We start from the raw sequence: 57,671 nt of genomic DNA, 5'->3' as shown, positions 1-57,671 counted from the left end.
TGGCGGTATAAAGTCGAAGGCCGATTGCATCGTCGGTTTTGGAATCAGTTGCTGACCGCTGCCATGCAGCCGCCCTATGCGGTAAGCGATGAGTTCGTCGCGATCGGGACGGATAAAATCGACTATGAAGTGGGACAGGCTGTCACGATCCGAGCGAGGATCAAGCAAGATCGAGAGATGGCTTCGGGGCAAACCGATTCCGAATTGGGAACCACGGTCGATGCGGTTGTGCTGCGAGATGATCAGGTGGTGGCAACGATTCCAATGCAATTGGACAACGCCCAGCGGCAGACTTACGTAGCCCAAAGCGAACCACTACCAGTGGGGAAGTATGACGTGCGGGTCCGTGCGAGTGGTTACGACGCAACCGCACTGAAAGCATCTTCGCCAATTTGGGTGACCGCTCCGCGATCAACTGAACTGGATCGGCTTTCGGTTGATGAAGCTGTCCTGAAACAGATTGCTCAAGCCGGCGGCGGTGTCTACGTTCACGAATCATCGGCCGACGACATCATTGGTCTGATCGAGCCGCTATCGCAGGGGCGTGTTGTCGAAACGGATATTGCTTTGATGCAGTCATGGTGGGTGTTTTTTATCATTCTCGGACTGCTGAGTTTGGAATGGTTCTTTCGTAAGAAGGTAGGGCTGCCATGAGCGATGCATCTGATTTCGGTTCGTCCGCCTCGTTCATTGGCCGACCTGCATCGGTGGGCTTAGGGCAGGCAACTGCGAATGACGCGTCGCTGCGTCCATCTACTGAAAGTGCACTCAAGCGGTTTGCCAACCGCCGCGCATGGCTACTGACGTTGCGAGGCGTGTCGATTGGTTTCGTGGTCTTAATCGTCGGTATGATAGTGTTGATGATTGCCGATCAATTCTTACGTTTGGAAACGGCGTGGCGAGTTGTGGGTAGCTTGCTGGCATACGGTTTTGCGATTGGGTCGGCTTGGTACGCCGGCATTCGTGATTCCCGAATTCGGGATTGGTCCGTGATTGCTAGAAGCATGGAAACAACGACGCCAGCGTTGCATGAGCAAATGATCGCGGCGGTGGAGTTGCAAAATGCGGAATCTGAGAACGGTTCGGTCGAATTTCGCAATGCGCTCCAAGATCGGGTTGCGGACCAAGTTCGCCGGCTTCCGATCCCAAGGTTGTTGCCTTGGTCGTTAATTCAGCGACCGTTGTTGGGAGCTTTCGCGGTTGCAGGGCTCGTGTTGTTAAGTAGTGTGATTCCTGATTTGCAAATGCCACGTCGGTTGGCCAGAGCGATCGTACCATTTGTTCCCATCGAACGTGCGTCATTGACGAAGATTGAGATTTTGCGACCCAATCCAGCATCGCGGTCGGTCGCCGAAGGAGACTTGGTTGCTATCGCAGTGGCGATCCAGCAACTTGGAAAAGGAGACGTAACGGTACAGTGGCAAAGCGAAAATCACCCGGTCGAGTCACTGGTGATGTCTCCGCGGCAGGTGCTCGATACCTCATCACGTGATCTCGTCGGGGAAACGTTTGCGGTGAACTTGCCGGTCAAGCAGACTCCGGTTCGTTACCGGATCCTTGCCGGTGATGCAGAGACGCTGTGGCACGAGTTGATACCACGTCCACGCCCAAAAATGGTGGCGTTTTCCAAACGATATCGATTTCCTGAATATGCCAAACTTCCGGACTTGACGATTACTGAAACCGATGGCGACCTATCGTCGTTGATGGGTTCCGTCGCCGAAGTCAGTGTGACCTTTGATCAGCCGGTGCGGGATGTGGAATTGTTGTTTGGTGGACGCGGCAGTGTAAGCCGGGTTCCTGTTGCCGGTGCGCCAGATTCGTTAACGGAATATCGCTATCGGGTTCCGATTAAGACTTCGGGTTCTTACCGAATCGACAGCGTCGGTGTGCAAAGTGAATTGAACAATCCGTTTGCTCCTCGATTTAGTATCGACCCGGTGCGTGATCAGGCACCGACGGCGAGTTGGACGGAAGGAACTCTGGAACGCCAGATCGTGTCGCCGGCAGCAGTGCTAAATATTAGCGGTGTGGTGGAAGACGATTTGCCAATGGACCACTACGAGCAACAGATCGTGTTGAACGATGGCCCGGTTATATCGAGAAGTGTTGCCTTAGCGGCCTCAGTTACATCGATTGAACCGACAGCCGACAGGAAGGACTTTCCTGGCTTTGGGCATGAGATGCCTATATCAATTCGCTGGGACATGATGCAGTTTTTAGGATCCGATGATGCGACTGAGCTTCCGCCTGGATCACAATTGAAAACACGGTTGGTGGCTCTCGATCGGGCTGGCAATCGAGGAGCGTCACCATGGATTCAAGTATTCATCGCTGGGGACGATTTTGACGCGTCCCGGCACGACTCACTACATAGATATCATTCGTTGGTTCAGCGAAGCCAAGCTTGGCTGGATGACTTGATGGACTTGTTAGGCGAGATTGATCAACAAACGGAATCGGAACAATCCGAGGATGCCGCTTCCCATGAATTGCAGCCGGAGTGGTTGGTTGAAGTTGCGGAATTGCGATCCCGATGGAGCGAAATTAGCGGGGTGTCGTTGACGGATGCTGACGAGCAATTGGAAAGAGGGGACGCGAATTCAAATGATCTAAACGCCATCACGGTCGCCGAATTGCTATCGCAAACCAGTGATTCCGTGGAAGCAGAGCGGTGGGCACTGTTAGACCGTTTTGTCTCCCAGACTTTGGGGGAACTGGGGCGTAGTTTGGATCAGTGGTCGTTTTCTCGTGACGCAACACGAAATCGCGAAGCAACGGGTGGCGAGTCGGTGGATCGCATTAGTTCAGTGCGAGAGGAAATTGCCAGCGTTGTTTCACGATCTGAAAAGGGAGCGAAACAAGCGATGGAAATGACCGGTTGGATGCTGTCACTGGAGACGGGTAGGGGCGTCTTGCAAGATCTGCTGGCGATCCAGTCGGATGTCGTCTTGTTAGCTAACCCTAATGCAACGGTCCCTATTGAACGCATGCCAGGACAAGCGGATTTGCTCGTCGAACGACTTCAGCAAGTGGATGACCTGTTTTCCAAAGTTGAAAAAGATCTGCCGCCTCGTTCGAAGAACTACCAGGATACGCTGCATCGGCACCTGGGTGAGATCGCTTCACGAATTCAGGAGGCCAAAGAAAAGCTGATTCTGGATCATGATCCCGACGTGGTGAGCCATTTTCGGGATGCACTGAATAACGTGACATCGTCGTTTCAGACGGGGCTGATACGTTCTGTCTTGCAAAACGAAGCGTCTAGGCGATTGGCTGATAATGTAAGAGAACTTAATCGTGGTGAGTCCCAGACCTACTGGATGCTTCGGTCTGTCGAAAAAGCGTATCGGGATCAGATCGCAAGTGCGGACAAGTTCCGGACCGCAAAGGGAAGTCAAGATTCAAGCGAGATCGAAGCGGCCTTGCGTCGCGATCAAATTTCACGATTCCGCTATAAATCAAAACGCGATGTGACGGCCAAGTTGTACCAGCGAATGGAGGCGATTGAGCGGTCGCGTCGCGATTCGATGGTCCAGGCAGCTTCGGATTGGAAGCTTATTCGGAATTCGCTAGAGACATTCACTGGCGACGATTTTGAGCCGGAGCCTAAGCAATCGGTTGGCGGAACATTGGTCGTCTTGTTTGAGGCTGCCGCGGTACTGGAATCGGGACAGCAAGTTATCCGACTGAGCCGCCAGCTCCAGGATATCGCTGACCGCGAACGCTATGGCGATAGCGTCCCGGATGCGTTGGTTCTGCAAGCGGCCCGGTTGGACCATTACCACGTTGCTAGTGAAGCACCGCTTCAGCGACTGCGTGAGTCTGGCGTAGAAGCAGGGGTAATCTCCTACCTGCAGGAGACTCGGTGGGACAAGGATTATCAGCAATCTCGACAGTGGTTGACGACACGCCAGAACGAACCGTCGAACTATTTGGCCGTGACCGATCCGGTGCAAAGAATGGCTACTCGATATCAAGGCCATTTGCCGGTGATCGAGCAGGCAATGGAGGACGCCCGAAAGCGACTTCGCCAGCTATTGCCAACGACAGGCGAACTCGCTCGCAAAGCGGCCGAGGAAGCGCGCAAGCAAGCCGCCGAAGATAGCGAGAAGCAGAGAACCGATAACCAGAATAGTGGAGAGGCGAGAGAGCAGTTGATCGATGAAGAGCGGAAGCGGTTGGAGGACAAGGTTGACGACCTTGTTGAAAATCTAGCAGACCGAGCGAATACGACCGATTACCGTGATGACGCTCAACGAGAGTTGGCACGCGACGCTGATGCCGCGTTAGCGAAGATCGCTGAGCTGATGGAGTCAATCGCCAGTGCGAGTCCAGCCAATGATCGCCCGGCGAACGCGGAGTCGACCGGTTCGGCAACTGACCCTGTGTCTGAAAAGGCAAAAAACCTTGCTGAGCTGGCGGAAACCCTTCAGATGACTGCTGAGCATTTTGACGCCGCCGATTCCGGGGCCTCCGTCGAATCGACTCGAAAAGACTTGCGTGGTGATGCACCATCCAACGCCGACGATGTTGCTCGCAGTGCCGAGTCGGCCAGTCGTGCCGCCAACGAATCACCAGAAGAGTTGTTAAAGAAGCTGGAACGCCAATTGGCTCGTGACGAGGCTATGCAGAATGACTTGGCTGAGATTTCGAAACAAACCGTGGCGGCGGTGGAGCAAACGGTGCGGTCCGTTGCCCAGCAAGAGCAACGCCTTCAAAAGGAACTGGAAAAGGCTGATCCGGTTTTTTGGGAACGCAAGCGGCAGATGCGAGACCAGTTCAAATCGATGGTCGATCAAGCACGGGCCATCAATGACCAGTGGTTGGGCATGGCGGAAAACGCCAGTGTTTGGAAACAAGATCCAGAAGCATTGCAGACGATAAGTGAGTCGCGTGCGAAAGTGCGAAAGGCTATCGAAGAGGCGGATCGGGCGCAGAGAGATGATTCTCTGTTGAGTGATTTGGAAGCCGCAGTCAGTGAACTGGGGAAATCGCTTGATGAAGCTGCTGAACGAGTCCAAGCGGTGGAAGACCAGGCCGTTGAGCAGTCAAGTGATGAGATCTATCAAACCGAAAAGGAACGTCAGCAGCGTGCTCGTCAATTGGAATCCGCCCAACGTCGAACGCAGAATCAATGGTTGAAGTCTCTTTCGGAACAGTCGAAAACCTGGAAGAATCGGCGCGATGATGCAAAGCGTCGTGTTCAACAAAACGAAAGGGAATTAAGCAACGCCGAACAACAGCTTCGAAAGGCCAATGAGCTGTTTCAGAAGAATCCGGATGCGGAATGGGCACAACGAGGGGTTTCCGAAAGTCGCCAACGCGTTGAAGGGGCCGCCGCAACAATCAAGCAGACCAAGCAAACAATGCAGGCGGCTCAAGATGCAGAGCAGGAAGCGAGCGAACGTTTGGCGATCGACCGCAAAAATTCAGTGAAAGATCTGGAATCAAAGAACCCGATCGCGGAACTACTCGCGCGAGTGACCGACAAATCGGCTGAAGAGTTTTCGAGGGTCGTTGATGAGTTGAAGCAACTCGAAGACCAATCCGACTTGGCTAAGTCGTTATCTCCACAGCCGCAACGGTCTAAAGCGATATCGGAAAACCAAGCCCAAGTGAGTAGGGCAATTCGTCAAGCGAGCGAAGACTTACGTCGGGCGGCGAGGCATGAACAGCGTCTTGGTAATTCGCAAGGTGCAGCGGAACTTGCGGAGTCGGCCGAAGGTCTCGCAAATGTTCAGGCGGATTCAATGAAGCAGGCTGCCGAGTCCTTGAAAACAATATCGGATTCGGCGGATGTTGGTGATCCAGACGCTGCGTCTGAAACACCAGCGACTGCGCAGCAGGCTGGTAAGCAATTGGGGACCGCTGCCGCTGAGTTACTTCGAAATGCGAATCAGTTGGCCGGGATCCAAGATTCGCCGCCGCAGCTCTCCGACAGTCCGGCGAGTGTGAGCGAGCAAGGCTCCACAGGGACCGCCGCAGAGGCCAGTCGTTCGGAGAAGTTGGCCAGAACGCTGGACGAGTTGGACCGTAGCATTCAAGCTCGAAATCAATTGCAGGCCGCGGCGCAGGAGGCTTTCAAGCAACAGCAGCCCAGTTCGCCGCAGGAAACAGGTGACATGGCAAGTCAATCGAAATCAGAGGCATCGAGCAATTCCAGTGACGATTCGTCCGCCCAATCGTCGAATGAGTCATCGGAAGGGACGCCTAACGGTCAGCCTTCACCACAAGGCAAACCGACCGCCGGGAGTGCTTCGTCCACATTGGCGGCGGCGGCTCAACAAGCGATCCGAGAACTAGCTGCCAAACGACAGCGTCAATTGCAGCAAATTGCGGACGCGGGAAAGAAGGGCGATGCAGCTCCATCGCCCAAGCAATCTGCCGACAATTCGTCGGAGTCATCCAACGATTCGTCCAGCGATGATCCCTTTGGGCAACTCGGAGAACCCGGCAACGATTCAGGCGAGGGCCAGAAGATGCCGGGCGGGGGCATGCTTGATGCAGATGCACAGGCCCGGATCGACGGGCAGTGGGGGCAGCTTAGGGAACGCCGTAACGATGATGGCATCCAAGATCGAAAAGCGGTCGTGCCGTTGTCTTATCGCCAAGCTGTGGAAGCCTATTTTCAGGCAATCTCGGCGGAGGCGGTGAAGTCGGCACCCACCAGGAAATCAGGAGATCAACGATGATTCAACGCGATAACAATTTCTCGCTGAATCGCCGAGCGATTCTGGCTGGGCTGCTTGCGGGATCGGCTGCGGCGGTATCACCGCATGGTAGTCAAGCCGATGAACTGGATGGGATCTACGTTCCCGACGCTGTGGATCGTGCGATTGATCGCGGGATCAATTCACTGCTGAGTCACCAACGCGATGACGGCGCGATCACGGACCGTGGGCATGCGACAGCGATGACGGCGCTTTCGATCATGGCATTGGCCTCGATCGGTGTGGTACCGGATTTATCAACGGTAAGAGGTCGTGCTTTGAACCGCGCGATCGAGTTTGTGTTGATGCCTCGTAACCAAGCGAATGGCTACTTTGGTGAGCGAGACGGCTCGCGTATGTATGGGCACGGGATCATCACGTTGATGTTGACCGAGATGCTTGGCATGGGATCGTCGGTGGAGCAGAATGCAAAGATCCACGAATCCTTGGTAGCCGCGCTGAAGATAATCCTGAAGTCTCAAAGCGTTCGAAAACCGCCGAAGTTGCAAGGCGGTTGGCGATACACGCCCGCGGCTCGCGATTCGGATTTGTCCGTTTCGGTGTGGCAGGTCATGGCATTGCGTTCGGCTAAGAATGACGGCTTGGATGTGCCAGCCGAAGCAATCGAAAGCGCGGTGGAGTATCTGCGGAATTCTTACACGTCACCGATGGACAGCGATGGCAACCCGCGTGATCGCGTCGGCGGTTTTGCTTACACTCCTGGAACACGCCATCCGTCGTTTACGATGACAGCGGCCGGTCTGTTAGCATTGCAAACATGCGGGCAATATGATTCGCCCTTGGTGAAAGGGGCCGCGGAGTGGTTGCTGGAGCATCCGCCTCGCAGTCAGGATCGTTTTTTCTTCTATGGAATGTACTACTACGCTCAAGGGATGCACCAAGTCGGTGGTGAAGCAGCAAAGACGGCGATGCGGCTTACCAGTGAAGAGTTATTGAATTTTCAAACCAACTCGGGACACTGGAACGGGCACCATGGGGAAGAACGCAATATCGGGCAGGTTTACTGCACGACGCTGGCGATTTTGAGCCTTAGTGTTCGCTATCACTATTTGCCGATCTATCAGCGGTGAATGCCAACGGTCGTCGCGATCTTCTTACGACGACCAGCTGGTTTGCTCAACGTGGAAATCGTTTTAGCCGTAAATGCTGCGGTTTGCGGGCCCACATCGATCTTCACGGCCGGCATTTTGGTTGGCAAGTTGGCATTTTGGAAGCTCCGCCTATACTACGGCAGTCTTCTTCTCGATTTTCCTTCCACAACTGCGCTTTTCCATGACGCTGGCTGATCTCTATCAATCCGACGGATGCACGATTTCGTTCGAATTGTTCCCTCCCAAGACCGATGAAGGCATCGATTTATTGTGTCAAAATGTGGAGCGATTGCTGCAGTTCCAGCCTCAGTATTTCACCTGCACGTACGGTGCGGGTGGGTCGAGTCAGCGAGCGACCTTGGAAGTGCTGAAGCGGGTTAAGGAGATCACTCAGTTGCCCGTCGCTTCCCACCTGACCTGCGTGGGTTCTACCGTTGATCAGCTTTGCGAGTATTTGCAAAAAGCGACCGACATGGGGGTCGAGTACATCGTGGCGCTGCGTGGTGATCCGCCCAAGGGAACCGACCAGTTCGAACAAACCAGCGGCGGGTTGCAGTATGCCAACGAGTTGGTGGAATTAATTGGGAAGCGGTTCGGTGATCTAGGTGTCGCCGTTGCCGGGTATCCCGAGGTTCACCAAGAAGCGCCGGATGCGAAAACCGATTTGGACAATCTGAAACGTAAGGTGGATGCCGGCGCGGACATCGTGATCACCCAGTTGTTTTACGACAACGCCGACTTCTACCGGTTCCGCGATGATTGCGTGAAAGCGGGAATCGAGATTCCGATCATCCCCGGCGTGTTGCCCGTGACCAATTTCAAACAGGCTCAACGGATTGCGGGTATGTGCAAAGCTGGTATTCCATCGAATCTGGAATCCGCGATGATCGCCGCTGAATCAGCCGAGGATCAGTTTCGAGTCGGTGTCGATCATGCTCGCCAGCAGACGATCGATTTGATCGCCAACGGCGTGCCTGGCATCCACTACTACGTGTTGAATAAATCTGAAGCGGCTGCTGAGCTTCTCGACGGTTTGTCGATCGGCGGAGCCGCTTCGTAATTGAGATTGGTTCAACCGCTGAATTGCTGATTGAAGGCTGTTACGATCGGTTAGTTGTTGTCGCCTAGTGAGAAGCCGAAGCCGCTGAACGGGACGATGCCGTAGATGCCTTCGGTGAAGACTTGTTGAACGAAACGATCGAACAGAGCAATCGGCGCCGGTGGGACGATAATCACATCGCCATCCTGCAGCCAGATTTCATCGGTGGGACGCGATGCTTTGCCGAGCAAGGCACCTCGTAGGTCGAGAACGGTCGAAACCAGTTCCCAGTTTGGGCCACGTCGGAAGATTACGATTTGTCGTAGGTTCGCACCCGGCACGTAGCTTCCAGCGAGACTTAGTCCGCCTAACACCGTGGTTGGGTTGGTGATCTCGAACTGACCTGGCTGAGCCACTTCACCTAGCACATAGACGAAGTGGGGAGCTTGTTCTTCCAGCACCACTTCGACTTCCAAGCCAGCGCCGAGCGAGTCATAGCGAAGATTGATTTCTCGTTTCAGTTCGCCGAGGGTGAGGCCTTGAGTGGGGATTGCGCCGAGCCGTGGTAACCGGATGGAACCTTCGGGCGTGATGGTTTGAATCGATTGTTGCGGGTTGAATCCTTCAGAGCCGCTGATGGCTTCTCGAATTTGCCGAGCAACGCTGCCGGTTTGGACCGGAGTCACGTCGATCGCTGGATCGGGGTAATACTCTTCATAGCGATCGTTGAGAAGTTCACGTAGTTGTTCGATCGTTTGACCGGCGGCGTGAACCTGGCCGATGAATCGTAGCGTGATGGTGCCGTCGGGTTGAATTTCGAGGCCTCGGTCAAGCGATCCCCGGGTTAAGTTTTCATCCGCGTCGGATTCGATGAGCAGTTCATCGCCAACGACTAGTCGATAGGCGCCCACCGTTCGGACCGTTTTGATCATGAACGTCAATTGAACTTGATCGCCAGCTCGTAATCGGTAGTCGGCGACGGGCGTGGAGCGAGCTGGCCCAGCGTAGCCGCCGGGACCATACAGATTGAAAGGGGATTGTTGGGGACAACGCCAGCATTGGCAGTTCGGCTTTTCGCGGGTGCCAACTCCGATGCTGACTCCAACGCGATCGCAGACACCTACGCCGTGACGGTCCACGCATCCGCCACATGTTGAACACGTGACGTGCGAAACGGGCAGGTTGTGGCGGAAGCTTGCCGGGGTTGACCAACGATAGCGTTCCGCGTCGACAAGCGATTCCCAGCTATTGGCTTCTTGCGCAGGCGATGTTTGCAGTACCGAATAGGTGCCATGATGTGTGTCCACATCGGTACGATCGTCTTCGCCAGTGGATTCGTTCTTAATATCTGCCCATGATGACGATTCGGGTTTGGTTTGCGCTGGTTTGGAAGCTGGCTTAGGTGTGGATTGCTTTTCGGAGGTTGCTTGGTTGCTTTTGGGCGCAGGGGTGGCGCGATACTTTGGAATCGCATTTCGGTCGGACTGGGTGATGTCTCGCTTGGGCGCCGGCGGAGTCGTTTTGGCTCGCTCAGGTTGGCCGAGCGGCTGGGGGCGAGCCGTTTTGGTACGGTCACGCAAGGGTGGAGGCAGCATGGGAGTCGCCGGTTTTGCCTTTGGGGGCGTCGCCCTGGGTAGCGGTGGCGCTAGCAGGTCATCCAGGTCGCGGTCCGTTGTCGAAGGCTGCTTCGTTTGTTTGGGACGATCGCTGGGTGAAGGCGATTCTTCGCTGTCCAGCGAGTCTCCTGGCGTCAAGTCAAACGAGTCGAGTTTGGCTCGAAGACGATCAAGTTCGGAATCCGATTGATCATTGTTATCGACGTCGGCAGTCGCCGGCGAGGGAAGTCGCTTTGGGGGCAGGGGAGCTGGGATTAGGTCGCGAGAGCGTGATTCGAACCGCGCGAGCTTCCAGCTTTGCCTGCTCTTTTTTCAACAGGTGTTCTTCGAGCGTCTTGCGATATTCTTTTAGCGGATCGTCCAACAGCAAATCGGACTCATCGTCCATCTCGCCAGGGATCAGCGAATCCTTTTGAGCAAACGGATTAGGCGTTGCCTTGCCAAGCGGTGAAGGCGCCGGTAGCTCTTGTGGTTCTGGTAATAGATCGCCCGGTCCGATCAATTCTTGCGCATTGCCGGGCAACGCCAAAAAGACTGTGCCAAGGCAACAGATTGCTCCGGCCATGGATCGGATTGCTTTGGAGCTGATTGGGAGTTTCGTCATCATTTTCAACGAAGTTGATTTCATAAGATTGACTACCAAAGCAAACGTCCATTGGACCGGTTCGCAGCCGGAGGAGCGGGCAACGTGGGGTCGACGATTCGATCCGCTTGTGGGCCTTGCGAATTGTTCGAACGAGTTGGCGCGGCCGAATAGACCGGACGGCTACCCACGCGATATTGTGGTGCTGAAGATGGAGGTGAGGTGGCTTGCGGTGATAGCAAGGTTTGGTAGGTGTTGGCTCTTGGACTGGCTGAGGCGAAACCTGGCGAATGCACCGTTTGGCTGGTGCGAGCGAAGTCCTGGGGTGACATGACGTGAATGGGCAATTCGCTTGGCAGCGGTGTCGCGGCAAGTTGCTTTTCGCACTGATCGACCAGGATGAAATCGCCCGAAAGAGCCGCTGCCTCAAGCAGTGATTCAACTCGCTGGCGAGTGGGTTCGGCGTTCACGCTTTGCAGTAGCAGCTCTTTGGCGGCTTGTGGGATGGATCGCTTTAGGAGCGAGCGTCCAAGTTTGGCTGCGGCATCCGCGTTTTCGGGAGCGATCTCGACTGCGGCGCGTCGATAGGTGAGCGCGAGCGACGATGCATGCAACTTGGAGTGTTCCGTTGGTGGTTCCACCGCACCTTCAGCGACCAACGTTTCGACATCGGCCAATATCATGGCGGCTTCCGCAGCCAGAGGACCACCTTGGGTTGCTTCGACGAGTCGGGTTTTGGCGAACTGCAGGTATGCCTCGACTGCACGGGAAGCCGTCAGTCGCGATGTGGAAACTTGCTTGAGGGTCGGAGTTTGATGGACCTCGATCAATCGCCCGATTGCGTCCGTGTCGACCGGTCCATATCGTCCAGCAAAGTCAGTGGATTCGCGGATGGCGACGAAGCACTCGTTGAGTTGCCGCGTGTGTGTATTGCCGCCCGCTTGAGTGTCGCGAAGGGTAGCGATGGTACGCAACGTTTGCGAAGCGGCCGCTTGTGCCGATGCGATGGCACCTCGTTTAACGGATGCATTGGCTAATCGCAATTGCTCAACGGCGATTGCCGCAAGTTGCGACTTCCGCGAACCAATATCGATTTGATCCGACGGTGGCAACGGTTGGTTACTGGTCCACTGCTCGCTTAGCTCTCTTGCAACTTTGTTTTCAGCACGCTGACGAGCCAGCCGTTGTTGACGAATTTCCGCAGGCGTCGGTGCGGACTCGGGTGCCGGCGTGATCGGTGCCGGGGGCGCCGGTTGAATGACGACTTGGGATATTCTCGGGGCCACTGGAGCGGGGGGACTCCACCGGTCTCGGTTTTCCGATGTGGCTGGCAGTGAAAGCGGGCGTGGTTGCCAAGTTGTGCTGGGGTTCCACGAGCGAGGGGATTGTCCCGTTGCTACATCTTGCCCATCGGAAACGTATTCTAAGGCGGGTAGCTGATCAGCTTGGGCGGCGGGGTTCCAGGTAATGGTGGCCAACGGTGCAGACGCGAACATCGTGACTGCGCATATTTGCGCAGCAAGTCGGCGTCTACGTGTATTGGTCCCCTGGAAAAACATACCGCGATCCATCGCTGAAGTGATTTCGTCCTTGAAATACACTTGTGGCATCGACGCAATGCGGCTCATGGCTGAACGTTCACCTAGCCACAACCAGCGAAATCTGGGGACGCGATACGGCCAAGCCCGATGAACCGAGTAAACCCGATGAGCTGAGCAATCGGACTATCCGTTGGCATGTGTACAATCGTTGTATCCTACGCCCGCTTACGACACACAATCGCTGAATAGGAAATCGATTTGAGTCATTCGCCCCCCAAAAAAGAGATTTGTAAGTGGAAACGAAACGTTTTGGAGGATTCGCTGCCGTTTTTGGCGTTACAGATTACCGACGCCAAATATGTTTGCCGAAAATGCGGTAGGGCGGCCGCGGAAAAACAGCTACTGTGCAAACCGACCAAGTTGGGGCCACTGTTAGCCGATGCTGATTGAAATGAGCGGACGGACAACTGAGTTTTCCCATCGGTGACGCTTCGAGTTTCGCCTTGTTGGATCAATACATCTGTGTCGTTCAGCTTGCTCAGGCGGCCGATCGTGTCCTTGCATCGGTGTGTAATTAGGACCTGGGGTTAGGCAGAAAGCGTGAACTTGCGGATTCAATTAGCGGTGATCTGCAAAACATCGACTTCGAAAACACTCGACTTAGAAAACATTGGGAACGGATGCAGATTTCATTGTCGCGATTGGTGGCTTACCATGTTGGTCGTTGCTTGGGCCTATTCGCGATCCTCGTCGTGGGTGTCGGATGTCGACCTTCAGAGCCTGGGGCTGCAGGTTCCAGTTCGGTTACAGGACCGCGTTTGGCATCGGCGACCGAGATTGCCGACCGAGGCGATCCTCAAATTCGGCTCCGAGAAGTTTTTCGGCGTTATCAAGTTTGTTCCTACTACAGCGATGACGCAAAGGTTATTTTGCAAACGCCGAGTGATTGGCTTGGGGGTGACGGGGCAGGATCCAACGCGTCCCTTCGAACTGGGATGTCTCCGCAGTTGGGAATCGCGGGCGAGGATTCGCAGTCGGCCAGCACTTTGACCGCTCCGCTGCGTGTCCAGCTTGATGCTCGGCTTTTGCAGGTCGATGCATACGCGACACGTGTTCGGGTGAATGTTTCGTCATCACGGGCCGGTGTGGACGAAGTGGAGCTTCGTGCTTGGTTCGATGAACCGGAGACCTCGAACTTCGACTCGCAAGTTCTGTATTCGAGTTGGACTGCACCCAGTCAAAGCCGACTTCGGTTGGAACGCTTGTTCGTCGACGAAGTGCTTCGGTCAAGGCTATTGGCCGGATCCGCCGGGGCACCGCCGCAACTGGAATGGTTGCTTGCGGATGATCCAATGAGCAAGCTGTTTGCAACCGACCAGAATTCAAAGGCGAGCTTCGCATGGTTGGATGACGGTCGAATCGATCGAGATGTTTTACAGCGAATTCAGGTAACCGCCGATCAAGAGCGTTTTGTGTTTTGGATTGAAGCTGCCACCAGTCTGATCCGGCGAGTCGAGCTTCCGCTGCCAATGGAGTTGAGGCAACTTGGCGGTGAGTGGAGACTGACCGTGGAGCTCAACGACGCTACCTTTCAACCGAAATCAACCGGTGATGTTCCGTTTGCGAAACAGCCTTCATTCCGTTCGATTCTCGTCGACGCCTTTGTGCCCATCCCGCCTCCGCCGCCGTCGCCACTGATCGGAAAGAAGATCGACGAGTCATCGATTGGTAGGGGGACGCGAGACTGCCGGCTGATCGCAGTGGTTCCAGAAGTACGTGATCAAAGTGCGGGGATCGTGCAATTTTGGAGTCAGGTGTTACCAACGTTCGGCGATCTGTGTTCGTTTGACTTGATCACAAGCGATTCATCGCTAGCGAAGCAGTTTGGAAGTTTTCCTTCTCCCCCGGTCAATGTCCACAAGCTTTCGGATGTCGAATCGTTAGTGCGGAAGCTGCGTTTGTCCGCCAACGCGTTCGTCGTCGTGAACCGTGAAGGCGAGGTTGTTTTGTTCGAACCGACAACGGATTGGGCGTCGTTGAATCGAGCATTGGCGGTCGTTCAAGAGGTGGATTCGGGAACCAATGTGGCTGCCAAGGTTAGACGGAACTATGAGTTGTTGTTGGACGCCTACCGCAAAGACTTAAAGCGGCATGCCTTGCCGAATCCATAATTAGACTTCAAGGAATGTCGCGATGGCATTCAAGATGCGTTCGCTTGCTTTGCCGTCGCCATAGGGATTGGTGGCTTGGGCCATCGCGTTGTAGGCGTCGGGTTGGGTGAGTAGTTCACTGACGCTATCGACAATTTTGCTTTGCACCGGACCGACCAGTTTGACGGTGCCAGCGGTGACGCCTTCGGGGCGTTCGGTCGTGTCTCGCATGACGAGCACTGGCTTGCCGAGACTAGGGGCTTCTTCTTGCACACCACCCGAGTCTGTTAGCACGAGAGTGCATTGACGCATCAACGCGACGAACGGTCGGTAGGATTGCGGCGGCAACAAGAACACGTTGTCGAAGCATCCCAGTGTTTCTTGAACTGGAGCCTGGACGTTGGGATTCAAGTGAACCGGGTAGATGAATCGAACGTTGGGGAATCGTTGGGCAAGTTCGGCAATCGCGGCACAGATCGCGGTGAACCCGCCGCCAAAATTCTCACGTCGGTGACCTGTGATCAGGACGTTTCGGGTAGAACGCCAATCGCTAGGCAACTGATCGCTCAGAGCGAGTTCGATTTCCGCAATGATGCTTGGCGATTCTTGCCGCTGGACTTCCATCTGCAGCGCGTCGATGACGGTATTGCCGGTGACCCGAATGCGGTTGGCAGGCCGATTCTCGTTTAGCAGGTTCTGTTCGCTGGTCGAAGTCGGTGGAAAATGCAACGTCGCGAGCGAACTGGCTAAAACCCGGTTGGCTTCCTCTGGGAATGGGCTGGCGAGGTCGCCGGTTCGCAATCCCGCTTCGACATGTCCGATAGGGATTTGCCGATAGAAACAGGCCAGGGAAGCCATCAAAACGGTAGTGGTGTCGCCTTGGACGAGGGCAAAATCAGGTTGCTCGATTTCCAGGACCGCGTCGATTTTGGTCATCAATTGGGCCGATAACGATGCCAGGGTTTGGCCGGGCGTCATTACCGCTAGATTGTGATGCACCGGCAGTTCGAAAATGCGAACAACTTGGTCCAGCATCTCCCGGTGTTGGCCAGTCGCAATGCAGAGCAACTCGAAACGATCGTCCAGGGCGAGGGCCGCCACAATAGGCGCCATTTTGATCGCTTCAGGACGAGTACCGAAAAAGACGGCTATTTTAGGTCGTTTCATCGGTCAGGTTGCCTTGCGGATCATCGTCGAATCTTACTGCTTTCCGTAAACTGGGTTGGTTCTTGGTCGCCGTCTGACTAGAACATGGGGTTTTCCATCGTGTTTGCGATCCAGTGTGATTGCATCGGATCCGGTCAACAACCTTCAATTGCGTCCTTCTTAGCAAAGCATTCATGTCTACCTACCTGGTCACCGGCTGTGCCGGTTTTATCGCTAACGAAGTTGCCAACCAATTACTCGACGCGGGGCATCAGGTTGTCGGAATTGATAACCTGAATGATTACTACGACGTTCGGCTGAAAGAACATCGTCTTGAGCGGTTAGTCGGGCACTCCAGCGGTCGATTCGAGGTGGTGCGAGGCGATATCGAAAACATGGAGACCCTGCAGGGCCTCTTTGACTCGCATTCGTTCGATGGGGTTCTGAATTTGGCGGCGCGTGCGGGCGTGCGATACAGTATGGAAAATCCGCACGTCTACATGACGACGAACGCAATGGGCAGTCTCAATCTGCTCGATCAGATGCAAAAGCACGGCGTTAAGAAATACGTCTTGGCATCCACCTCGTCGTTGTATGCCGGCCAGCCAATGCCGTTTGTCGAAACGTTACCGGTCAACACTCCGATCTCGCCATATGCGGCGAGTAAGAAGTCCGCTGAAGCGATGGCCTTTGCTTACCATCACTTGTATGACGTGGATGTTTCGGTTTGCCGTTATTTCACGGTGTATGGTCCTGCGGGGCGTCCCGATATGTGTATTTTCCGTTTCATCAAGTGGATTCATGAGGGAACGCCCATTGAGTTGTTTGGTGACGGCGAGCAGTCACGTGACTTCACCTACGTGTCCGACATTGCCTCCGGCACGATTGCGGCATTAAAACCGGTAGGTTATGAGGTTATGAATCTTGGCGGTGGTGGGACGCCAGTGTCGTTAAATGAGATCATCGCTGGGTTGGAGCGTCGGTTGAACAAGAAAGCGAAGATCAACTACAAGGAGTTCCACAAGGCGGATATCAAAACCACCTCGGCCGATATCAGCAAAGCCAAGGAGTTGATTGATTGGGTACCAAAAGTCGAACTTGACGAAGGCCTGGATGCTTCGGTTGATTGGTATTTGAAAAATCTACCCTGGTCCGGTCAGCTTGAATTGCCATAATCGTCTTCCGCACGGTTATTGCAACTCGTTGGCAGCGGTATCTTAAGGCCTGAGGATTCTTAGGTCGTGTCATTTAGGAAGATCGAAGACTATGTGGAATGCAATCGGAAGATCCAACTCAAGGCAGATTTGCCGTAATAGCCTCTCGGGAAAGATCGCTGGCTTTGCCTTCGTGCTGTGTCTTGCGATGGGAAGCTTCGGGGGTGCGTTGCCGGTTGTTGCGCAAGAGACTGCAGCGGTTTCTCAAGTGTCGTTCGAAAGAACACCTGTCGAACTGATTCCACCGGGGACCAAGTTCACCGAAGAACCGCCAGCAAACTGGTCGCACCTGATTTCCTTCGTGCGTGGGAAGTTAACTCGCGGCGATGTCGACGCTGTGACCGAAACGGTTCGATACTATGGCGAAGTGTTCAATTTGGTCATGCTTGCCAACGTTGAAAAGAACGCTGACCAAAAGTACGACTTGGACAAAGTTGCCGTTGGTTTCTCGATGAACATCGACGGGAAGAATGTGATCGTGAATTCAGCGACCCAAGGTGAATTGGGCGGCAATTTATCACTGATCGGACGGGGTGTTCTGGAAGGAAATATTGCGGCCTTGTCGAAAGTAGAGCAGGTCGCGCGGACACCAAATTCGATGGTGATTGATGCCCCCGCGACGATGCTGCGAAACGGCGAGCATCGCGAGATGGTAGTTCGTTACTATATTTGGGTGTTTCCGGAGAACGGCAATTTAGGGACGCTCGTCTGGTTGTTGGATCCGGTGCAACGAGGGCAAGCGCTTACCGTTGCTGACACGACCGCCCAGCTTCTTCCTCCCAATATGCGTGAAGATCGCATCATGAACGTCAAGAAAAGTGAGTTCAATTTCATGGGGATACCGTCGAAGAAGGCGTTTGCACTAGTGCAGATTCCTCAGGGAACGGCATTTGAGATGACCCCGGAAATGCAGGATGTTGCAGCAGTGAAAAACTACACTGCTGAATCACTTACTGGTTTGACCACTGCGATTGCACAGACGTTGCAGACTGGCAAGAAGGAATAGAGCTAGAGCAGTTCGCTTGCCGGGCCTCGGAGGATTTTCCCGATCTGAAGAGTCGCTCGTTCGCCAGCGCTAATCACTCCAGCGAAGTGAACGAAGCCATGGATGACGCCGTCGTAGTTTCGGTGTGTTGTCTGGATACCTGTGGCGTGAAGGCGTTGTGCAAACTGGATGCCTTCATCTCGTAGAACGTCGTACTGAGCGGTGATGATGTGCGTTGGTGGGAATGAGCTCACGTTGCACGTCATCAAGTCCAATGGTGTTTCGTAAGCGGCGGAGTTTGGGATTTCGGGCATTTTTAGGCCGGTGTAATTTTCCCAGAACCACTGCATCGTGGAACGCCTTAGACCGAAACCCTCGGCAAATTGTCGATAGGAAGGTGTGTCAAACGAAGGTGAGACGACGGGGTACAACAAGGTGAGCTGGTGAATGCTTCCGGGTTGCTTAGTCGTTGCGAGCGACGCCACGCTGGCGGCAATATGCCCGCCCGCACTATCGCCAATTAAGGCGATGCGATTGCGGTCGATACCAAGTTCACGGGCTTGGTTGATCACCGCACATGTGGCGGCATAGCAATCGTGGATTGGGACTGGATGAGTGTGCTCGGGGGAGCGGCGATAGTCGACTGAGATCACCACCGCTTGTGAGGCGTCGGCCAGTCGCCGGGCCATCGCATCGTGCGAATCCAGGTCACCGAGAACCCACCCGCCACCATGAAAGAACATCCACGCTGGCAATGGTTTTTCGGGGTGGGGACCTATGACAACGGGATGATAGATTCGAACGTTGACAGTCGTGCTCGGGCCATCGTGTGGGACCGGTCCGGTCAGCGATCGATCTTCGACGCGACGCATTGAGGGGGCTTCACCAAACGCTTCTTTCAGATTGGTGAAGATCGATCGCGCTGCACTCACCCCCAGTTCTTCCCAGGGGGGACGTTTGGTTTCTGCGACCGCGTCTAGAAATTGGCGGCACTGGCTATCTAGCGTCATTCGGCTAATTATCGGGGACTTTGACGATCAGCGAGGGAGCCCGTTCGGAATCCTTGTCACGGCTGACGAACAACACCGCTAGGTCATCGGCATTGCTTCCGGCGACGACCAGCGTGACTGATCGTCCTTTTGATTTTCGCACAAAGTCGCTCAGCTTATCACTGGTCAGGAAGATCTTTTCTCCTGCAACAACGAGATCTTCGCTAGTAAGATTCACCAACAGAGGAAGCGTCTTTTCAAGCCCGGGGCCGGAGAACGAATTTCCCCAGGTGATCGCGGCAGCACCCTCTTCACGCCACCGTTCCGCCGCGTCAGCGTCGCTTCCGTATAGCCGAATTTCAGTGCTAGGAGGGATAGGTGTTTTCAATAGGGTCAGCGAAAGGGCGACTTGCAACGCCTCTTTTCGGTCGACCGGAAGGGCGCTCAAGTCGAAACGCATGTAGACGTGCTGGGTCTCTTCGCCTTTCTTGGAATGGATTGCTAAGGCTGGTTTGAGACCAAGCGGGGTAGTCGGGGAGTTACTTCGTACGGTTGAATCGGCTCCGTTTCCTTCTGCGGTGCTCAGAACCAAGTTTTTGGTGGGGACGGTCGAAACTGGGGCGGGTTCGGTAGGCGGGTCGGTTGAGCTTTCAGAGGACATGTCTTGAACTTCAGCCGGTGGTTCGGGACTCATCTCCGGTTCAGTTCGAGGTTCGATTGAATCTGCATCTGGGGTCCGCGAGCTTTCCAAGTTAGGTTCGGTGTCGCGAGTGTTATTCGAGTTTGCTGGGGGCGTCTTCGCTGGTGTGTTGGCTGATCGATTGTTGTTTTTGTTGGGTGTGTTCTTGTTACCCGCGTTGGAATTGTTCTTGTTTCGGTTGGGGCGAGATTTGCTGTTAGGGTTAGATTCGTTCTTCGGGCGATTCTGTTGAGGTGGATTGGATTTGGGAGGCTGGTTAGACGCAGTGTTCGTGTTTGCGGGATTCGAGTTTGTGTTCGGTGCCGACACGACGATGGGCGTCGAAGAGGAACCCGGCAAGATCAACCAAGCTAGGATTCCCACGAGAGCCAAGGTGGCGGCGATTCCAGCGCCAACCCAAACCAGCGGGTTGACTGCCGCGGTATCGGTAGCCGTCTTTGCTGCAGGTTTCGTTGGTGAATTTGGTCGGACGCGCTGGAAGGTTGCCGGGGCTGCGACAGGTGGCCCGGGTAGGTTCGTCGCCCCAGGTAGGTTCGTTGGCGAGGATGGAATCGATAGCGGATCGAGGGTGTCGAAGGCCGGCAGTTGCTCAACGGTTTCGACAACAGGTTCAACGTCGGTTGATTGTTTGCTAACGACTTCCTGCAAACTGGCTTGAAGCTTGTTGAGTGACAGAGCGACTTCGGTCTTGGCTTCACACTCGACGGCAACCTTTTTGAGTTGCTGTTCCAACGCAACGGCAGATGCGGGACGCTCACCGGGCTCCTTTTCCAATAGTTGGTGGATCAGATCGGCAAGCGGCTGCGGGATGTCGGGGTTCAGTTCCCGCAGTGGCTTAGGGGAATGCGCAAGCAAGCCCACCAGTTGCTCGGCGATCGCCGCACACTGAATCGGTAGGCGTCCGGTACACATTTCGTACAGAACCACGCCCAGACTATAGAGGTCACTGCGGGCATCGAGGGGGTCACTGCGTGCCTGCTCGGGAGTGAGATATCCAGGAGTTCCACATACTGAACCGACACCTGTGAACTCATCGAGCGGTGATTGTGCGAGGGCGAGTCCGAAGTCCAGAATCTTGACTCGCCCGCTGCCTTCTTCAATCCAGATGTTGGCTGGCTTGATGTCGCGGTGAACGATTCCTTTTGCATGGGCGGCGGCGAGCCCTCGAGAAATTTGGGCGGCGTAATCGATGACGGTTCGAAAGTCGCGACCTTCTTTGCGTTTGTTAACTGCTTCGAGCGTTTCACCGCGAAGCATCTCCATGGCCATGAACGGAGTGCCGTCCTGGGTGCCGACTTCGAAGATCACGACGACGTTGTCGTGATGCACGGCGGCCATCGCTCGTGCCTCTTGGATGAATCGTTCGCGACTGTTGGACGTCGACGCGACCTTTTGGTTCATGACCTTCAGGGCTACTGCTCGTTCCAACACCGTGTCTTCGGCGCGGAATACATACCCCATGCCACCCTTGCCGAGCTCGCCAAGGATTCGATAGTTCCCTAGCGTTCCCAGGTCACCGGGATGCGACGGCGGTTGGAGGAAGCCGTATTCTTGAGAGTTGGTGGGCGTGTTGGTGGTCATTACGAAACAAGCGGAAGGCTGGCCATGGTTCGCGACTCATGACGATGCTGGTACCTCAATCCGTTACTAGAATACTGTAACCAGCCAGCAAAATGTTCTTTCGTTTTCCGTGTCTTGGGTTCTTTCCGCATTTGCCAGGATGGTTGTCCCAGTTAACGGTTCCGCTGTTGTTTCGATTCGTTGTTGCGAGGTGTCGACTGTTTCTAGAGCAAATTGACGGGATCAATGTCGACGAGGAACTCAATTTCTTCTTTCGGGTCGGTCTTGAAGTCCGCCAGGGCACGCCGAATGGTCTCGCCCACCACGGCGGCTTCGGTGGCCTGCAGCAGCAGATGAAAGCGATATTTGCCTCTTATTCGTCCAATCGGCGGTGGAGCCGGTCCGAGGATTCGAACTTCGGACCCGAGTAGGTCTCGAGCCGATTCAAGGCGAGACAGGATGGCGTCGGCGACCGCTTCGGTTTTATCTTCGAGGGGACCGCGGATGATGATACGAGCCACACTACCCAGTGGCGGATAGTTGAACTTTCGCCGGTTGACCATCTCTTCCTCGACGAACTTGTGGTAGTCGTGGCGCGAGGCGGCTTGGATAGCAGGGTGTTCGGGAGTGAACGTCTGAACGATCACGCGTCCGCCACGGTCACCTCGCCCAGTCCGTCCGGCAACCTGAGTGACGAGTTGGAAGGTGCGTTCGGCAGCCCGAAAGTCGGGGAAGTGCAAGGCGGAGTCGGCATTGATCACGCCAACAAGCAACACGTTTGGGAAGTCCAATCCCTTGGCGATCATTTGCGTTCCGAGCAGCAGGTCAATTTCACCTGCACGGAATTCCGATAACACGCGTTGATGGCTTCCGGGACGTTTCATCGTATCGCTGTCCATGCGAGCGATCTTGGCGTTGGGGAATTTCGCCTTCGCTTCCATCTCTAGCTTCTGGGTTCCTAATCCGCCGTATCGAATACCATCGAACCGACAGGCCGGGCACCATGGTGGTGTACCGATCGTGTAGTCGCAGTAATGGCACATCGCTTTGCCGCCATCGCGGTGATGGGTTAGCGGCATGTCACAGTCCGGACATGCAACGACATGGCCACATGAAGGACACTGGATCGTCGTGGCAAATCCACGTCGGTTAAGCAGCAGGATTGCCTGCCCCTTTTCGCGAATCGTTTCCTCCACCGCGGCATACAGTGGGCGGCTAATCGCGCCACCGCCGCCGCGTTCATCGCGAATCCGCAAATCCACCAATTGCACGTCCGGCATCGGACGATTCGCGACGCGGTTAGGCATCGAGATCAGTTCAGCGTGACCGTTTTGACTGGCGTGCCATGCTTCCATGGAAGGCGTCGCCGATCCCAGAAGTAACGGGATGCCGAGCGCCATCGCGCGTGCATGGGCGACTTTGCGCGCGTGGTAGCGAGGCTGGGTGTCTTGTTTGAACGACGTGTCGTGTTCTTCATCCAGAACGATCAATCCTAGATTAGGTAACGGTGCAAAAACGGCACTTCGGGGGCCGATCACGACTTGCACCTCACCTCGGCGAATGCGTTGCCAGTGGTAGTGCCGCTCCGAAGGCGACATTTGCGAATGCAAAACGGCAACCGAGTCAAAGCGGCTCTCGAAACGCCCGCGAGTTTGAGGCGTCAGGCTAATTTCCGGAACCATGACGATCGCCGAGCCCGCCTGGGAAACGACATGCTCGATTGCTTTGATATAGACCTCGGTTTTGCCGCTTCCGGTTACGCCATGCAGTAACAACGTGCGTCCACGTCCGCTATCGACGGCGGTGTTGATTCTTTCGAGCGCATTTTCTTGTTGCGCGGTCAGTTCCAGTTTCGTTTTGCGTTCGCCATCGTTGTGTTGGGCTAAAATGCGGATGTTCGAATGCATTTCGCGACGAACTTCAGGAATCAAAAACTCCTTCTTACGAAGCCGCCGAATGGGATCTTCGGTGCAGCCCACCGTAACGGCTAACTCGGTAGCGGTCATCGGTTTTCCATTGCTGATCAATAACCGCATCACCGCTTGCTGTTTGGCGGATAGTTTCTCGATCTGTTGGTCGGTGATTCCTTTGGCCGGTGTGAAATAGGTGGTCTGACGCGTGCCCGCGCCCGCACGAACACTCGACGGAATGAGCGTGTCGAAGACCTGTCCGGCGGGGACTTGATAGTAGTGCCCCATCCACATCACCAGACGCACGAGAGCGGCATCGCAAAGCGGCGATTCATCGAGCAATTCGGCGACGTCGCGTAACTTGCGGTGGGCGGCAGAACCTTCTTTAACCCCCACGCACCAGCCGATCGTGGGCTTTTTGCGGTGACCCAATGGTACGCCGACTCGCATGCCAGGTTTCAGGTCTTCACGCATCGAATCAGGGATGCGGTAGTCGTACGGGCCATGAGGCGATTTCGCGAATGCGATCGATGCGAGCAAGACATCGTCTTCGACCGCGAGTTCCCAAGGCGGTGGGTTCGTCTCGAACAACTCGGTTTGTGCCGGATCCGTGGGAACCTCTTTTCGCGACGTGAATTTCCCCGGTGGGAGCGATTCATCGAATGGGGAGGAGTCAGGTGGCACGGTGATTCTGGTGGAATGTATGGATTCAGTAGGCTTGCATTCAGCAGGAATGCAATTAGCTGGCGGAGATTTAGTGGAAACCGATTCAGCCGGTAATGATGCTGAGACTGGAAGAGCGGTTGTTCGGGAGGCTGAACCGGGGGTTGGCAAAAATAAGGCTGGCGGGACTTGAGCGACGCCATGGTGATCTTCAGGCACAATCGGTTGTGAATCAAGGATCAACTGGGAATCAAACAGTGGCATCGTGAACTCGATATTGTCAGCGGGATTGAAATAGCTGCCCAGAGACGAGGGGGTGTTCGGATTATCAGGTTCCTGGTGACACCTTTGGTCAGGTGATAAGCGGTGTTTTGCTATCGGCGTTGCGACGTATTTTTGAGAATGCGGAAGCGTCGTGGCAGTTGGATGCTCGATTCAATCGGCTCGATCTTGGCGGTCGACTTCCAATTGAAGCGATCGAAGGCAAATTTCGATCCAAAAGTGCGATCGGATCGGAATGTGTGGCAGCGACCCAGTGTCGCAAGCGACGACTTGGCGATAAACTCATGAGATGAGTTATTCAAAAGGTCCTCGCAATGCACGTCCCCGCCGCGGTTCACGACCGCCTCGCTTCGAAGAAGCAGGTGATACGATTGCGTTATTGGAATCCGTAGGTCCCGTCGAGACACCTCCGGAAATGGAGTCGTTTGACGAGTTGGATTTGTCGCCGATCATGCGACGAGCCTTGGTCGAAGCAGGCTTTACTAAGCCCTCACCCATCCAGGCAGCGTTGGTTCCTCACGCTTTGTCGGGCACGGATGTGATCGGTCAGGCTCGTACCGGTACCGGGAAAACAGCCGCGTTTTCGATTCCTATTCTGGAACAGCTTGATTCGCTAGAAGATTGCCGCGACCCTCAAGCAATCATCGTCGTGCCGACTCGTGAACTCGCTGATCAAGTGGCGGGTGAAATCCAACGTCTTGCTCACGGCTTGCCCACCGAAATTGCCGTCCTGTCAGGTGGCAAGAATATGAACCGCCAACTGCGGCAACTCGAAAACGGCGTACAGGTCGTGGTTGGAACCCCGGGACGCGTACACGATCACCTGCAACGTGGGACGTTGCGAACCGATAAGGTGTGGTGTGTCGTCTTGGACGAAGCCGACCGTATGCTGGACATCGGTTTTCGGCCTCAAATCGAACGGATTTTGCGAAAATGCCCGCGAAATCGTCAAACTTTGCTGCTTTCGGCAACCTTGCCAGCGGTAGTCCGTCGTTTGGCGGAAAGCTACATGCAAGAGCCCGTTGTGATCGATTGCTGTCGCAACGAGATGGCTGTTGAGACGATCGAACAACGCTATTTTACAATCGCTCAAGATCGCAAGGTGGAGCTGATCGACCGACTTTTGGAACGGGAAGATCCCGAACAAGCGATCGTTTTCTGTCGCACGAAACGGGGAACGGACCGGCTTTATCGACATTTGGCTCGTACCTATCACGGCAAGTGCGGTGCCATCCACGGTGACATGCAGCAGCGGGAGCGAGACAGCGTGTTGCAGAAACTGCGTGACCGGAAGCTGAAAATCCTGGTCGCAACCGATGTCGTGGGCCGCGGAATCGACATCACAACGATCTCGCACATTGTCAACTTCGATGTTCCTCAAGACTGCGATGATTATGTTCACCGCGTTGGTCGGACAGGACGAATGGGGCGAGACGGTATTGCGTTCACGTTCGTCGTCCCCGGTGAAGGTGATGTTTTGACCAGTATTGAGCAGCGGATTAACAAATTGTTGGTTCGAGACACGCTCGAAGGCTTTGAGCCTGTGGTTGAAGCCGCCCCGGAACCTGAGGTCGAGGTCGAGCAGGCTCCTGCACGCAAGAGTCTGAATCCGATGAACCGGAAACGAAAAAGCCGCCGGTAGACCGGTTCGCTGCGAGGTATTGGACTCACGTCACCTTCTTTTCTGGGGCGTGTCTTGGCCAGAAAGTCATTTTTCTGTGCCCGTTGACCTCTGGGCTTCACACTTAGCCCTTCTTTTGTGTGCCCCCCCTATTTTCGTCTCGATAGTGAGATGTGTTGGCGGATTGTCGCCGATTGCGGTCGATTTCGAGCCCGCGACTGCAGTTGGTTTTCGTTACCTAAGTCCCGTATTTGACGTGTTTTGACGGGATTGAAGGCTGTCCAGGGCGGCTTCCCTGGACGGCAGAACGAGGACCGTGATCGAACCAGATGGTTCTCACGACGCCATGGATTGATGGGGCGAGATCTTTCCTTAGAACCGTCACAACCCCTTATGGCGGTACGGCGATCGTCGGCCCTTGATTTGTCCTAAGTAGAAATTTAGGCGAATTCCAATAAGTCGAACTAAACTGCCCAGGTGAATTTGTCGGGCGTTGGAACGGAACTTTCTGCCCCGGTACCTCGTCTGCTATTCGTCACACCACTTTTTCTTTCAAGGCTTCGGTCAACCATGACCCAACGAAGAAATTCAATCCGTCGCAGTCGTAGTTTGAAAAATGCCGTTTCTAGGCAGCTCAACCATCAGACTTTGGAAAAACGAGAACTACTGGCCGCTGAAATTATCAGCGGTCCGCGACTGGTTAGCGTCGAGGCGGGAGCGGAGTCGCAAATCAGGCTGGAAGGCACCAGCGAGCAGAATCAGCTCACGACCGCCCCTCGCGAGTTGACCTTCCGTTTTGATGGCGATACCGCGATCGATTCATCCACTTTGGGTGGGATTCGGGTCATTGGGTCCGGCGGAGATGGCACGTTTGATGACGGCAATGAGTTGCTGATTCAGCCAGGAGTCTTGGATTTTGCAGACGACGAAGTGGGTGATCGCGTTGTGGTGGCGCGTTTCGCCGAAGCACTTCCAGACGATCGCTATCGGATTCAGATTGCTGGCTACGACGATTTCAATAATCAAGATGTGTTCGCCAATGCGCAGGGCGACGAGACGAACATTACCGCGTTGCGAAACCTCGCCGGCGAAGCGATTTTGCCCGCGGATCAGGTTGGATCTGCGACGCCGACTCTGAATATTGATTTTGAAGTCGAAGTAGGGCCGAAGGTCGTTGCAGTTGTGCCGCAGCCTGTTTCCGGTGTGGCAAACAATCGCGAGCAGGCGACTGACGAAATTCACGTCTATTTTAACGATGATCCGTTCTCGAATCCCGAAGCAGGAACGATCACCAACGCGGCGGTTCCAGAAGCTGGGCAATCGACTTCAAGTCTGTCGGTCGTCAATCCGCGTTTCTACTCTCTGTTCTTGACTCAAGACACAGTGGAGAACACGGACGATGTTCTCTTCACTCCTGAAACGATCATTTACGATCCCGTGGCGAACATGGCGATCCTGCGTTTTTCAGATGACCTGTCAGTTTTGACTGGCCGTGCTGATGGTGTGGGAACGTTCCGTTTGCGAGTTGGTAGCGGTGACGGGCTTGCTGGTGCGACAGATGTATTGAATGTGGCCGCCGAAGGCTCGACCGTTCTCGACGAAAGTGGTGCACCTGTCGCAGTCGGTTCGAACAATACGTTCGATGGTGGAACGATTACCGTTAGTGATGCCAGTGGAATGCAGGCACTCAATCCGACAGTAAGCTTCGATCCCGCTGACGGTGTCCAGAGTGTGGTGCTTCGTGGTGGATCGATCGAGAATACGGGGGCATACGTGCCGCCGTGGCCCGGTGCGTACGATGCTCCGGGTTCACGTGATCAGAGTCGCGATGCGAGTGTGGTTGGTCGTATCGATACTTCAGCGGGAATCAATGTATTCCCGTATAACTTTGCTAATCGGTATGGTGAGGATCCCAACGGCAACCCGCTTGATAACGCGATTTCAGAAGCACAGAAAGAGCGTGCTCGGGAAATTTTTGATCTCTATGAGTTGCATCTAGGCGTTACGTTTGTTGAAACCGAAGACTCGGGTCTTCAGATCGTTACCGGTGACCTTCGTGCGATTCAGGAAACCGTCGACACCGGCGCTGGTGAAGGTACCCCGTACAGTTTGTACCGTGTCAATGACCGCGATCCATCGCGTGGCATCTTGATCTTGGAAGCGGATGAAGGTTGGTACGACGGTTATGGTTTGTCGCCCGATGATAGCCCGAGCTGGTTCGTTGAAGGACTCCGCGGTATCGGAAACCTGTTGGGTATCGGCGATCTGTTCGAGCTGCCCGACGGAGTGGCGGCGGGTGGTAGTAGCCCTGACGAGCCGAATAGCGAAACTGACTCGAACGACGGCAGCCTGAGCGATGGTGGCACGAATGGTCTGGCGGGCTTCCCTTCGTTGCCGACCGAGCCTGACTTCTTAAGCCAAAGCGATATCACAATCGGCCAGGCTTTGCATCGTCCTGAAAGTAGCGATGTCGATTTCTATTCATTCACTATCGATTCGCCCACCGGCGTAGCGGCCGATGAGATTGTGGGTCGGGTTACGTTGGAAACCTTTGCACAGCGACTCGATGATGTCAGCTTGCTGGACACGCTGGTCCAGTTGTATCGCAAGAGCCCTGGCGACAACGGTGCGGTCAATTTTGAATTGGTAGCTCGTAACGACGATTCGTTCGGCGATGACTCGTATGTCCGAGTAGATCTGACCGCAGGTGATTACGTCGTCGGTGTCTCTAGCACCGGTAATGATTCCTATGATGGCGAGCAAGATGGCACTGGTGCTGGTGGTCTAACCGAGGGCGACTACGAGCTGCGTATCACGTTTGATACCACGTCGGGTGAAGCTAACGCCGACGCGCTTTCGGATCGACGCGGCACGCGTTTGGACGGCGATGCGGACGGTACCGCTGGCGGCGATTTCAACTTCTGGTTCCAGACCGCACCTGATACTAATCCTGGGGACACATCCGTCCCACGGACAATTTTCGTCGTGAAGGACACTGACGGGAACGACTCGAATTCGGGCTCGCTTGATTCGCCATACCGAACGATCCAAAAGGCGATCGCTGAATCAAAGGCCGGTGACATTATTCGTTTGTTGCCATCAGTCGGTAATGACGGTGACATCCAGACCGTCGGCGATAACCCTGCATATGAATTGGGTCGTGGCGGTCCGCTGAACGATGTCTTGATCGACGGCGAGACGTTCGAAGTTAAGAAGAACGTGACGGTCATGATCGACGCTGGGTCGATCTTCAAGATGCGAGATTCCAAGATTGTCGTGGGCAGTAGTGCTGTCGACTCGGACCGCTCTCTAGCCGCTATTCAGGTCCTCGGAACACCAGAATCGTCCGTTATCTTCACCAGTTACAACGACGAGTCGTTTGGGATCGATTCGAACTCAAATAACACAACACCGATCAGCGGCGACTGGGCCGGGATCGAGTTGCGAAACGACATCGATAACGCAGAAGGACGCGGCAACTGGGAAGATCAAGGTATTTTCTTGGACTTCGTATCGCACGCGGATATGCGATATGGCGGTGGTCGTACGGGACTTCGCGATGAAGTTGTGTCGCCGATCAAGATGTTCGAGAGTCGACCGACGTTGATCCATAACCAGATCTCACTGAGTGCGTTTGCTGCCTTCAGTGCTGATCCGAATAGCTTCCGCGAGGACAGCTTTCATGCACCGCGTTACCAGCCTGTAGAAGCTTTTACCAGTGACTACGATCGTGCCGGGCCGGAGATCTACGGCAACGTCGTGACGAACAATTCGATCAACGGATTGTTTGTACGCGTGCTTACTCCCGCAGTGGATGAACTGGAAACGTTGACGGTCAGTGGTCGCTTCGACGATACCGACGTCGTTCACGTTATCAGTGAAGTTTTGACGATCTCCGGTGCACCGGGTGGTCCAATCTTGTTAGAAGATCGACCAGATGTTGGCAGTGTGACTTTGACTGCCTCGACCGCGAACGAAACTACCCTTGCGGGTAACCCTGGGCTGACTGCAGGAACGTACCAATACAAACTGACCTTTGTTACCGATGAAGGTCATGAATCGTTGGTAAGTATGCCAACGAGTTCACGTATTCTGACTGGCTCAAGCAATGCGGTTGTTTTGAACAACTTGCCTTTGGCTGGCGAAGGCTTTTCGGGGCGAAATCTTTATCGCCGAGTCGTGGTCGGGGGAGTCGAATCTTATGAATTGGTGGCTCAGTTGGACCGGCGTACCCGCCAGTTCGTTGATTACGGGCAAGACCTGAAGCGTGAAGCGAACGTAGAGGTAAAGCCTGTTGCCAGTGGTATCGTTGCCGCGCGTTACACTGCGGCGGACCTTGGCCCAGGCGAAGTTTTGCCAGTCGGAACGTTGCAGCGTGACCGGGGCTACGACTACCGAATCACGTTTGCGGATGTCTACGGTGGCGAGACGGAAGCAAGTAGCGCGACTAACACCGTGGTTGCACTTCAAGATGGAGTGATTCGTTTAACGAACCTGCCTGTAGCCCCCGATGAGTTCATCGGTACCAATGTCTATCGTGTTGATCCAGCAACAGGGAAGTATTATCTGATTGCGGAGTTGCGTTTAGGCGAAACGACTCTGATCGATACTGGGTTCTCGCCAAATGCAACTACCGATGGGTCAGTGTTGGGACGTGAGTTGGGAGCCAACGCCAATGGCGGAACCAAGCTGTTGCCACGGTTTGACGCCCGATTGACGATCGATCCCGACACCATTGTCAAGTTCGATGCCTCTCGTATCGAAGTCGGAATCGGTGCGGACTTCTATGCTGAGGGAACCGATAGTAAGCCAATCATCTTCACGTCTCGAAACGACGATGAATACGGCATTGGAGGTACTTTTGACACCAACAACAACGGTGCAAGTGAGGGTGACAAAGGCGATTGGGGTGGGATCATGTTCCGCCAAGGGGCCACAGGGTCTATCGCGTACACCGACTTCCGCTATGGCGGTGGTGCGGCCGGTTCGGACTCCTTTAATGCTCTCGAAATCTTGCAGGCTGATGTTCGAGTCGTGAACTCAACGTTCATCAACAATGCCAGCGGTATCGAAAGTAACTCTGGCCCAACTGATATCCGAGGCGGGCAAGGGTTTAACGATTCCTCGACGATCTTCGTACGTGGATCGCAACCGGTCTTGATTGGTAACACCATCGTTGATGGCGACGGTGCGGCGATCAGTATCAACCCTGATGCTTTGGCATTCCAAGGCACGATTGATTCGGGACGCTCAACGGGTGGAATCGATCGTTTCGACGTTCGGCCCGATAACCAAGGTCCTTTGTTGCTGGACAACAAGCTGTCGGGCAACGCGATCAACGGTATGCGAGTTCGAAGCGAAATCGTCACAACGGATAGCGTTTGGGATGACACGGATATTGTGCACGTGGTGGAAGGTCCGATCTATTCGCTGACTCATCACTATCATGGCGCGTTGCGACTTCGCAGTGATGCCGATCAATCATTGGTTGTGAAGTTCTCTGATCAAGGAACCCTGGTCGGCGGGGGACGCGAGCTTGATATCGACGATCGAATCGGTGGCACTATCCAGGTTCTTGGATCGCCTGGATTCCCAGTCGTGTTGACTAGCTTGAATGACAACACTATCGGGGCTGGATTCACGCCCGACGGTCAATCCAGTTCAGACACCCTTGGTAACACAGATATTGCACCCGCAGCGGGCGACTGGATCGGTCTTCAAATCCAGCCTTATGCGAATGACCGAAACGTTGCCTACGTGTTCGAGAGTGAACGAGGAGAAGCCGGTGCGATCACAACGAACCAAGCTCCTGGTAACGCGCAGATCGTTGGTGATCTTGCCGCCGACGAGTATGCAGGCGACGAAAATAAGCGTTTAGGGATCACGGTTCGGGGCACTTTGGCAACCGATAACGACGTGGACACCTACCGTTTCACTGCCCCTGGTAAGACAATTGTTTACTTCGATATTGATGAAACAACCTTTGGGCTCGATACGGTCCTGGAGCTCGTCAATGTCAACGGAGAAGTCATCGCACGCAGCAACGATTCGTTGGCTGAAGCGGTTGATCCGACAAAGCTCTACGTCAACGGTGCATTGCCACAGGGTGTGAACGCCAGCGAAGTCCGTGCTCTTCCAACTGGACTTTCCAGTGGCAATGTCGAATCGGCCAACCCGCTGGATGCTGGTTTCCGTGTCGTATTGCCTGGCGATGCCGGTGTCGATACGAACTACTTCATCCGCGTTCGATCTAACAATGCGGAGACGATGGGCCAATACGAATTGGGCATTCGACTTCGGGGAACCGATGAGGTAGCCGGTTCGACTATTCGAGGCGCCGACATTCGTTACGCGACGACCGCGATTCAAGTAAGTGGTTCGCCGCTTCATAGCCCATTGTCGGGCGATTTCGGTGAAGAAGTTGTCTACATCGACCCAACGCCTGGCGATCGCAACAGCGGCGACGAAACCACTCGTGAAGCCGTCAACGATCGTCTGCAAGCAAGCCTTGGCGACGCTCAGGATCTGGGCAACTTGTTGACCACCGATCGAGCTTCGCTAGTAGTTAGCGGTGAAATTGGAAACTTGACGACTACCGATTTGGATCTGCGTATTGAGGACGTGGATATCTATCAGGTGCAGTTGGTTGCACAGCAATTGTCGCCAGATACCTTCGATAGCGAGAATCGTTTCGTAACTGCAACGTTCGATATCGACTATGCAGACGAATTGGCACGTGTGAACACAGTGTTGTCGGTTTACGACTCGCAAGGGCGTGTGATTCTGGTCAGTCGAGATAGCAATGTCACCGATGACCAAGGGCGTCCTTTGCAGGGTGTCGATTTGGAAAACCTAACGGCCGGTTCCGCAGGTGTGCAGGATGCCTACATCGGCCCCGTTCAATTGCCTGAAGGTACGTACTACGTTGTCGTTAGCAGCCAAGCTGCGGTGCCAGCAGTGCTTGACCAGTTCTTCACGCAGAACGCAACCAATCCTGACGTGCGTTTGATGCCGATCAATTCGATCCGCAACATCAGTCATGACTCCCTCGAAGAGTCGATCTTCTTCTCTTCGCGGCAGCTGGATTACACTGCCGAACGACCTGTGATCGAACCTTTGTTCGACGCTTCTTCACCGGTTGAATACACACTTGATGACATTCGACTGTTTATCAATTACGAAGGTGGTATTGCTGGTAACACGTCTAGTACGCTTGCGAGCTTCAACCCGTTTACCGGGACCATGGAACGCTTGATCGGATCCTTTGGTCCTGCGTCTGGCGACTTGGCCATTCGTGATGACGGTGAGTTGTTCACTTACAGTACGGGCAACAACCCATTTAACAGTGCTACGATTGGGAACTTCATTAACGTCGATCCCGCCGATGGCAGCGGCGGAAACACCGGTGACGATTCAATCACGTTCCGTGAAACGAATCCGAACGGCGTTAATAACCGAGTGGATACAGATGCTCAACTGATCATCAATGCGATGACTTTCCGTCGAAACGACTCCGCTTCGTCAATTAATACGAGCGTCGTATCGAATAACGAGACTTTCTGGGTGATCGGTAATCGTGATTCAGCCGGGACTGGCGGCGAGGTGCCGTTGTCACTGCGTACCAATATTATCTATCTCGCCGCTGCGGATAATGGCGAGATCCTTTCGCGGGGAAGTCGCCTAGCCACAGCGGACCGAAACTTCGGTGCGGCAACTTATTCGACCGTGTTCGGTCCGGCTTCCGACGAAGTCGAATTCGGGATTGTAGACACTGGTTTCATCGATATCACCGGTGGTGATGGTGGTGATATCACTGGGGTTGCGGCAATCAACAACTTTATCAGCCCGAATGGCGATCTCGTGGGGGTAACGGATCTAGGCGGTATTCACGTCTTCAATCCAAACTCAGGCGTCGCCGCACCGGTCGGTAGCACGGCGGAAGGCTACAACGACATCATCCCAACGGAGTTCTACGGATATCTCGAAGCCGATCCCGCTCACATCGGTGGTAGCACGCGGCTGATTGTTGATCCTAATGATAGCACTCAGTTCATCACCGTTCCTGTGTTTTCAGGTTTGTCCTATGGACCTCAGGTCGTCGAAGACGGCGTCTATGCTGAGACCCTATTTGCGACAACGCCTGATGGTTGGATGTATGCGTTCACGCTAACGACCAACGAAGCCGGTGAACTGACGACTGAACCTGCAAATGTATTCTACAACGGTCGTTCAGCGGTCCAGTTGAGCTTCGTCGATGGGTTCAGTGTAGGCCAGACTCCTAGTGGTCTTGCATTCAGTAACTTGGAATACAACCCCTGGCACTCGACGGTCGATCGTCGGGCCGATGATGGCCATGGTTTAGTGACGACCTATGACCAAAGTCGACTTAACACGAGTGGTGGGAACAGTCTTTACTTCGGTTTTGAAGTCACTGGCGATGCTGCGGATAACACCATCGCACGAGCCGACGGTGATGCGTTGGGGCAGATCGCTCCTGGCGGCAGCCATGGTTCGACCATTTCGGACTCAATCGATCTGCGAGAATACAGTGCTGATGATAAGCCAACGCTGTACTTCACCTATCACATCGAAGTGGAAGGGGATGACGATTACACGCCTGCTCGGGCCCAGAACGATAGCTTCCGGGTATTCGCCGCTGGTGACGATGGCGAATGGAAACTATTAGCAACTAATGATGCGTTCCGATCGCTTGGGCTTAGCGACGAGTACGACTATTACGCTGAAACCAATATCGATGTGCAGACCGTTTTCGATGACAACGAGGACGGTCAGTGGCGTCAAGTGCGAGCTGACCTTTCGGAATTCGCGGGCAGCCGTGATGTGCGAATTCGCTTTGACTTCAGCACCGCTGGATCGATGCGAAGTCACTTCGGTTCGATCGAATTGGTCGGTGTTGACGGTGAAACGATCGACGACAACGACCGCACCAGTTTGCAGAACGATGACGGATCGTTCTCCTTGTTGCAGACTGTTGTTGGCCGCGATGTGATCCTGCCAAGTGGCACGGACTTGATCAATGGCGATTCGTTTACGGTGACCTACAATAGCCCGTCTTCGGATTTGAATCCTCTGACCCAAACTGTGGTCTTCGTTGATACTTTGACAGTAGGTGGACCTGCTGCCGATGTGATCGAAGTTCTGATTGATCCCAATGCAACTCGAATTGAAGTTGCCAGGGCCGTTGCAGCCGCAGTGCCAGGTCAAATGCGACCTCGCGTGGATGGCGACGGAAATCTAAGTCTGTTGGCGGCTTCGGAAGTGACGATTGGAGAGACGCTCCAAGGTGGCCAAGCAAATCCGATTGACTTTGCCGGTACTTTCACTGTGTTGAATGTTCCGACCGGTGACACGGCTGCTGCAGGTAGCTCGACTTTGCCGGGCGAGCAGATCTTCATTCTCTATCCAGGCTTCTCGTCTGATGTGCTGCGATACGTTCGTACTGTCAACTCGACAGCCAGCCCGAACGAGATTATTGCTGATTCGGGTGATACCAAAGCGGAAATTGCAACTCGGATTCTGGAAGCGCTTCCAGCCGGTACTGCTTACTTAGATGGCGATAACAATGTTGTCTTCATTGAGGAAGGAGTGCAGGTCTTCGTCACCGCAGCTCCTTCTCAGGTGATCACCTCGGTGAACGCGGAAGCGGATGTTCGATCACGTATTGATGTTCGATCGGGTGCGGAACTAAACGATGATGAGTTGGTCGTTATCGACTACGTCGACGGCGGTGGGGTAAACCGCCAGTTTGCTCTCGCGTTTGATGATGGCGATGGCGTCCCGGCTGCCCTGCTGGCTCCTTATGATGCTAGCGAAGTTGTTGGGTTCTCCGATTCCGACAACGTGACGGTGGTCGCAAATGCGGTCTTCACCGCAATCAATAACAACGCGACTGCAGGAGCGTTCCTCGACCCGATTCAGGAAGGGACCACGATCCGCGTGCGGGTTGTTGATAGCAACGGCAACGATCTAGCCAACATTGATGCCGTTCAACAAGCCAACCAATTTGCTTCGCGCGATATTCAGGCGGTTGAGATAGAGTTACCCTCAACTGCTGCTGGTATTATCGATGGCGAGGTGATTTCTGTTACCGTAAACAACGCAACTTACAATGTCCGGTTCAATGATGCGGTGGGTACATCTGCGCTTGAGTCAGTTGTGTACAACAACAATACGCCGGTGAGGACCATTGCTGAACGATTTGCTGAGATTGCTCTGCCTGCAAATGTGGATTTCAGCATCTCTGGAAACAAAGTTATTGTTTATGGAGATACTGTTTCAGTCCGAGTCGATAACGCCGCTTCTAGGTTTACATCGACTGAACGTTCGGCCATCGAAATCACGGTTCCATCCGGTGCTCAAGCAAATGATCGGGACACGATCCAGCTGGACGCGGTGCTAGATGAAAACGGCCAAACTATCTCGATCGGAACAGAATTAACGCTTCGAGAGCGGCGCACAAACACTACAGCTGTTGTCAACGCTCTAAATTCTTTTGCTTTTGATAGTACCGATTCGGCCGAGGATATTCGAGACGCGTTAGTTGCCCGATATACAAATGTCGCAACAGCAACTAAAGGATCAACCAATCGGTTGATGGTGGTTGCGAATGATTTGATCACCACGGCTCCGGAATCGAGTGTCACACTTCAAATGGAAGAAGTGGCCGTCATCAATATCCCCGACGGCGCAGAATTGCGAACCGGCGAACAGATTGAATTGTCCGGTGGTGGCGAAACGGTCGTGATTACGTTCGTACGTGAAGGTACGGACCTACCCGATGATACGACGATCAAGATTAGCTTCAACGAAGCCGAATCGGCTGAGGACATTGCTGCCCGAATTGCAGCTAGGTTGCAGCAAACGAATCCCAACCTGAACGCGATCGAGTTGTTCAATGGTGTCGGTTTCGGTCTAGCTGTGTACGGCTCCAACGCCAACGTGATCACCAACCCGGCAATCACTACCGAAGGCGAACTGGAAGTCGACACCTATGTCATTCCGGTAACGCTCCCTTCAGGTGCAGACCTTATCGATGGCGAAGAAATCACGATCTATCGAAAGAATGATCCAACCAACGATTTGGGTGAGGTGTACACCTTTACGTTGACCCCGACCGGCCAGGCCAACGAGATTGGGTACGAGATTGGCGATTCGGCAGCTGAGGTGGCTGTGAAGTTTGTGGCTGCCTTGGACAAGAGCTTGGTGCCGTTGATTGTAGGTGCGGGTGGACGTGAAGTCCGATTAGTCAATGCAAGTTCGGTTGAAACCAACGATCCCGATTCACAAATCGTGTCTTGGGAAGCGGAGCAGGACACAGTATCGAACTTCTCGTACACGGCCCGCGCGGTCCCCGTCTTGGTCAATTCGACCATGGATAGCGTCGAGGTTACTGATCAGCTTCGCCGTGCGTTAAGGTTCAGCTTAGGCACCAACGCGGCGCAACTTTATGAGTACGAGTCTACAGCTTCTTTGGAAAGCTATAAGAAGTCGGCCGAAGACCGGATCCGTGTCTACAGCACATTCGTTGCCGACCCGGGACCTTATGGATTGAATCAGCTCGACTTTAACTTGGCGATGCCAGGTGATGAGTTTGGTTTAGGAGCCCCAATTGCGTTTGCAAGCTCTCAAAGAAGTACCGCCGGTGCGCAAAACAACGTCGTGGAAGGCGTTTACATCGACGATATCGTCGTCGGATTCGCTGAGCGTGGCGAAGTCGTGTTGTACGAGAACTATGGTGGTCAGCCTGCGAATTCGAACTTCGTGTTGGATCCCGCTTATATTCCTGACTCGCGTGCGGACAGCGTTCAGCCAGAACATGCTGATGAAATCTTAGTCGGACCGTACGCCCTAGAAATTCGCACCGCTGATGAATATGGCGTTCCGGAAGACTACGATCCAATCAACTTATATCTGGACGAGCAGTTAGGTCTGGGCCGGTCCTTTGATACCAATGATCGTTTGGCAGACGGGGCCGTGACGATCGTTGCTCCAGAGGGCATCGACCTGAAGGACGGAGACTTCTTCGTTCTAGATGACGGAACTCAACGTCTAACTTTTGAATTTGATAGTCGTTACGAACCCGGTGTTGATATCGCTGCGGGTAACGTGCCGGTCTACTTCGATCCTGCCAATACGGCTGCGGAAGTAGCTGCTTCGATTCGGGATGCGATTAATTCCGACCAAGCACAAGATACGCTAACGATTCTTGCTGCGACGGGTGATAGCCGTGAAAGTGGAACGTCGACCTCACGAAGAGTGGAGTTGTTCGGCGGCGAAGTATTCGTCAATCCAGGTTCGGGCCGTACGCTGAAACTCGACATGGTTGCTGAAGAGACCTACGCAGGTCGCTACACCAATCGTCGAGTTTCCATCATCGACCATGATTCCGATACCGTCGACTACGTTCTGTATACAGACCAATTGGCCCAAGCAGCGGTCCCTGGCTATGTATCGGGTGACACATTGATCGCGACCGGTAAGATCGGTGATCCGGTAGCCATTGGGATTAGTCCCGGTAGTAGTGCGGACGATGGCGGTGTTCAGATTACCGATCCGACTTTCGACATGGATGTGGTGCGGGTTTACTTGACCGCGGGCGAGGCGATCGATATCGATGTCGACACGACTGGTCTGTTCCGAACCGGTGTCAGTTTGCAGTTGCCTTTCGTAGCGATTGTCGAAGCGGGAACGATCTTCTCGGAAACCTCGCTGAATTTCGCTTTCGCTCAGAACGAAGCGGTCGCACCTGCGACTGAAGGTACCTTTGCGACGTCGGACTTCTCTCAACCCACAATCGGACTTGGTGAGACCCAAGCGGGAGCAAACCTTACCTTCACGCCACAACGCTCTGGCTACTATGACATCGTTATCAGTAGCACGGCACGATACTCGGGTGACCCTGGGCCGATCAGTCTTACCGACGCCCAGTCTGGTGATTACCAAATGACGGTTCGTCCGGCAGACGACCTTGGCGAAGAGTATCGCGATGTGTTGATGACCGATTACCACTTCGGAATTACGGATGTCAACCGAACTCAAGATCAAGGTCAATTGATCATCGAGGGTAACTTCATCCGCGATTCAGCGAATGTCGGTATCTCTTCGGTGATGGATCCTGATGTTCCGATGACGGCACGACTACTGCGAGATACGAACTCGTTTGGATTAATTCCGGGTGCTGTGATCATGAACAACGTGATCAGCAATTCTGGATCGATCGGGATTGAAATTGGTGGCGGTGACTTCGGTGAAAACCAAACCGGTACAGCGAATATCTTCAGTCGTGTAGTCAATAACACGATTGTGAACGAAGGATCGGGAACCGGTATCGATGTGAGCGGCCGAGCTGCTCCAACGTTGTTGAACAACGTGATTGTTGGTTTCAATCAGGGAATCAATGTCGATACTTCCGATGCATCGTTGACGGTATCCGATGGGAACGCGTTCTCTGGAAACACGACCAACAGTTCATTGCCACTGGGCAGTGCGTCGGTAGACATTCCGACCACGACTGAACTGTTCTCAGGTAGTGACTTCATCCCGCGTGCGGGAAGCGGTCTGATCGACAATTCGTATACGTCCTTGGGCGACCGTGAAAACTTCTTCAACACGGTCAAAGAGCCGGTAGGAATTTCACGTTCACCGATTTTGGCACCGGACTTTGATATTTACGGACAACGTCGTGTCGACAGTTTGACCGGTGTGCCTAACGGCGGTACTGGCTCGAACCCGTTCATCGACCGCGGTGCGATTGAGAACGCTGACTTCCGACGCCCTAACGCGATTCTCAACAATCCGTTCGACGCTCCTGACGTGACCGCTGCTGGTGCTCCGACGGACCTTACGTTCGCTGGTGATACCGACCCTCAGCAGTCCTACATCCGTTTGGTGAATCCGAATCAGTTTACTGAGTACTTCGAAGTTCAACTGATTGACGAGGCGGGGACGGGCTTGGATGCAAGCACGATCACCCGCGACACAATTCTCTTGACGGAAAACGGACGACAGTTGTTGCCAGGTCGTGATTACACGTTTGGCTATAGCGAGAACAGTCGTACGATTCGGTTGACACCGCTGGCCGGTGTTTGGAATCAAGACTCGGTTTACGAAATCACGCTGAATAACCAGGTTCGCCGGGTTGTCGAAGTTGGTGATGGCGGTTCGATCGCCGATGGCGACCAAGTCGTTATCGCGGATCTGACAGGGCGTGAGACTGTATTCGAATTTGATTCCGGCTACACACTTGGCATCCCAGGCAGCGAGAGCTTGGTGATCACCGATGTGGTCAACGGATTCAATGACACAGATACTTTCACGATCACTTCGCGTGATGGTCTGAATACGTTCACTTTCGAAATTGATACCAATAACGCAACCGCTTCCGCTAATGTGGCTATTCCACTTTCAGGTGCGGGGACAATTGCTGGCGTTCGTGACGCAATCTTACGTGTCTTGAGCCCACGACAATTCGGTGATTTGACATCGACTGACTACGGTGCCGAATTGGGACTGGCACCCGTTGCCGTCGGCAGCGATTCGATTCAGCTTGGAACGCTTCCAACGGTCTTTGCAGATACCGATCCACCGGTAGTTGAATTGCCAGGTCACGTTGTTGATCTGAGCCAAATCAGCTCAGGACTTACCAAGGTTGGTACATCCAACTCGGTAGTCGATGGGGATCAGTTCACATACACCCGCGACGGTAACGCGATCACGTTCGAGTTTGATTCGGACAATTCCATCTCGGCAACTGACGAGACAGGTCTATTCCGCCGGATCGCATTCAATCGTACCGATACGCCGGACGAGATTGCTCTGTCGATTGCAACTGCATTGCGACAATCATCGCTTGGTTTGACCGGTGCTCGGGCAATTGGCGATGGTCTGGTTTCGGTTGGTGGCTTGGAAGGTGATACGATCGAAATGGTCGACTCCGACTTGGTTTTGACTGGGGCACCAGGTGTGACTCCATTCCTAAGTATTACGGTTGCCGATACGGCAACTGGCCAACGAGTTCATGATTCGATCGTCACGGTCACGGTAGGCGATCGCACGGAAGGTTTCCGGTTCACAACCGATTCAAGTCAGGCGTTCCCCGAAAACTCGGTCGAGGTTGATCCAGAATCGGATGCAGTTGAAGTAACCGAGGCGTTAGCGGCAGCGATGCTTTTGGTGTTCGGAAACGATTTGCCTGTCACTGTCGAAGGTCAGACGATTTCGCTTAACGAAACACCTGCGGATCAAGTCGGCGATCTCGTTGTACTCGATGTTTCGGGCAGCCCATTCTTGTCACAAGATGGCATCAGCGGTGGAGCGATCGCAGTTGAGTTTGTGCCAAGCGATTCTCTTTCGGCCACGTCCGTTGCTGCTTCTCTGCAAACAGCGATCACGGATTCCAGTTTGGATGTTGAGGTGTTCGCACCTGGTGGAGGCGTTCTGTGGATTACCGATACGAGTGACGCTCAGTTGATCACCAATGGTGGTTTGACGACGACTGGTACCGAAATTCTTCCTGCAGTTACGGACTTGGCGGGTAACCCTGTTAATCCAACACGATCGAACGATGAGACTCGCTTCACGATTATCATGCCGGAAGTGGGCTTTGATTTTGGGGATGCACCCTCGAGCTACGGCACGCTTTTGGTCAGTCCAACACCGAACTTGCCGACAACCGATCTAGGCTACATTCAGGGCAACGGTGCTCGACATGCGGTCATTGGTGGTAGTTCCAACAGCCGTCTTGGTTTCGTTATCGATACTGAAGGCAACGGGCAACCGTTCAGTAGTGGCTTGGCCGACGACACACGTCAGACCTTTAGCTTCACCGTTACGTCAAGCGATATCACGGTCGACAATTCAGTTGTGAGTAGTCAAACGTTGACGATCGATGCCACGCCAGCCTTCGGCGAACGCATCACGCTTCAACTGGGAAGTCAAACCGTTGTCTATGAATTGGTCGATCCGAACGAGAACCCGAGTGCCAACACGGTCGCGGTTCTTATTAATGCTGATTTCACCCCAGCCGAAGTTGCCGACGCACTGCTCAATGCGATCCAGTCCACGTTGAGCCAACTCGGCGGTGGGTTCGAAGCGGGCCTCGATAGCGAAGCGACGATTCGTTTGACCGCCCTCGACGATGAAGACGGTGTTTCCATCGTTGAATTCCGGGCCGATCCAACTGATGACCCTTCCTTCTTCTTTGGTCGTTATGCCGACAACGGAGCCGTACTCGACGCCAGTCAAGCCGGTCGCGTTTTGGGTTACGTTAACCCGCTTGATCCTGCTGGAACTAACTTCCAGGTCTATGTCACCGGCGGCGGATTGGTCGACGCGTGGATTGACTTCAATGGAAACGGTCGTTTCGATCAAGATGGCACCGAACAAATTCTGCGGAACGTGCCAGTGGTCGAGGGTATTAATACGTTGAGCATTGCTCAGCCAGGCTTCGACGTTGCCGATGGTAATACTTGGTTGCGAATCCGACTTAGCGATGCTGGCAACACGAGCCCAACGGGTGTTGCGATCGGTGGTGAGGTCGAGGACTACCAAATCACGGTTCTGAACATTGAAACGCCGACTCCGACAGCGGCTGATTTCGTTGCTGTGGAAGATACGCCACTTCGAATCGACACCACGACCAATGCTTCGAATCCGCCGTTGGAAATCAACGAAAAGGTACTGATCGATCCTGACACCGTCGCGGATCAATTGTTGCCAGTTCGGTACTTCCCACAATTGCCACTGTTGAATGTGGATCCGGCCGATACGAGTTATCCCAACGACGACGTTTTGACTTATAAGACGCCACACGGGATTTTGGAGATTAACTTGACCATGGGTGACGATCTGAGTGGATCGTTCTTGTATACCGCGGATCAAGACTTCTTCGGCTTGGATTCGTTCCAGTACCGCTTGTCGACTCAGCAGAACTCGACGTCAGCTGGGCAAGGTGGCGATAATCTGGCCAAGGTCACCATCAGCGTGCTTCCGGAAAATGACGCACCGGGTGCAACGACGACCGGTTTCGTCGGATTTGAGGCGACCTCGGACGGTGGCGATGGAACGCTCGTGATCAACGCGACTGAGTTGGTCGCGGCTGCAACGCCCGACTTCGATTTGGGTGAAGCTAATGCACCCCAAAACGAAGACAACCAAACGATCTTCGTGCGAGCGATCAGCACCAACAGTGGAACGATTGTTGCGGGCGGTTCGAATACGACATTGACCACCAGTCGTGGCGGGACGATCACTGTTGTCTTTGATGATGAGACGGATCCGAAATGGATTACGCAGGTGATCTACACACCGGCTGCCGATTTCAATAGCGATACCGGCTTATTAGGCGAGTTGGCGTTGGACGAATTCTCGTTCACGCTGATCGATGACGGTATCTCCATCCTTCCTGCGGACCTGACAGCGAAGCTGTTCGAACTGAATGAGCCTGTTAATCCAGGTGACGAAGATTCTCGTCCTCTTCGCTTGGACGCCTTGTCGCAATCGCCGTACTTTATCGACGATGATGGAAGCGGAGGATTGCTGCAGGATCAGTTCATGCACCCAGCGGTTAACGGTCCCGGGACCACAGCAGCGGAGTCCACTGCAACGGCTATCATTCGGGTTGTTCCTCGGAACGATGCACCGGCATTGACGACTGACTATGTCGGCTTGACCGACGCGACTGGCAATGTGAACGCTGACTTCCTGGCTTTCTATCCTGATCCAGCAACCCGTCCGGTTCCGACTGAAGATACGACGTTTGTGTTCTCGTCTGATTACTTGCTAGGCAATGATGCAGCGGGCCCAGCAGGTGCGATTGACGAAATTGAACCACGCTCTACCAATGATGGATCGATGCGTGTGGTCTCCGTAGCGATGGACCCAACTAGCTCCGAAACTCTCGGACGTGGAACGATTTCGCTCAATCGTCAAACTGGCATGATCACGTTCACGCCGGCTCCAGACGTATACGGACCAGTGACGTTCACCTACACGGTGACTGATAGCGGAATCAATGAGAGCACGAATATCGCTCCGGGAAGTGTTTCTGATCCGACGGTACGCGGCGGACAGATTTCGACGCCGAAGACGACAACAATCACCTCAACGATTTTTGTCGAACCGGTCAACGATGCTCCGGTTGCCTACGATCGTCTGCGTCAAGCGGTTGAAGACTCGACATTGACGATTGATGTCGAAACGATGCTGAACGCGTCATTGACGACTAGTTCAAACATTGTGGCAACAAGCAACAGCGTGACCGTGCCGAACGGTAGTGAACTTCGTAACGGTGAGGTGTTGATCCTTACCGCGACCAACGGTCGTCAAGGTACGATTGAGTTCAACACCACCGGTGTCGCTTCGAATGGAACTGACTTCGTAGTCCAGTACTCGGCCGAGGAAACTGCAGCACAGCTTGCTGTGCGAGTTCAAGCGGCGATTCGGTCGCTAGGCTTCGGTGCTGCGATCAGCGGTACGATCGCAGGTCAAGTGAACTTCACTAACACCACCGCGGTTAGCGATGTGGATGGTCAAGGTACCGTTCAGGTCAATGTATTCTCGCAAGTGTTGACGGTGCCATCCGGTCTTGAACTTCGCGATGGTGAGCGACTCGAAGTGACGGATGCCAGTGGTAACGAATTCGTTTACGAATTTACGTCGACCGGGAATGTTGAGGATGGGGTAACCCCGATCCTGTTCCGATTGACCGATACCGCGTCTCAAACGGCTACCGCTCTGGCGAGTGCTTTGTTCCTCGACGGATTCGGTGCAGAGGCATCGGACGTGTTCGCAGGCCAAGTCAACGTGACGGATGTTTCTGACGTCGTTGTCAACAACGTGCTGTCGGAAATCGATTACAGCTTGTCGACTTTGACGTTGCCAGCGGCTGCCGACTTGATCAACGGTGAAACGATTACCGTGACAAATGGCACCGGCGTTAACGCGACCACAATTGTCGTTGAATTCAATACCACTGGATCGCCAAGCTTCGGAACTGACCTCGTTGTTGCTTACGACTCTTCGACGGAAACGTCGTCTCTGGTCGCTAGCCTGCTCACTCAGCTTCGTGCTGTGGGAATTGGTGCCCGGCTCTTTGACGGTGCTGTTCAGTTCGGGGATCTGCAAGACGTTGAGTCTGCGTTCGCTCCAAGTGGTTTGACCATCAGCACAGACGAATTGCTTGTGCCTTCGGGAACCGGATTGATCGACGGGCAACGTATTCAAGTCGTCACCTCTGCGGGTGATCAGTTTATCGTCGAATTCAACACATCCGGAATCGCTCCCGATGGTGTTGATGCAGCGGTTGGATTTACCGCCGGCAGCAGTGCCGTTAACGTGGCGACTGAACTGCAGAACCAGCTTCGTCAACTTGGCTTGGGCGTTATCGCTGACATCAGTGCTCTGGACGTTCCAGCAGGGCTTGCACGAGTTTCGCTGCAAACTCTCAGTAACTCTAAGATTGGCGAGCTGTCTGCGGCACCTGGTAACTTCGACGTTCAATTGGACTCGCCTTATAACGAAAGTATCCAGACCGCCGACCTGGGAATTACCTCGGTTACCGTGAACGGGCAAACGCTAGATCTGACGGATCCAAGCACTGCCAACTTGGTCAGTGCGAACTTGTACCTGACCGGTGGAACAGAGGCCGAACGGGTAGAACTGCGAAGAGATCTCGCGGGGGCCAATGCTGCTATCGCTAACAACGAAGCCGTTTTGATCAGCGACATCGGAGGCGTCTATCGCTTCGTGATCGGAGACCCCGTGTTGGTTGCCGTGGGCACGAGCCAGGAACGAACTCAACGATTCTTTGAGACGATCCAGTACACTCCACCTGCTGTCATTGATGCTGGTCTTACACTCTTGCCTGAAGAGGATTTGACATTCCGAATCACTGACAACGGTGCAACGGAAATAACACCGGGGACTCGCGGGCAAGACGCTTTGACTTCGGAAATGGCTGCCACACTGACCATCCAAGTTGGAACCGGTAAGGCGGCACCGATCATCAATCCTGATACGCCGACCTTAAGTGCAACTGGTCCGACCACGATCAATGTGCTTGACAACGATATCGACGTTGATGGAGTCATCCAGCGTGATACGGTGTTCATCACGACATTGCCCGAGTTTGGTAGCGTCACGGTTAACGATGATGGCAGCATCACCTATGAACCGTTCACGAACTTCCCTGGCCGGGATGAGTTTGGCTACAAGGTCTTGTACGGTCGTGGTTTGGAAAGTGAAGAGGGACTCGTGACGATCAGCCCGAACACGGCACCGGTTGTTGTCAACGATTCGACATTGGCCTATCGAAACGAACCGATCATTATCTCGGTTTTGGCCAATGACAGTGATGCCGATGGTCTGGATGTTACCAGCATTCAGATTGAATCGGGGCCATCCTTCGGTGACGTGACACCACTTGCCGATGGAACGATTCGTTACACGCCAACGGCTAACTTCACCGGAAGTGACCAATTCCAGTACTCGGTTGCTGATGTTAACGGTCGTCGTAGTGGAGTTGCGACGGTAAACATTCAAGTGGTTATCAGCAGCTTGCAGAACCCTGATAACAAGTTCGACGTCAACGACGATGGCGAAGTATCGGCCATCGATGCACTACTGATCATCAACCATCTAAATCGGTATGACGTAATCGTCGCCGGTGGCGGAACCCCAACAACAGCACAGAACCTTGTTGCTGATGCGAATGATCCGAAGCCGAACTACTATGACGTATCGGGTGACCGAGCGATCGCTCCCTTGGATGTGTTGCAGGTCATTAATGAACTGAACCGACGCGATACCGTTGGCAGCGTGAGCGAACCGCTTGTAGCGTCACAATCGCCGGTCAGCAGTTCGGCGAATGCCAGTGGTGAACCGCTTGGTCTGGTCGCTTCGGCAGAGCCGCTCGATATTCCGCAGTCGTCCGATTCGATGTGGGACGGTGTGGTTGGGTCGGATGCTTTCGACGAGGTTTCTAAGGTGGTCGGTGGATCCTCGTCTGAAGTGGATGAGGACGTTTTGGAGCGTTTGGCTGCATCGCTCCAAACAGCCAGTTCGGAAGAGAGTGCCGAGTCGACCACGGATCATTCTTCCGCGATTGACGTCGCGATGTCACGATTGCTGTAGTTAATCGACGAGTACGACAGCCAGTTCAGCACCTGACACCTTATCGAGATCTATGTCTCGCTAAGGTGTCGAAGTTGACTGTTTTGTAGCGTTCGCTGAGTCGGACGCGATTTCGGCAGACGACTGAAAAGCGATTAGCGAAAGTGTTCTACAACCGCACTGTTTCGTCCGCCGTCTTTGGCTTGATAGAGCAGTTTGTCGGCGCGAACGAACCAAGATTGTTCATCGTCGTCGCTTCTTAGCCGAGCCGCTCCGATGGATAGTTTGACGTGTCCAAGATCCTTGCCGCTCTCACTAAGTTTTAGTGGGGTGGAGGCAAAGAACTTTCGTAGGGTGTTGGCTAGCTCATTGGCTTGCAAGTAGTCTTCAACATCGACGATGATGGCGAACTCATCACCGCCGATCCTGGAGATCAAAGCTTCGGGGCAATGTCGGGCGAGTTGTGAAGCAACATACATGATGACCTTGTCACCACTTTCATGGCCAAACGTGTCGTTGATACTTTTAAAGTGGTCAATGTCGATGATGAATAGGAAAATATGCCGGTCATCACGATTTGAGGCGGCGAGCGATTTGCGTGTTCCAATCTCGAAATGTCTTCGATTGCCAAGACCCGTTAACGGATCGGTCATTGTCGCGCGTTGAGACTCGATCAACTCATGTTGCAGGTTTTCTACCTTTCGCTGCGAGGCTATGAGTTGGTTCTGCAATTCCAAAATATGGTTTTGCATTGCAGTGTTGCTGACTAGCAACGCTTTCGTGCAATCCGTAACGGTTTGACGAGAAGGGTTGTCTTCGGACAACGCTCCACATGCTTGGTTGATGGAGTTGCCAAAGTCCGCACCTACCTGGATCTGTTTTTGGACGACATTACTGAGCGAACTCATCTCGGCGATCAGTTCGTCCGCCATCCGCTCGCCCGTCTTTTCAATCGGGGTGCAGTACTGGTCGTGAAGTTGGTCGAGCATTTCCACTGAAACAGCGTTCACGTGATCGACCGCGTGCGATAGGTTCGCGATGATGTCGTCAACGCCTTCTACGTATCGGTACCAAACTTCATACACATTGGGAGTCGGAGGCGTTTGAAAACGGCCTACGTGTGCCAGTGCCTGTTTGGCGATGTCGAACGGCGTAGTGTCGGTGTTGGACATGCGAATCTGATTGGATATTCACGAAAACTCCCCAGACGACCTGGAACACACAGGCTGCTGGCGACGAGGCGGAGATGAGGGATGCGGGTTTTCCCTCAAAAGTGTCAATCGGATAACACCGAATGTCCACTTGAGAAAAGAGCCGTCGCATCAGGGATGGAAGGGTTATGCACCCTCCGGTTATCCACATCGACACGGATGCATCTCACAATGCAAACGTTTGCTAGCACCCCGCGATAGATACCGTAAGTGAACCGGTCTATTTCCTACCGACGGAATAAAGTGTTTGCCTAAGTCTTTCGGCGGAGTCGGTTAGCGACCCTGCTAGCTCCTGGTAATCGCCTTAGCGACTTGGGCAATCGGAAGCCGATCGATCGATCGGCAGGTGTATCGATCCGTTCCGGGAGCAAGTCAACTTGCTGGTTTGTCGGCGTTGGTTCGGATTTGCGGGCGACGACATAGAACGGATGTTCCGCGACTGCTTCTGGACCATCGGCCACAAAGACTCGGACACGAACGCCCCACTGGATTTTCAGCAAAGTGCCTCGGTAGCTCAACGGCGACGCAGGTAACCGGCACTGGATAGGCTGGCTCTCGCCAATCACCATCTTGCGAACTTCGGATGCATCGTATCGCTGGAAAAAATGGACACCCAGGTCTTCGTCGCCTTTACCCTCGGTATGCCACAAGACAGATACTTCCACACCGGTAAGTTCGTCTAATGCCACTCGGCTGACGCGCCAGCTCGCTTTCAGAAATCCACCAGCACAATAGCTGCCGTCGTCACGACACAACGACACATTCACCGCGGGCTGTTTGGCGGAACCATGAGCGGCGGATGCACGATGAGCGGGAAACTTCGGCAGAACGATGGCCAAGGGCGGGCTTCTCCTGAAACGATTAGCCTCCAACGAACAGAATTATTTGTCGCGCAAAAGGAATGCATGACGTTAGCGGGAAGCTCGAACTCCAATTGTTGCTCCCAGGGGGTCTGTGGGTCAACACGAACCGGACCTTCAGATAGCAATTCTTCTGAAAGCGCGACGTGATGATCCGAACGAACGTCAGTCCCTTGGCGAAAGAAAGACTCCTCCTCACAGACTAGTTCAATTTTAAGCCGTCGGAGTCGCATGCGGCCCATTTGCGAGATAAACAACGCGTATGCGCCACCCGGTTGCAATGGATGATCGCTTATTTCCAAGACCGTCGGGCCGACCCCGGCAATTTGGCGGACCTGGCGTAAAAACGACTTTAGAGACCAGTAAGCAACGCCGGCGAAAGGGATCAGTAGCATGGCCAAGATGGGTCTGGGGCGATCATACCACCATCCGGATATCGCAACGGCTAGTAGCACCACACAGACGGAGTTCCAGATCAATGCCAACGCAGCGGCACCAATGATGGTCAGCCGACCGGTGGATACCGAAGCGAGACGATAGCGAAGGCGTTCACCGGGGCTTTCGTCGAGCGTCCCTAATCGTGGAACGGCGGGTAGTTGCGGATACTCGTCGGAAATCGGCTTGAGTGATTCGCCGGTCTCGGTATCGCCAGTTGAATCCGACTCGCCCGAATCATCGGAATGAGCAGGTTTTTTCCAGCTTTCTAGCTTTTTGGTACGGGCAGAGATCCGTTCTTGGCTAAATCCCAAGTGCAGCAAGCGGTACCCAAGGCCGAACATGCCTGAGCCGATCGTCGCAACCGAGACCATGGCAACAACCCAACGCCCCCAATGGCCGCCGCCGTGGGCCAAGTCAGAATCCAGCACGACACGGGCTTCGGGTGGTAAGTCGATTCCGATTCGGGGAACCATCACCTGAGTGACTAGTACCAGCGTGAATACGAACACGCCAACGAAGATGAGTCCAAGGTAGAACGCGAGTTCACCCAGAACACCGCGGAGCGGTCCCGTTCGAAGGCGAAGTCCAAGTTTTTTACTCCAAGGACGCCACTGCCAAGATGATCGAGACCGACTCACGTAGATTTACGGCCTCTATCAGTGGGCTTTTGCTGCCACAACTTGACGACCGGGACGGAAGAAGCCGAGTTGCTCGAGCGCGTCGTAGACTTCATCGAGCGTTTTCTCGCCAAAGTTGCTGATTTTTAGCAAACGACGAGGGGTGGCGTTGAGCAAATCTCGAACTGTCAAAATTCCCGTTTCTTCGAGACAGTTGGTGGTTCGCACCGAAAGTCCCATCTCTGCGATACTCAAATCGAGGCGTTCGCGGCGTAGACGGGCTTCTTCTTCGGCTTGGCTAAGGGGGATGCGCGTCTTCATAGAGAGAATCCTTTCTGAACAATATTGTTGGAGAAGCGATCACTTTCGTGATAGCGTCAAGAATATCGTTTTTAACGGTTCGGGCAATGGGGAAAAGGCGAGGAGCCAGAACTCAATTTCCAGGCATTACCGTCTCGCATGCCATTCTGGATCGCCATAACGAGTTTCCATCAGTTCCTCCGCGAGATTCTCGACCGTTTTAACGAGCTCGCTCGACAAGGACGCATCGTTTTTGGCACCGAATTGTTCCGCCAACGACTCAACAAGTAGATGCTCTCGAGCGTCGATGTTGGTAACGAAATCTCCGTGTGATCGTCCCTTTCGATAATCGGGTTGCCGAGGTGCAAAGTCCAAACAACGGGTAAGCAATTCCAAGTCTGCCGACAATAAGATTGTTCCGTGATAGAGCAGATGGTGTCGGGCAACCCTTAGGCTATTGCCCGAAAACTTTCGTTCGTCGAGCGTCAGGTCGCAAATCCCAAGACGCTCGGCCTCCGGGATTTGAGTTTGAACGGCGGCTAGTACTCGCTCCATCACAAAGTCATGGGCTACATCAATTTTGCGAAGACCACCATCGCTGGGAACCGCAATCACCACGCTGTACATCAAGCATCCTGGGCCGCCGACAACCGAGGCTCCTCCGGTGCAGCGTCGTAATACTTCGATCGAATGCGAATCACAGTAAGCCGTATCTACCTCTTCATTCCGTTTGGAGCTTCGGCCCAGCACAACAGTTGGGTGAGTGAACTTCCAGGTTCGGAAGAGTTGCGTCGACGGCGGGTTGTGGTCTTGGTCGACGACCGAATCCGCCCACTGCAGCATTGCTTCGTCGCGTGCAAGTTCGAGTGGGGCTGGGCCGGAATCAAATTTCAATCGCAGCATGTTCCGCTCGTAGTGAGTCTAGTAGCGGCAGTGTCAGTGCACGCCACACAGCAAGTAGTCCGGCCAACATTCCAAAGACCAGGATGCCACCGAGTATCCAAAGTGGTTCGGCAATTGGAACCGACGCACCCGTAAAGTAGGCATAGGGCAGCACCGCCAGAATCGCGGTCGTCACTCCACATCCCATCCCCATCAATAGGAGATAGAGGTTTTCGCCAAGTACCAGATTGGAAATTCTTTGGCGAGTGAACCCGATCGCCTGCATCACGGCCAACTCATTTCGTCGTTCCAGAACGCTGCGTAATTGAGCAACAGCAAGTCCGATTGTTCCCAGCAGCAAACCCAACGCTCCTAGACTTTGGAAGGTACGCAAGTAGGTGTTTTGGACAGCAAGTAAACCGGCTAGAACACGGTCGGCCGATTGCACGTCCATGCCGACGTCCACTAAGCGAGATTCCAAAGCACTGGATACTTCGTCAGTAGAAACTTCCGAGTTGGTACGAATCAAAAAGTATCGATAGCCGCTTTCGTTTTCAAAAGTCGTCTCAAAGTTTTTCTGGCCAATCAACAACTTGCCTTGCAAGATCGAACCGGCCAACAGGCCGACAACCTCGAACGCTACTGATTTACCCGAACCATAATCAAAGGACTTTACTTGCCCAATTCCGCCCGTCATCTGCAAGCTCCACATTGCTGTGTTTTGGTCGATCACAACTGGAATGGGATCGTCGGGCTGACCCGTTGCCTTGCGTTCTAATAGAGTCCAGGTTTCCGCAGGGGTGTCACTGGCCGACGAAGCCCATGCGAACGCTTGCATTGCTTGGTCAACGTTGGGCGGGACCCCAAGTACGGTCGGACGTGCAGCTTGGTACAGATTGTTGCAGCTGGCATCGTCACCCGACTTCATCCGGCAAGCAACCACTGTCGAGTCTTCCAGTAGGTCAACGTCGCGTCCGAGCAGGTTGCGTTGGACGTCAACGTCGGAAAAATCTTTGGCGATCGGGCTTCCCGTTTCGGCAATCAAGTCAAAGCCACCGGTTCCTTCGTCGGTAGGCGACATGCGAAAGGCGGTGATCGATAGGATCAGGAAAGCCGCTGTGGCGACAAGCCCAATTGTTAGCGTGCTTCGAAGAGGACTGCGTCGAGCATTCGCACTGGCAAGTGAATACAAACTGGAACCCACCGGACGCTTCACCTTGAGTTGCAAATGAACCGTCACGAGTGTCGCCATCAGCAACATCATTCCTGCACCGACGAAGCCACCGGCCGCCTGTTGTCCAGCTCCTTTCGCACCCATGGCGGCCGCTGCTATCGCGATTGCCACCAATACGCCAATGATCACGTAGGTACGGTTGAGGCGAACAGGAGAGGATCCGGCTTCCGATTTCACTTCACGTCGTCCACCCAATAACGCAGCGGGGTCGAGTTGCAACAGAAACCGCAGAGTGACGACAGCCGTTACCATGCAAACGAGCCAGCTGATGACACCGCCCAAAATAATCGAGAACGCAGAAGCGTGAAATTCCAAGAACGGCACAGTGACTGCGCCGACCCACCACGACTTCAATGCCCACAGCACTAATGCGGCATAAGCGAATCCACCGGCGACACCCAGTAAGACGCCAAACAAGGTGATCCACGCGGTTTCAACGGTTACCAACGACATGACCCGCCGAGGGGAAAAGCCAACGGCCAACAACGTGCCAAACTCACCGATTCGTTGCAGCATTCCCAGACGCAACAGAAGTGCAATCAACATGACCGCGGCCAGAATTACAAACATGGATAACGCTAAGAACAAACCATCAAAAGGTGTTGTCCCTTTAGATGCGGCAAGTTGTTGTGCTCGAATGTGCAGCGGAGTCCAGCCAAGCTCCTCGCGAACAGGCTCGATGGCAGCCAGAATCTTTTGTTCCAGTTCGTCTAGATCGCGCCGGGCATCGATACGCAATCCCGTCGTGTGACCGAATCGACTTCCGAAATATTGGGTCCCAACCGATAGGGGCACAAAGGCTTTGGGGGTCAAGCGATGTTCGTTCCAATAGATGTCGTCTTCACGAGCGATTTTGCGTTCTAGCTGAAACGGCAGGTCCCAATCACTGATTGAATCCTGGTCGGTTACGCCAGGAACATCCGGTGTCAGGGCGGGGTCGTTGTAGGGTGTAAGCGGAGCGTCATAAACCGCGTCGCGGTTGCGGCGATACGGTTTGGTGGGACGAGTGATCGGGACCACGTGCGAGACGACCGCGTCAAAAGAACGTTCGACTTCACGGCCGTTTTCGACTTCCGGTTCATAGTAGAACACCCGTACTTTGGAACCGATGTCAGCGTTCAGCCGTTTTGCAGTCCAGTCATTGATCACGATTGGAATCGTGTTCGACGCTGGTTCTTGCAGCAGTTCCGAAGGAAGCTGGAAGTCCAGTTCAAGAGTTGCACCGGAATCCAAGGCCGAAATTGTGCTGTAGGGAACGCTGTACGAATCACTGACTGAGCTGTCGAGATTCTCGATCGCGTTGGCAAGATAGGTCATCACTGGTGTTACTTCGTCGCTCGGAATCATCGATTTGATTTTTTCGACAGCGACGTTGGGCAACAATAACGCATCACTCGTCAGCGAGATGTAGTCAAGTACGTCCCCCGACTGAACGCGTTTTAAATTCCAGCCCAGTGATTGAAGGGAAAGCTTGATTGAGTCGGCGGCGATCGCTTGGTCAAATAGCATTGCGTTCGCTTGACCTTCACGATCAAGGACGTCAGCCACCAGTTCACGGGAAACGAATACGGTTTTAGGAGTCGCTTGGCTAGGTGTCAGTGAGAAGCGACCGAGCCCCTGGTCGGGGATAATCGCCGTTACTTGCATGCGTGGCAGCCCCTCGCTTTGAATCTCGCGTTTACCCAACGGACTATCCGCCGGAACCGCCGCTTCCACGGGAAGGCGAAGCGTGACAGTATCGCCCACTGTCAGCCCCAGTTCATCGGCAGCCGATTGATTCATGAAAACGGAGTCGGGATCCAGCTTGGTATTCGGTGCAATGCCAGCAACATCGAAACTCCAAAACGAAGGATCGATACCCAAAATCTGGACTCCGCCAATTCGCCGAGTTTGTTGTTGATCGGTTTTGTGCTCGACGCTGCCGCCCGGGAACAAGATCACGTTGGTCGACTTTGCTTCCGCTGAATCGCCAGTTCTTTGCACGCTCGCGATCGGGAAGAACTGGCCGGGCGCCAGTACAGCCTCGATCTTGCCAAGGCGTTCGACCGTCAACGCTCGTAAGCTGCCACGCATCGAATCGCCGACTAACAAGGCGCCGACGATGACAGCGGTGGCCGTCGCAACCCCCGCGGCGATCGCGATCGTGACGCCTTTGCGATGGCGTAGTGTCGACCGAACGAACGAAAGAAACGTAAGCGTCGCGGTGGAACTTGGCGTGGACAAAGGCAAACTTTCTTGTGGCAAACAAACCAGAGAACCGACTTCGGCGAAGCAGTCGGTATGGACCCGTATTAAGGAACCCAATGGAATAGGGCCGGTCAAACTCAACCAACAAGTCGATTTGGCCAGTTTAGACGTTTTGTCGCAATCCGGCGACGGTGATCAGCTTGCTGTGGAATCGATTGGGACCACGCGGGCTGGCCCAAATGAGCCGAATTGCAGTTTCGCTTGTAATGATTGTAAGGAAACGGCAGGATGATCTTGACGGTTACATGTGCATCGGTCTCGGGGCTGGCGAGGGGCTTGATGGAACGACGATAGAGGAAGTGTCTCATTCCGTCGCATCGCAACCCCAAGATTGGCGTGTCGGTACCCGTTACTCCATTTCCAAGGCGAAGTCCTATTCTTTGCGTCATCTTATTGGTGACCTTAGGCATGTATGGATGTCGGTCGGGGCAGGGGCCGAATGCTGACATCGCTCGCCCCACTATAGGAACGGGGGCCGCTTTAGGTACGCCAGCTACATCGTCAACGCGGGCCTCGCTAGGGAAACCTACGCTTGGGGACGGACGTCCGTTCGTTTCAGCTTTTGACGATTCAACGTCTGGCGATGCAAGCAGCGATTTTGGTTTGACTGCGACTGCATCGGGCGAGGCGACAACAGTCGGGGCGCATGGATGTTTGGAAGCGGATTTCAAGAAGACGCAATTGGATGATACGCAGCGGTTGTTGCGAATGGTTTCAGCCAAGGAATCCAGTTCGCCGCCGCCACTCAATTCAACACACAATTCGCTCGACCAGGTTAGGCATGCCGGGACCTTGCCTGGCCAGTTTTATGATCTGACCGAACAAGAGTTGTTGGTGCTTGCGATACAAAACAGCGAAGTGATTCGTACGCTAGGCGTTCGGATCCTAGAAGCTCCGGCATCAGTGATGACGCGTTTAGATCCGTCGATCCGTGCGTCCGACCCGTTCTTTGGTCCTCAGGCCGCGCTTGCGGAGTTCGATAGCCAGATCGCAGCAAGTCTGACCAGCCAAAACAACGATCGCGTGTTCAACAACGCGACCCTCGGCGGCGACGTGCAGGAACTGGTGCAGGATTACGCCGAACTGAGTGCCAGTTGGCAAAAACGGAACACCTACGGCACGCAATTTGACGTTCGATCGATTCAATCTTACGACTCAAACAATCGGTCTGGAAACAGCTTTCGTAGCTTTTGGGAGACCCAGTTAGAGCTAGGCGTTCGGCAACCGCTCTTACAGGGTGCTGGCCGCCAGTTCAACTTGATCGCTGGTCCAAACGCTCGGCCCGGATTGAATTTTTCCAACGGGATCTGGATTGCACGAATCAATACTCAAATCTCCCAAGCGGACTTCGACATCGCGCTGCGAGACTATTTGCTCGATCTCTATACGGCTTATTGGGATCTGCACCGACACTATCAAACCTACGCTAGCGTGACCCAAGCTCGTGACGTTGCCTACGAGATTTGGAAGACGGTCGAGTCCAAGAAGTTATCAGGCTTGGTTGGTGGCGAGGCCTATAAAGAGGCACAGGCCCGAGCAACTTACTACCGATATCAGCGGCAGGTGCAAGCCACGCTGGGAGGCGGTAGCGGTGCTGCGGGACTTTACAGTGCTGAACGTACTTTGAGACGCCTGATCGGTTTACAGCCCACTTCACGCGAATTGTTGCGTCCGATTGATTCGCCCGCAAAAGCACGATTCGAGTTTGATTTGTCGGATTCGGTAGCCAAGGCGGTCGCGAGTCGAACGGAACTTTGTCGCCAGCGTTTGGAGTTGCAGCAGAAGAACCTAAGGCTAATTGCGGCCAAGAATTTCTTGTTGCCGCAACTCGACCTGATCGGCCGAACGCGAGTCCGCGGTTTCGGTGACGATTTGGGTGGCGGTGGAGCAGGGCGATTCGATAGTGCCGCGAAAGACTTCTATTCGCTTGATCACCAAGAATGGGAATTCGGCGTCGAGATGGGCGTATCGCCACTTCGTCGACAAGCAAAAGCCGCTGTACGACATGCCAATTTGGAGATCCAGCGAGAGCGAACCATCTTGCTAGAACAAGAGCGAGCCGTCGCGTTTGAAGTCGAAGAGGCGGTAGCGGAAATTCAGTCCGCCTATTTGACGCTGCAAAGCTCATGGGCTCAAACCGAGGCTTCGCGGCAGCGTCTGGAGTCGTCCGAAGCGTTGTATGAGGCAGGAAAGCTGCAACTCGAGTTTCTAATTGACGCTGCTGAAAACGTAGTCCAAGCCGAAACGCAATATGCGATTGATCAAAGCCGTTACAGCATGTCGCTGATCCGGCTTAGCCGAACAACTGGAACTTTAGCAGCGGATGTGGGAATCTGTGCTGGCTCATCGGTTGGTATTCGGTAGGACGCTGGTTGCCCGTTTTTGTCCCGTCACCTGCTAATGAAGTGGATACTCTTCGCGGACAACAAAAAACCTCGAACGGGAATCCCATTCGAGGTTTGGAGTTAATTTTTAAAGGCTGCGAAATTACTTAGCAGCTTCGAATCGCTTGGCAACGGCGTCCCAGTCGACCACGTTCCAGAACGCACCAATGTAGTCGGGACGGCGGTTTTGGTAGTGCAGGTAATACGCGTGTTCCCAAACGTCGAGTCCGAGGATAGGTGTGCCGCCGATTCCAGCGATTTCAGCACCCATCAACGGGCTGTCTTGGTTAGCGGTGCTACCAACTTTCAGCGAGCCACCCTCAACGTAAAGCCATGCCCAACCGCTACCAAAGCGGGTCGCGGCAGCGGCAGCGAACTGCTCTTTGAAAGCGTCGAAGGAACCGCAAGCCGAATCGATCGCGGCTGCCAAATCGCCTGAAGGTGCGCCACCTTTGCCAGGACCCATCACGGTCCAGAACAAGGAGTGGTTGGCGTGGCCGCCACCGTTGTTGCGGACGGCACCACGCTTGTCATCTGGCACAGCC

Annotated in this window: 24 protein-coding genes (2 of these 24 only partly in view); 10 read left to right on the top strand and 14 right to left on the bottom strand. The window is 54.1% G+C overall.

Annotated elements, in window-relative coordinates:
• The 4 genes from ACR3ZL_RS26285 to metF form a co-directional block, all read left to right on the top strand.
• Positions 1–654 carry the end of a VWA domain-containing protein gene (locus ACR3ZL_RS26285; RefSeq protein WP_473650130.1) on the top strand. Its footprint begins 1,971 nt before the window's first position, so only the last 654 of its 2,625 coding nucleotides appear in the window; its start codon lies beyond the left edge, outside the window; it ends in the stop codon at positions 652–654.
• Complete coding sequence (locus tag ACR3ZL_RS26280; protein ID WP_473650131.1) at positions 651–6,695, top strand: hypothetical protein; 6,045 nt, start codon at positions 651–653, stop codon at positions 6,693–6,695. The genes ACR3ZL_RS26285 and ACR3ZL_RS26280 overlap by 4 nt, the downstream gene beginning before the upstream one ends.
• Positions 6,692–7,804: a prenyltransferase/squalene oxidase repeat-containing protein gene (locus ACR3ZL_RS26275; RefSeq protein ID WP_473650132.1), complete on the top strand. Its 1,113-nt coding sequence runs from the start codon at positions 6,692–6,694 to the stop codon at positions 7,802–7,804. Before ACR3ZL_RS26280 ends, ACR3ZL_RS26275 begins: the two co-directional genes overlap by 4 nt.
• Before the next feature lie 202 nt (positions 7,805–8,006).
• Positions 8,007–8,885, top strand: coding sequence for a methylenetetrahydrofolate reductase [NAD(P)H] (metF, locus tag ACR3ZL_RS26270; protein ID WP_473650133.1), 879 nt, complete (start codon positions 8,007–8,009; stop codon positions 8,883–8,885).
• 50 nt (positions 8,886–8,935) lie between these two features.
• On the opposite strand, the gene ACR3ZL_RS26265 is transcribed toward metF, so the two are convergent.
• Genes ACR3ZL_RS26265 through ACR3ZL_RS26255 form a run of 3 tightly spaced genes read right to left on the bottom strand, consistent with a single transcriptional unit; the run spans position 8,936 to position 12,559 of the window.
• A complete protein-coding gene (locus tag ACR3ZL_RS26265; protein WP_486173089.1) occupies positions 8,936–10,618 on the bottom strand; it encodes a polysaccharide biosynthesis/export family protein in 1,683 nt (560 codons plus the stop codon).
• A 58-nt stretch (positions 10,619–10,676) separates the two neighbouring features.
• Positions 10,677–11,087, bottom strand: coding sequence for a hypothetical protein (locus tag ACR3ZL_RS26260; protein ID WP_486173088.1), 411 nt, complete (start codon positions 11,085–11,087; stop codon positions 10,677–10,679).
• A gap of 29 nt (positions 11,088–11,116) precedes the next feature.
• Complete coding sequence (locus ACR3ZL_RS26255; RefSeq protein ID WP_473650136.1) at positions 11,117–12,559, bottom strand: hypothetical protein; 1,443 nt, start codon at positions 12,557–12,559, stop codon at positions 11,117–11,119.
• Between the two features lie 725 nt (positions 12,560–13,284).
• On the opposite strand from ACR3ZL_RS26255, the gene ACR3ZL_RS26250 reads away from it, so the two are divergent.
• Positions 13,285–14,775, top strand: coding sequence for a hypothetical protein (locus ACR3ZL_RS26250; protein ID WP_473650137.1), 1,491 nt, complete (start codon positions 13,285–13,287; stop codon positions 14,773–14,775).
• Here ACR3ZL_RS26250 and wecB read toward each other — a convergent pair whose 3' ends face one another.
• A complete protein-coding gene (gene wecB / locus ACR3ZL_RS26245) occupies positions 14,776–15,921 on the bottom strand; it encodes a non-hydrolyzing UDP-N-acetylglucosamine 2-epimerase (protein ID WP_473650138.1) in 1,146 nt (381 codons plus the stop codon). It abuts the gene before it with no gap.
• 173 nt (positions 15,922–16,094) lie between these two features.
• On the opposite strand from wecB, the gene ACR3ZL_RS26240 reads away from it, so the two are divergent.
• Positions 16,095–17,075, top strand: coding sequence for a GDP-mannose 4,6-dehydratase (locus ACR3ZL_RS26240; RefSeq protein WP_486173087.1), 981 nt, complete (start codon positions 16,095–16,097; stop codon positions 17,073–17,075).
• Positions 17,076–17,166: 91 nt separating this feature from the next.
• Positions 17,167–18,120: a pyruvate kinase gene (locus ACR3ZL_RS26235; RefSeq protein WP_486173086.1), complete on the top strand. Its 954-nt coding sequence runs from the start codon at positions 17,167–17,169 to the stop codon at positions 18,118–18,120.
• 2 nt (positions 18,121–18,122) lie between these two features.
• Here ACR3ZL_RS26235 and ACR3ZL_RS26230 read toward each other — a convergent pair whose 3' ends face one another.
• The 3 genes from ACR3ZL_RS26230 to priA all read right to left on the bottom strand — a co-directional run bounded on the left by ACR3ZL_RS26230 (position 18,123) and on the right by priA (position 23,849).
• On the bottom strand, positions 18,123–19,109 hold the full coding sequence (locus ACR3ZL_RS26230; RefSeq protein ID WP_473650141.1) for an alpha/beta hydrolase: 987 nt from the start codon (positions 19,107–19,109) through the stop codon (positions 18,123–18,125).
• A 4-nt stretch (positions 19,110–19,113) separates the two neighbouring features.
• Complete coding sequence (locus ACR3ZL_RS26225; protein ID WP_473650142.1) at positions 19,114–21,369, bottom strand: serine/threonine-protein kinase; 2,256 nt, start codon at positions 21,367–21,369, stop codon at positions 19,114–19,116.
• 203 nt (positions 21,370–21,572) lie between these two features.
• Positions 21,573–23,849 carry a replication restart helicase PriA gene (gene priA / locus ACR3ZL_RS26220; RefSeq protein WP_486173613.1) on the bottom strand — a complete coding sequence of 759 codons (2,277 nt, stop codon included), beginning with the start codon at positions 23,847–23,849 and terminating at the stop codon, positions 21,573–21,575.
• 643 nt (positions 23,850–24,492) lie between these two features.
• Between priA and ACR3ZL_RS26215 the strand changes: the two genes are divergently transcribed.
• Entirely contained in the window at positions 24,493–25,845 is a 1,353-nt protein-coding gene (locus ACR3ZL_RS26215) for a DEAD/DEAH box helicase (protein WP_473650143.1), read from the top strand.
• Between the two features lie 549 nt (positions 25,846–26,394).
• Positions 26,395–46,974 carry a tandem-95 repeat protein gene (locus ACR3ZL_RS26210; RefSeq protein ID WP_486173085.1) on the top strand — a complete coding sequence of 6,860 codons (20,580 nt, stop codon included), beginning with the start codon at positions 26,395–26,397 and terminating at the stop codon, positions 46,972–46,974.
• A gap of 134 nt (positions 46,975–47,108) precedes the next feature.
• On the opposite strand, the gene ACR3ZL_RS26205 is transcribed toward ACR3ZL_RS26210, so the two are convergent.
• The 6 genes from ACR3ZL_RS26205 to ACR3ZL_RS26180 all read right to left on the bottom strand — a co-directional run bounded on the left by ACR3ZL_RS26205 (position 47,109) and on the right by ACR3ZL_RS26180 (position 54,718).
• A complete protein-coding gene (locus tag ACR3ZL_RS26205) occupies positions 47,109–48,125 on the bottom strand; it encodes a GGDEF domain-containing protein (protein ID WP_473650145.1) in 1,017 nt (338 codons plus the stop codon).
• 290 nt (positions 48,126–48,415) lie between these two features.
• Positions 48,416–48,931: a hypothetical protein gene (locus tag ACR3ZL_RS26200; RefSeq protein WP_473650146.1), complete on the bottom strand. Its 516-nt coding sequence runs from the start codon at positions 48,929–48,931 to the stop codon at positions 48,416–48,418.
• Positions 48,928–50,100, bottom strand: coding sequence for a hypothetical protein (locus ACR3ZL_RS26195; RefSeq protein ID WP_473650147.1), 1,173 nt, complete (start codon positions 50,098–50,100; stop codon positions 48,928–48,930). The genes ACR3ZL_RS26200 and ACR3ZL_RS26195 overlap by 4 nt, the downstream gene beginning before the upstream one ends.
• 18 nt (positions 50,101–50,118) lie before the next feature.
• Positions 50,119–50,400 (bottom strand): DNA-directed RNA polymerase subunit alpha C-terminal domain-containing protein, encoded by a 282-nt coding sequence (locus ACR3ZL_RS26190; protein ID WP_283432147.1) that lies wholly within the window; start codon positions 50,398–50,400, stop codon positions 50,119–50,121.
• A 126-nt stretch (positions 50,401–50,526) separates the two neighbouring features.
• Complete coding sequence (locus tag ACR3ZL_RS26185) at positions 50,527–51,282, bottom strand: lipoate--protein ligase family protein (RefSeq protein WP_473650148.1); 756 nt, start codon at positions 51,280–51,282, stop codon at positions 50,527–50,529.
• Positions 51,263–54,718: an ABC transporter permease gene (locus ACR3ZL_RS26180; RefSeq protein ID WP_486173084.1), complete on the bottom strand. Its 3,456-nt coding sequence runs from the start codon at positions 54,716–54,718 to the stop codon at positions 51,263–51,265. Before ACR3ZL_RS26180 ends, ACR3ZL_RS26185 begins: the two co-directional genes overlap by 20 nt.
• Before the next feature lie 627 nt (positions 54,719–55,345).
• On the opposite strand from ACR3ZL_RS26180, the gene ACR3ZL_RS26175 reads away from it, so the two are divergent.
• Complete coding sequence (locus tag ACR3ZL_RS26175; RefSeq protein WP_486173083.1) at positions 55,346–57,106, top strand: TolC family protein; 1,761 nt, start codon at positions 55,346–55,348, stop codon at positions 57,104–57,106.
• A 123-nt stretch (positions 57,107–57,229) separates the two neighbouring features.
• On the opposite strand, the gene ACR3ZL_RS26170 is transcribed toward ACR3ZL_RS26175, so the two are convergent.
• On the bottom strand, positions 57,230–57,671 hold the 3' portion of the coding sequence (locus ACR3ZL_RS26170) for a superoxide dismutase (RefSeq protein WP_473650152.1). 182 nt of this gene lie beyond the right edge of the window; 442 of the gene's 624 nt are visible here — the last part of the coding sequence; its start codon lies off the right edge, out of view; it ends in the stop codon at positions 57,230–57,232.

It is taken from the genome of Rhodopirellula sp. J20-39 (genome assembly GCF_057365095.1).
The sequence above is the reverse complement of the archived record's forward strand: the minus strand, read 5'-3'. Positions and strand labels throughout refer to the sequence as shown.

Excerpts from the sequence above, each read along its gene's own strand:
- ACR3ZL_RS26225 (WP_473650142.1), bottom strand. The coding sequence starts at position 21,369 with ATGACCACCAACACGCCCACCAACTCTCAAGAATACGGCTTCCTCCAA.
- ACR3ZL_RS26185 (WP_473650148.1), bottom strand. The coding sequence starts at position 51,282 with ATGCTGCGATTGAAATTTGATTCCGGCCCAGCCCCACTCGAACTTGCA.
- ACR3ZL_RS26275 (WP_473650132.1), top strand. The coding sequence starts at position 6,692 with ATGATTCAACGCGATAACAATTTCTCGCTGAATCGCCGAGCGATTCTG.
- ACR3ZL_RS26250 (WP_473650137.1), top strand. The coding sequence starts at position 13,285 with ATGCAGATTTCATTGTCGCGATTGGTGGCTTACCATGTTGGTCGTTGC.
- ACR3ZL_RS26230 (WP_473650141.1), bottom strand. The coding sequence starts at position 19,109 with ATGACGCTAGATAGCCAGTGCCGCCAATTTCTAGACGCGGTCGCAGAA.
- ACR3ZL_RS26205 (WP_473650145.1), bottom strand. The coding sequence starts at position 48,125 with ATGTCCAACACCGACACTACGCCGTTCGACATCGCCAAACAGGCACTG.
- ACR3ZL_RS26190 (WP_283432147.1), bottom strand. The coding sequence starts at position 50,400 with ATGAAGACGCGCATCCCCCTTAGCCAAGCCGAAGAAGAAGCCCGTCTA.
- ACR3ZL_RS26215 (WP_473650143.1), top strand. The coding sequence starts at position 24,493 with ATGAGTTATTCAAAAGGTCCTCGCAATGCACGTCCCCGCCGCGGTTCA.
- ACR3ZL_RS26260 (WP_486173088.1), bottom strand. The coding sequence starts at position 11,087 with ATGATGACGAAACTCCCAATCAGCTCCAAAGCAATCCGATCCATGGCC.
- metF (WP_473650133.1), top strand. The coding sequence starts at position 8,007 with ATGACGCTGGCTGATCTCTATCAATCCGACGGATGCACGATTTCGTTC.
- ACR3ZL_RS26210 (WP_486173085.1), top strand. The coding sequence starts at position 26,395 with ATGACCCAACGAAGAAATTCAATCCGTCGCAGTCGTAGTTTGAAAAAT.
- ACR3ZL_RS26240 (WP_486173087.1), top strand. The coding sequence starts at position 16,095 with ATGTCTACCTACCTGGTCACCGGCTGTGCCGGTTTTATCGCTAACGAA.
- ACR3ZL_RS26235 (WP_486173086.1), top strand. The coding sequence starts at position 17,167 with ATGTGGAATGCAATCGGAAGATCCAACTCAAGGCAGATTTGCCGTAAT.
- wecB (WP_473650138.1), bottom strand. The coding sequence starts at position 15,921 with ATGAAACGACCTAAAATAGCCGTCTTTTTCGGTACTCGTCCTGAAGCG.
- ACR3ZL_RS26255 (WP_473650136.1), bottom strand. The coding sequence starts at position 12,559 with ATGTTCGCGTCTGCACCGTTGGCCACCATTACCTGGAACCCCGCCGCC.
- ACR3ZL_RS26280 (WP_473650131.1), top strand. The coding sequence starts at position 651 with ATGAGCGATGCATCTGATTTCGGTTCGTCCGCCTCGTTCATTGGCCGA.